The 56,548-nt window shown below is 62.1% G+C and carries 56 protein-coding genes (1 of these 56 cut by a window edge); 30 read left to right on the top strand and 26 right to left on the bottom strand.

The window, feature by feature from the left end:
• Positions 1 to 734, bottom strand: partial view of an asparaginase gene (locus FHU29_RS08965; protein WP_064441153.1) — the 5' portion only. Its footprint begins 220 nt before the window's first position; the window shows 734 of its 954 coding nt (coding positions 1–734); it begins with the start codon at positions 732 to 734; its stop codon lies beyond the left edge, outside the window.
• Between the two features lie 15 nt (positions 735 to 749).
• Complete coding sequence (ygfZ, locus tag FHU29_RS08960; protein ID WP_064441152.1) at positions 750 to 1,904, bottom strand: CAF17-like 4Fe-4S cluster assembly/insertion protein YgfZ; 1,155 nt, start codon at positions 1,902 to 1,904, stop codon at positions 750 to 752.
• Positions 1,905 to 1,946: 42 nt separating this feature from the next.
• Between ygfZ and FHU29_RS08955 the strand changes: the two genes are divergently transcribed.
• Positions 1,947 to 2,804, top strand: a complete 858-nt coding sequence (locus tag FHU29_RS08955; RefSeq protein ID WP_064441151.1) for an aminodeoxychorismate lyase — start codon at positions 1,947 to 1,949, stop codon at positions 2,802 to 2,804.
• Here the strand turns inward: FHU29_RS08955 and FHU29_RS08950 are convergent.
• On the bottom strand, positions 2,801 to 3,478 hold the full coding sequence (locus FHU29_RS08950) for a TetR/AcrR family transcriptional regulator (protein ID WP_064441150.1): 678 nt from the start codon (positions 3,476 to 3,478) through the stop codon (positions 2,801 to 2,803). The two genes, FHU29_RS08955 and FHU29_RS08950, sit on opposite strands and share 4 nt — an antisense overlap.
• Positions 3,479 to 3,544: 66 nt before the next feature.
• On the opposite strand from FHU29_RS08950, the gene FHU29_RS08945 reads away from it, so the two are divergent.
• Positions 3,545 to 4,138, top strand: a complete 594-nt coding sequence (locus tag FHU29_RS08945; protein ID WP_064441149.1) for an NADPH-dependent FMN reductase — start codon at positions 3,545 to 3,547, stop codon at positions 4,136 to 4,138.
• Complete coding sequence (locus FHU29_RS08940; RefSeq protein WP_064441148.1) at positions 4,138 to 5,691, top strand: MFS transporter; 1,554 nt, start codon at positions 4,138 to 4,140, stop codon at positions 5,689 to 5,691. The genes FHU29_RS08945 and FHU29_RS08940 overlap by 1 nt, the downstream gene beginning before the upstream one ends.
• On the opposite strand, the gene FHU29_RS08935 is transcribed toward FHU29_RS08940, so the two are convergent.
• Positions 5,663 to 6,586, bottom strand: coding sequence for a hydroxymethylglutaryl-CoA lyase (locus FHU29_RS08935; RefSeq protein WP_064441147.1), 924 nt, complete (start codon positions 6,584 to 6,586; stop codon positions 5,663 to 5,665). The two genes, FHU29_RS08940 and FHU29_RS08935, sit on opposite strands and share 29 nt — an antisense overlap.
• Positions 6,579 to 7,736 (bottom strand): CaiB/BaiF CoA transferase family protein, encoded by a 1,158-nt coding sequence (locus FHU29_RS08930; RefSeq protein WP_083962404.1) that lies wholly within the window; start codon positions 7,734 to 7,736, stop codon positions 6,579 to 6,581. Before FHU29_RS08930 ends, FHU29_RS08935 begins: the two co-directional genes overlap by 8 nt.
• 178 nt (positions 7,737 to 7,914) lie before the next feature.
• Here FHU29_RS08930 and FHU29_RS08925 point away from each other — a divergent pair, with 178 nt between their 5' ends.
• From FHU29_RS08925 to cydC, 4 genes are read left to right on the top strand one after another with little or no spacing between them, the layout of a single operon-like run.
• Entirely contained in the window at positions 7,915 to 9,405 is a 1,491-nt protein-coding gene (locus FHU29_RS08925; RefSeq protein ID WP_064441247.1) for a cytochrome ubiquinol oxidase subunit I, read from the top strand.
• A gap of 15 nt (positions 9,406 to 9,420) precedes the next feature.
• Positions 9,421 to 10,455, top strand: a complete 1,035-nt coding sequence (cydB, locus tag FHU29_RS08920) for a cytochrome d ubiquinol oxidase subunit II (protein ID WP_064441145.1) — start codon at positions 9,421 to 9,423, stop codon at positions 10,453 to 10,455.
• Complete coding sequence (gene cydD, locus FHU29_RS08915; protein ID WP_064441144.1) at positions 10,452 to 12,107, top strand: thiol reductant ABC exporter subunit CydD; 1,656 nt, start codon at positions 10,452 to 10,454, stop codon at positions 12,105 to 12,107. Before cydB ends, cydD begins: the two co-directional genes overlap by 4 nt.
• Positions 12,104 to 13,786, top strand: coding sequence for a thiol reductant ABC exporter subunit CydC (cydC, locus tag FHU29_RS08910; RefSeq protein ID WP_064441143.1), 1,683 nt, complete (start codon positions 12,104 to 12,106; stop codon positions 13,784 to 13,786). Before cydD ends, cydC begins: the two co-directional genes overlap by 4 nt.
• Here cydC and fusA read toward each other — a convergent pair.
• The gene (gene fusA / locus FHU29_RS08905; RefSeq protein ID WP_064441142.1) at positions 13,749 to 15,755 is read right to left on the bottom strand and encodes an elongation factor G; all 2,007 of its coding nucleotides are present in this window, start codon (positions 15,753 to 15,755) and stop codon (positions 13,749 to 13,751) included. The two genes, cydC and fusA, sit on opposite strands and share 38 nt — an antisense overlap.
• 423 nt (positions 15,756 to 16,178) lie before the next feature.
• On the opposite strand from fusA, the gene FHU29_RS08900 reads away from it, so the two are divergent.
• Positions 16,179 to 17,042, top strand: a complete 864-nt coding sequence (locus FHU29_RS08900; RefSeq protein WP_064441141.1) for an oxygenase MpaB family protein — start codon at positions 16,179 to 16,181, stop codon at positions 17,040 to 17,042.
• A gap of 47 nt (positions 17,043 to 17,089) precedes the next feature.
• On the opposite strand, the gene FHU29_RS08895 is transcribed toward FHU29_RS08900, so the two are convergent.
• The gene (locus FHU29_RS08895) at positions 17,090 to 18,610 is read right to left on the bottom strand and encodes an aldehyde dehydrogenase family protein (protein WP_064441140.1); all 1,521 of its coding nucleotides are present in this window, start codon (positions 18,608 to 18,610) and stop codon (positions 17,090 to 17,092) included.
• Positions 18,611 to 18,683: 73 nt separating this feature from the next.
• On the bottom strand, positions 18,684 to 19,709 hold the full coding sequence (locus FHU29_RS08890; RefSeq protein ID WP_183377522.1) for an AraC family transcriptional regulator: 1,026 nt from the start codon (positions 19,707 to 19,709) through the stop codon (positions 18,684 to 18,686).
• On the opposite strand from FHU29_RS08890, the gene FHU29_RS23165 reads away from it, so the two are divergent.
• From FHU29_RS23165 to FHU29_RS08870, 5 genes are read left to right on the top strand one after another with little or no spacing between them, the layout of a single operon-like run.
• Positions 19,699 to 19,824, top strand: coding sequence for a hypothetical protein (locus FHU29_RS23165; protein WP_260152414.1), 126 nt, complete (start codon positions 19,699 to 19,701; stop codon positions 19,822 to 19,824). The two genes, FHU29_RS08890 and FHU29_RS23165, sit on opposite strands and share 11 nt — an antisense overlap.
• Positions 19,825 to 19,856: 32 nt before the next feature.
• A complete protein-coding gene (locus FHU29_RS08885; RefSeq protein ID WP_083962402.1) occupies positions 19,857 to 20,552 on the top strand; it encodes an acetoacetate decarboxylase family protein in 696 nt (231 codons plus the stop codon).
• A gap of 2 nt (positions 20,553 to 20,554) precedes the next feature.
• A complete protein-coding gene (locus tag FHU29_RS08880; RefSeq protein ID WP_064441138.1) occupies positions 20,555 to 22,048 on the top strand; it encodes a flavin-containing monooxygenase in 1,494 nt (497 codons plus the stop codon).
• Positions 22,049 to 22,050: 2 nt separating this feature from the next.
• Positions 22,051 to 23,778, top strand: coding sequence for a GMC oxidoreductase (locus tag FHU29_RS08875; protein WP_064441137.1), 1,728 nt, complete (start codon positions 22,051 to 22,053; stop codon positions 23,776 to 23,778).
• Between the two features lie 3 nt (positions 23,779 to 23,781).
• Complete coding sequence (locus FHU29_RS08870; RefSeq protein WP_064441136.1) at positions 23,782 to 24,570, top strand: alpha/beta fold hydrolase; 789 nt, start codon at positions 23,782 to 23,784, stop codon at positions 24,568 to 24,570.
• Here FHU29_RS08870 and FHU29_RS08865 read toward each other — a convergent pair.
• Positions 24,551 to 25,723: an acyl-CoA dehydrogenase family protein gene (locus FHU29_RS08865; RefSeq protein ID WP_064441135.1), complete on the bottom strand. Its 1,173-nt coding sequence runs from the start codon at positions 25,721 to 25,723 to the stop codon at positions 24,551 to 24,553. The genes FHU29_RS08870 and FHU29_RS08865 overlap by 20 nt on opposite strands.
• A gap of 77 nt (positions 25,724 to 25,800) precedes the next feature.
• Between FHU29_RS08865 and FHU29_RS08860 the strand changes: the two genes are divergently transcribed.
• Together FHU29_RS08860 and FHU29_RS08855 are read left to right on the top strand one after the other, a co-directional pair.
• Positions 25,801 to 26,661 carry an enoyl-CoA hydratase-related protein gene (locus FHU29_RS08860; RefSeq protein WP_064441134.1) on the top strand — a complete coding sequence of 287 codons (861 nt, stop codon included), beginning with the start codon at positions 25,801 to 25,803 and terminating at the stop codon, positions 26,659 to 26,661.
• A gap of 4 nt (positions 26,662 to 26,665) precedes the next feature.
• A complete protein-coding gene (locus FHU29_RS08855; RefSeq protein ID WP_083962401.1) occupies positions 26,666 to 27,334 on the top strand; it encodes a TetR/AcrR family transcriptional regulator in 669 nt (222 codons plus the stop codon).
• 23 nt (positions 27,335 to 27,357) lie between these two features.
• Here FHU29_RS08855 and FHU29_RS08850 read toward each other — a convergent pair whose 3' ends face one another.
• Positions 27,358 to 27,858, bottom strand: a complete 501-nt coding sequence (locus FHU29_RS08850; RefSeq protein ID WP_157095237.1) for a hypothetical protein — start codon at positions 27,856 to 27,858, stop codon at positions 27,358 to 27,360.
• A gap of 277 nt (positions 27,859 to 28,135) precedes the next feature.
• On the opposite strand from FHU29_RS08850, the gene FHU29_RS08845 reads away from it, so the two are divergent.
• Positions 28,136 to 29,923, top strand: coding sequence for an AMP-dependent synthetase/ligase (locus tag FHU29_RS08845; protein WP_064441131.1), 1,788 nt, complete (start codon positions 28,136 to 28,138; stop codon positions 29,921 to 29,923).
• A 14-nt stretch (positions 29,924 to 29,937) separates the two neighbouring features.
• Here FHU29_RS08845 and FHU29_RS08840 read toward each other — a convergent pair whose 3' ends face one another.
• The gene (locus FHU29_RS08840) at positions 29,938 to 30,600 is read right to left on the bottom strand and encodes a TetR/AcrR family transcriptional regulator (RefSeq protein WP_064441245.1); all 663 of its coding nucleotides are present in this window, start codon (positions 30,598 to 30,600) and stop codon (positions 29,938 to 29,940) included.
• Positions 30,601 to 30,690: 90 nt separating this feature from the next.
• Between FHU29_RS08840 and FHU29_RS08835 the strand changes: the two genes are divergently transcribed.
• Genes FHU29_RS08835 through FHU29_RS08820 form a run of 4 tightly spaced genes read left to right on the top strand, consistent with a single transcriptional unit; the run spans position 30,691 to position 34,958 of the window.
• Positions 30,691 to 31,569 (top strand): metal-dependent hydrolase, encoded by an 879-nt coding sequence (locus tag FHU29_RS08835; RefSeq protein ID WP_064441130.1) that lies wholly within the window; start codon positions 30,691 to 30,693, stop codon positions 31,567 to 31,569.
• Positions 31,566 to 32,615: a PDR/VanB family oxidoreductase gene (locus FHU29_RS08830; protein ID WP_064441129.1), complete on the top strand. Its 1,050-nt coding sequence runs from the start codon at positions 31,566 to 31,568 to the stop codon at positions 32,613 to 32,615. Before FHU29_RS08835 ends, FHU29_RS08830 begins: the two co-directional genes overlap by 4 nt.
• Before the next feature lie 12 nt (positions 32,616 to 32,627).
• On the top strand, positions 32,628 to 34,100 hold the full coding sequence (locus FHU29_RS08825; protein ID WP_064441128.1) for a flavin-containing monooxygenase: 1,473 nt from the start codon (positions 32,628 to 32,630) through the stop codon (positions 34,098 to 34,100).
• Between the two features lie 3 nt (positions 34,101 to 34,103).
• A complete protein-coding gene (locus tag FHU29_RS08820) occupies positions 34,104 to 34,958 on the top strand; it encodes a short-chain dehydrogenase/reductase (protein WP_064441127.1) in 855 nt (284 codons plus the stop codon).
• A 15-nt stretch (positions 34,959 to 34,973) separates the two neighbouring features.
• On the opposite strand, the gene FHU29_RS08815 is transcribed toward FHU29_RS08820, so the two are convergent.
• A complete protein-coding gene (locus FHU29_RS08815; protein WP_064441126.1) occupies positions 34,974 to 35,393 on the bottom strand; it encodes a YchJ family protein in 420 nt (139 codons plus the stop codon).
• Positions 35,393 to 36,190: a hydroxypyruvate isomerase family protein gene (locus tag FHU29_RS08810; protein WP_064441125.1), complete on the bottom strand. Its 798-nt coding sequence runs from the start codon at positions 36,188 to 36,190 to the stop codon at positions 35,393 to 35,395. The genes FHU29_RS08815 and FHU29_RS08810 overlap by 1 nt, the downstream gene beginning before the upstream one ends.
• A gap of 24 nt (positions 36,191 to 36,214) precedes the next feature.
• On the opposite strand from FHU29_RS08810, the gene FHU29_RS08805 reads away from it, so the two are divergent.
• Positions 36,215 to 36,967 (top strand): SDR family oxidoreductase, encoded by a 753-nt coding sequence (locus tag FHU29_RS08805; RefSeq protein ID WP_064441124.1) that lies wholly within the window; start codon positions 36,215 to 36,217, stop codon positions 36,965 to 36,967.
• Positions 36,968 to 37,075: 108 nt separating this feature from the next.
• Positions 37,076 to 38,467 carry a PQQ-binding-like beta-propeller repeat protein gene (locus tag FHU29_RS08800; protein ID WP_064441123.1) on the top strand — a complete coding sequence of 464 codons (1,392 nt, stop codon included), beginning with the start codon at positions 37,076 to 37,078 and terminating at the stop codon, positions 38,465 to 38,467.
• Here the strand turns inward: FHU29_RS08800 and FHU29_RS08795 are convergent.
• The 8 genes from FHU29_RS08795 to FHU29_RS08765 all read right to left on the bottom strand — a co-directional run bounded on the left by FHU29_RS08795 (position 38,464) and on the right by FHU29_RS08765 (position 43,306).
• Positions 38,464 to 39,132 (bottom strand): hypothetical protein, encoded by a 669-nt coding sequence (locus FHU29_RS08795; RefSeq protein ID WP_157095233.1) that lies wholly within the window; start codon positions 39,130 to 39,132, stop codon positions 38,464 to 38,466. The genes FHU29_RS08800 and FHU29_RS08795 overlap by 4 nt on opposite strands.
• Before the next feature lie 83 nt (positions 39,133 to 39,215).
• Entirely contained in the window at positions 39,216 to 39,875 is a 660-nt protein-coding gene (locus tag FHU29_RS08790; protein ID WP_064441121.1) for a heme-binding beta-barrel domain-containing protein, read from the bottom strand.
• 335 nt (positions 39,876 to 40,210) lie between these two features.
• Entirely contained in the window at positions 40,211 to 40,516 is a 306-nt protein-coding gene (locus FHU29_RS08785) for a DUF1416 domain-containing protein (protein ID WP_064441120.1), read from the bottom strand.
• Positions 40,517 to 40,518: 2 nt separating this feature from the next.
• Positions 40,519 to 41,355 (bottom strand): sulfurtransferase, encoded by an 837-nt coding sequence (locus FHU29_RS08780; RefSeq protein WP_064441119.1) that lies wholly within the window; start codon positions 41,353 to 41,355, stop codon positions 40,519 to 40,521.
• Between the two features lie 44 nt (positions 41,356 to 41,399).
• Positions 41,400 to 41,849, bottom strand: a complete 450-nt coding sequence (locus FHU29_RS08775) for a DUF4395 domain-containing protein (RefSeq protein WP_064441118.1) — start codon at positions 41,847 to 41,849, stop codon at positions 41,400 to 41,402.
• Positions 41,850 to 41,947: 98 nt separating this feature from the next.
• Positions 41,948 to 42,034, bottom strand: coding sequence for a putative leader peptide (locus FHU29_RS23850; protein ID WP_369689863.1), 87 nt, complete (start codon positions 42,032 to 42,034; stop codon positions 41,948 to 41,950).
• Positions 42,035 to 42,065: 31 nt separating this feature from the next.
• Positions 42,066 to 42,512: a thioredoxin family protein gene (locus FHU29_RS08770; RefSeq protein ID WP_064441117.1), complete on the bottom strand. Its 447-nt coding sequence runs from the start codon at positions 42,510 to 42,512 to the stop codon at positions 42,066 to 42,068.
• Positions 42,509 to 43,306 carry an LmeA family phospholipid-binding protein gene (locus tag FHU29_RS08765; protein WP_183377521.1) on the bottom strand — a complete coding sequence of 266 codons (798 nt, stop codon included), beginning with the start codon at positions 43,304 to 43,306 and terminating at the stop codon, positions 42,509 to 42,511. Before FHU29_RS08765 ends, FHU29_RS08770 begins: the two co-directional genes overlap by 4 nt.
• Positions 43,307 to 43,462: 156 nt before the next feature.
• Between FHU29_RS08765 and FHU29_RS08760 the strand changes: the two genes are divergently transcribed.
• The 6 genes from FHU29_RS08760 to pstB all read left to right on the top strand — a co-directional run bounded on the left by FHU29_RS08760 (position 43,463) and on the right by pstB (position 49,040).
• Positions 43,463 to 44,209: a winged helix-turn-helix transcriptional regulator gene (locus FHU29_RS08760; protein ID WP_013805550.1), complete on the top strand. Its 747-nt coding sequence runs from the start codon at positions 43,463 to 43,465 to the stop codon at positions 44,207 to 44,209.
• Positions 44,206 to 45,123: a mycothiol synthase gene (gene mshD, locus FHU29_RS08755; protein WP_083962399.1), complete on the top strand. Its 918-nt coding sequence runs from the start codon at positions 44,206 to 44,208 to the stop codon at positions 45,121 to 45,123. Before FHU29_RS08760 ends, mshD begins: the two co-directional genes overlap by 4 nt.
• A 140-nt stretch (positions 45,124 to 45,263) precedes the next feature.
• A complete protein-coding gene (gene pstS, locus FHU29_RS08750; protein ID WP_064441115.1) occupies positions 45,264 to 46,358 on the top strand; it encodes a phosphate ABC transporter substrate-binding protein PstS in 1,095 nt (364 codons plus the stop codon).
• Positions 46,355 to 47,341, top strand: a complete 987-nt coding sequence (pstC, locus tag FHU29_RS08745; RefSeq protein ID WP_157095231.1) for a phosphate ABC transporter permease subunit PstC — start codon at positions 46,355 to 46,357, stop codon at positions 47,339 to 47,341. The genes pstS and pstC overlap by 4 nt, the downstream gene beginning before the upstream one ends.
• A gap of 2 nt (positions 47,342 to 47,343) precedes the next feature.
• Complete coding sequence (gene pstA / locus FHU29_RS08740; RefSeq protein WP_064441114.1) at positions 47,344 to 48,252, top strand: phosphate ABC transporter permease PstA; 909 nt, start codon at positions 47,344 to 47,346, stop codon at positions 48,250 to 48,252.
• Positions 48,253 to 48,263: 11 nt separating this feature from the next.
• Positions 48,264 to 49,040, top strand: coding sequence for a phosphate ABC transporter ATP-binding protein PstB (pstB, locus tag FHU29_RS08735; protein ID WP_013805555.1), 777 nt, complete (start codon positions 48,264 to 48,266; stop codon positions 49,038 to 49,040).
• Between the two features lie 27 nt (positions 49,041 to 49,067).
• On the opposite strand, the gene phoU is transcribed toward pstB, so the two are convergent.
• From phoU to dusB, 3 genes are all read right to left on the bottom strand, one after another.
• Positions 49,068 to 49,724, bottom strand: a complete 657-nt coding sequence (phoU, locus tag FHU29_RS08730; RefSeq protein ID WP_013805556.1) for a phosphate signaling complex protein PhoU — start codon at positions 49,722 to 49,724, stop codon at positions 49,068 to 49,070.
• 73 nt (positions 49,725 to 49,797) lie between these two features.
• Positions 49,798 to 51,435, bottom strand: a complete 1,638-nt coding sequence (locus tag FHU29_RS08725) for an LCP family protein (protein WP_064441113.1) — start codon at positions 51,433 to 51,435, stop codon at positions 49,798 to 49,800.
• A gap of 188 nt (positions 51,436 to 51,623) precedes the next feature.
• Positions 51,624 to 52,802: a tRNA dihydrouridine synthase DusB gene (gene dusB, locus FHU29_RS08720; protein WP_064441242.1), complete on the bottom strand. Its 1,179-nt coding sequence runs from the start codon at positions 52,800 to 52,802 to the stop codon at positions 51,624 to 51,626.
• A gap of 328 nt (positions 52,803 to 53,130) precedes the next feature.
• On the opposite strand from dusB, the gene FHU29_RS08715 reads away from it, so the two are divergent.
• Both FHU29_RS08715 and FHU29_RS08710 read left to right on the top strand, forming a co-directional pair.
• On the top strand, positions 53,131 to 53,991 hold the full coding sequence (locus FHU29_RS08715) for a tyrosine-type recombinase/integrase (RefSeq protein ID WP_064442694.1): 861 nt from the start codon (positions 53,131 to 53,133) through the stop codon (positions 53,989 to 53,991).
• A gap of 94 nt (positions 53,992 to 54,085) precedes the next feature.
• Positions 54,086 to 55,084 carry a hypothetical protein gene (locus tag FHU29_RS08710; protein WP_183377520.1) on the top strand — a complete coding sequence of 333 codons (999 nt, stop codon included), beginning with the start codon at positions 54,086 to 54,088 and terminating at the stop codon, positions 55,082 to 55,084.
• 75 nt (positions 55,085 to 55,159) lie between these two features.
• Here FHU29_RS08710 and FHU29_RS08705 read toward each other — a convergent pair whose 3' ends face one another.
• A complete protein-coding gene (locus FHU29_RS08705) occupies positions 55,160 to 55,657 on the bottom strand; it encodes a hypothetical protein (protein WP_183377519.1) in 498 nt (165 codons plus the stop codon).
• Positions 55,658 to 55,659: 2 nt separating this feature from the next.
• Positions 55,660 to 56,548, bottom strand: an 889-nt coding sequence (locus FHU29_RS08700) for a hypothetical protein (RefSeq protein WP_183377518.1), incomplete at its 5' end; no start/stop codon positions are given.

Raw genomic sequence — 56,548 nt, 5'->3', positions numbered from 1 at the left:
TTACAGATGAAGCCAGGTACCGTGCGCATCAGGATGACATCTGGCTTCCCGGTGCCGGACATCAAATACGGATGAGTGGAAATTGCACTCGTGACCTGGTGCTCAAAAGTGCCATCTGTGGCTGTCACAAGCTTCTGGAACGCTCGGGCGAGTCCCGTCAGGGTGACGGGGATGATCGGCAGTCCGCACCCATCGACACCGGATGGGTGTTCCGGTTCCTCGGCGATTTCGCGCACGGTGGCGGCCAGGTGAACTTGCAGGGGATGGGCTGGATCCAGATAGCTTTCCGTCGGCCAGTCCTGCTCGATGCACGCGGCAAGCATCGCCGCGTGCTTGCCCGAGCAGTTCATGTAGATCTTCCGCGGCCCTTCGCCCCGGTGGATCACCCTGGCCCGGGCCGCTTCGTTGAGGGGAAGATCGGGCGGGCACTGGAGCATCTCCTCAGTGGCGCCGATCCCGTCGAGCATCCCTGTGACAATCGCCACATGATCGGGCTCGCCTTCATGTGACGCCGTGGCAAGTGCCATGTGTTCATCATCTGCGGGCTTGTAACCGGCACGGAGGAGGCCCACGGCCTGTAAAGGTTTGTTCGTAGACCGCGGATAGATCGGCGCATCGATACTTCCGCGTAAATGGAGTACTTGGCCGCCCGGGGCAAGGATGGCGAGCGCCCCATGGTGGACACACTCGACGAAACCGGACCGGACGACTTCAACGAGCGGTACGTAGTGCATCACTGGGTGGGTCCTTCAGCGTCCGCGGAGTTTGTCGACTGCCGCCCGCCCAGGCTGCACTTCCTCGTATAGGGGCAGAGAATCGGGGTCGATGGATGCAGCGACCTCACGGCCAGGCGCCCCCGCCGTGAGTTCGGTTTCAGGGGTGATAGTTCGCTTCATCAAGGCCAGCGCAACCGGTCCGAACTCGAAGTGATCGATGAGGGTGCCCACACGGCCGACGGTCCGGCCCCCCGCGGTTACCGGGTCGCCTGTCATCGGTCGATGTTCATCTGAACCGTCAAGGTGTAACAAGACCAGGTGCCGGGGCGGTTTGCCGAGGTTGTGCACGCGGGCCACTGTCTCCTGCCCGCGGTAGCAGCCTTTCTCGAGGTGGACGGCGCCGTGCTGCTCAGCTGTCCCGATCCAGCGAGCCTCGTGGGGAATGGTGCGCTCGTCCGTGTCGACGCCAACTCTGGGGCGCAGCGACGTCACGCGGAGCGCTTCCAGTGCCCACGTGCCTGCTGGGCGGGCTCCCGCGTGTGTGAACTCCGTCCACCACCGAGCCAGTTGTGAACGGGGGACCACGGCATCTGCGCGGCCCTCTGCCGGCCATCCCAGCGGCCGTGTGAACCCGCCCTCGGGCAGAGCAACTGCCTTTGTTGTGTCGGGTATCGCATTCGCCAGTGCTGGGCCGATCAGGGTGAGAACCGCCATGTCCGCTTCGCGGACCTCGACCTTCGACCAGAAGACCATCTTCTGCAAATAGCTCAGGAGTGCCGCCGCGTACTCGCGCTCAGTGTCCAGCCAGACGGTGCCATCGAAGTGTGTAGCGACGAAATGGTGTTCGATGCGCCCGTTGATGTCGAGGATCAAACTCTCGGCCGTCGCCCCGTCGGGGAGGTCAGTGAAGCTCTGGCTCGTCAGGGAGTGCAGCCAGGTGAGGCGGTCGGCACCTGTCACGGAGATCACACTCCGGTGTGATCGATCGATCACTACTAGGCCGGTTGTTGCTTCGCGCTGCTCGACCAGTGGATCACCGCAATGCCAGGCAACCCCCTGATCAGGCCATTCTTCGGGTGCTGGTACAGCACCTGGTACGGCAAGGAGCGGACTTGAATATGTCGCTGCGGTAGATGTGCTGGTGTCGTCGGGAGCGTTGCCTCGTTCGCGTGTATCGGGATCGGCCACGTCAACGATCCTACGGGCGCACCGCCGAATACGCTTTCGTTCATGGCTGAGCAGGTTCTGGTGACGCTCGATTGCGAGCTTCTTGACGCGGATGAGCCTCTGTTGCACGCGGACGATATGGCTGCGCTGCGCGGAGATGGGGTTTTCGAAACACTCCTTGTCCGGCGGGGGAAAGCGCTGAACCTGGAGGCTCACCTGGCGCGGCTCGCGCACTCCGCGGAGTTGCTTGACCTTCCCGAAACTGCACCCAGCGACTGGCGTGATGCTGTGGCGATGGCTGTCCAGCGCTGGGGTGACCGGCGCGAAGGTGCTCTGCGTCTTGTGTACAGCCGGGGCCGAGAGAACGCCGGTAGTGCGATCACTGCCTATGTGCTGGTGAGCCCGCTGAATCAGCGGGTGCATCAGGCGCGGTCTAGTGGCGTCACCGTGATCACGCTGGAACGCGGGTACGCAAGTGATCTCAAAGAGTTCGCACCCTGGCTGCTCCTGGGGGCGAAGACATTGTCGTACGCCGTGAACATGGCCGCGATCCGGTACGCCCTTCGCAACGGTGCTGACGACGCTGTGTTCGTCAGCTCCGACGGCTACGTTCTCGAAGGGCCGCGATCCACCGTTATGATTCTGCGCGGACGTGAACTGCTCACGCCGCCGCTCGATTATGGCGTTCTGCCGGGCACGACCCAGCAAGCCGTATTCGCCATGGCTGAGGAGTATGGCTTCACAGCCACCTACGCGCCGCTCACAGTCGTTGATCTGATCAACGCGGACGGCGCATGGCTGGTGTCGAGTGTCGCGCTGGGTGCGCGGATCACCTCCCTCAATGGGATTCGTATGCCCGAGCCTGCTGCGGCGGTCGAGGTGGCGCGTCTGGTCGACCGGGCTGTCGAGAAAGCGGATTAGGTGTGGTGGGCGGTATGGCTACCGCCCGGTGCAGTGTGTTCAAGCTCCATAGCTTCGCTGTGTTCGACAAGAGCCTCGTAATCGACGGCAGCTCCGCGGAGTAGCGTCTCGATCGCTTCTTCGGCTTCTGTATCAGTGAGGTGGAGGCGGCCAAATAGCGCCCTGTAGTGGACAAGTGAGCTGACCATGTCGAGCAGCATCTCCCGGTCCAGGTCAGCCCGAAGGTCCCCGCGCCCGATTGCCCGGTCTATGGTGCAGCCGACCGCCTGGCGGGGCGGCTCGACGACGGTCGACATGTAGCGGCCGCGAAGTTCTGGGTCTGTTGCGCAGTCGGCGTACAGCGCAATGAGTACGTCGGGCCTGATGGTGCGGTAGGCGGCGAGGAAAACGTTGAGGCCCTCGCCGAGGTCACACAGAGTGCAGCCCGTGTCCGGCGGCGTCGGGACGGCCAGCCGCACGGCGATTGCTGCCAGTACTAGAGGCACACGGCCGGGCCAGCGGCGGTAAATCGCGGGCCTGGTCGTGCCCGCTCGCCGAGCTACTTCTTCCAGCGAGAGCTTGGCGTATCCCGTCTCGTCGAGGACCGCGAGCGTGGCGCGGAGTATCGCGTCGTCCAGTTGCGGATCGCGGGGGCGGCCGACGGCGGTCTCGCCGGAATGGTGCGGGATGGACATGATTTACAGGATAACGTAACATTACGATACGGAACGTAATGGAACAGTCGGAAAGGGAGTGAAGACATGTCGACTAGGGCCAGCACTGCATTTCCACTGCGGGTCCTGCTCCTGGTGGGCAGCATCCGGGCAGGCCGCTTCGGGCACGTTCCCGCGGCATGGGCAGCGGAGCGCGCGCGTGAACGTGACGACATTGATCTCGATGTCGCTGACCTCGCTGACATCAGGCTGCCGGTTGTTCTGCCTGGTGACGACGAGCACGCACCGGTGGCAGAAGAGGTCGCCATGCTAGGGAAGCGCATCCAGGCCGCGGACGCGGTCGTAATCGTCACGCCGGTGTACAACCGGGGTTATCCGGCTTCGCTGAAGAATGCGATCGACTGGTTCCACGAAGAGTGGGCGGCTACTCCAGTGGGGTTCGTATCCTACGGGGGTGTGAGCGGCGGAATCGAAGCCGTCGAGCAACTCCGGAGCGTCTTCGCCGAACTGCGAACTATGACGATCCGCAATGTGCTGAGTTTCGCGAACTTCTGGGAACGCTTCGACAACGAGGGCCAGCCGGTCAACGCTGATTCCGCGCGAGCTGCGGCGACTGCATTTTTTGATCAGCTCCTCTGGTGGGCCCGTGCCCTGCGCTCTGCACGGCGGGAGGCCGCGTGATGGCGAATCCGCACACCACATCGGAAACCGGGCACTCCGCAGACAGGGCGACAACGAGGGAGTGGGCGGGCCTCGCGCTGCTCCTGCTCCCTATGCTTGCGCTTGCTACCGATCTGACGGTTTTGTTCTTCGCGCTCCCCACGATCACCGCAGACCTAAGTCCGTCCGCTACGCAGGGTCTGTGGATCGTCCATGTGTACGGATTTCTCATTGCCGGGTTCCTCATCACGATGGGACGCCTAGGTGACCGCATCGGACGCCGCAGACTCCTGCTGACCGGTGGTGCAGCGTTCGCAGTGCTCTCCGTCGTAGCCGCGTATTCGACTAGTCCTGAGATGCTCATCGCGGCCCGAGCACTGCTAGGGATTGCGGGGGCGACACTGATGCCGTCGCTGTTCTCGCTGCTGCGAACGATGTTCCCGAACGACGATCAGCGCAGGTTCGCTATCGCTGTGATTTTCAGTGCGTTCACGGCAGGTGGAGCGATTGGCCCTCTATTAGGCGGAGCTTTGCTCGAGTTCTTCTGGTGGGGTTCTGTCTTCCTGATCAACGTTCCTCCGCTTCTTCTTCTCGTCGTCCTAGGCCCAAGGCTGCTACCGGAACAGCGTGAGGAGAACCCCGCCCCGCTCGACTTGCTCAGCGTCGCGCTATCGGTTGTAGCAATGCTCGCCATCGTCTACGGATTGCAGGATCTCGCCGCCGGCTATGACGTGGCCGCAAGTCATCCCGTCTGGCTGAACTTGCTGATTGCTGGCGCAGGAGCCGGCCTGCTCGGTCTCTTTATCCGCCGGCAGCGCAGCCTGCACGAGCCGCTTTTCGACCTTGTCCTGCTAACTCGGCGACGTACTGCGATCCCGCTGGCCGCCCTGCTGCTAACGGGCATCGGTGTGGTTGGCGTCTTCTATCTCTTCACCCAGTACCTCCAGTGGGTTGCTGGGCTCTCGCCGCTTTACGCGGGGCTGTGGACGCTGCCCTACATCGTGGTCAATATCGCTGGTGCGATGCTCGCGCCCGGTCTGGTCGCGCGCTATCGGCAGGCTGCCGTGGTCACGGCGGGACTGTCGATCGCCGTACTAGGCCTAGTGTTCGTCGCGATCGCCGGGAGCAGCCCACTCGGCGTTGTTGTTGCTGCGATCGCCGTAACCGGGTTCGGGCACGGTGTTGCGATGGCGCTGGTCAGTGATCTCATCATCTCGGGTGCCCCAGCTGAGCGGGCTGGCTCGGCGGCCGCAGCCCAAGAGGTCAGTGGCGAGCTCGGCACGGCCGCCGGTATCGCAGCCGGGGGCGCGATCGGTGTGCTCGCGTACCGAATCACGCTGACTGGCGCGATACCACCAGGCACCCCAGAGTCCGCGGCGGCCGCCGCTCGGTCCGGTATCCATGAGGGTGTGGCTGCCGCGGAACAGCTAGGGGCGCGCGGGCACGGCCTCGTCGATGCGGTACGTGAAGCTTTCACGGCCGGAATGCAGGTTTACGCAGGCGTTGGTGCTGCGATCACCGCTGCGGCGACGCTCCTCGTCGCGGTCACGCTCGCTGCGCGGGGTCGTGGCTAGCAATTTCGGGGAAAAGTCCCGCTCGTGCGACCTGGCCGCTGATTTCCTGAGGGATGACGCTGCCGAGCCACTCCGACGTACCGATCAGGGATTCGAGATCGACGCCCGTGCTGACGCCCATGTTGCGCAATATGTACGCAAGGTCTTCGGTAGCGATGTTGCCCGTGGCGTTGGGCGCGAATGGGCAGCCACCGAGCCCGCCCACTGACGCATCGAGAGTGGTGGCTCCGGCCTCAACGCCCACGATCGCGTTGAGGTACCCCGTGTTGCGAGTGTTGTGGAGGTGCAGTCCGAGGGGAAGTTCGGGCCAATTCTCGCGCAGCGCGCTGATCAGTGACCGGATCTGGGTCGGCACCGCGCATCCGATCGTGTCAGCGAGGATAAGTTCGTCCGCCCCGGCGTCCACGAGCTGCGCAGCCACCGCCAGGACCGCCGCAGCCGGAACAGGCCCTGCGAAAGGGCACCCGAAGGCCACGGCCACAACGGCCGTGAGCTTCTTGCCGCTGGCGCGCGACGGGGCAACGGCAGCGGTAAACTCGGCGACGGTGGCTTGGACGGTTGCATTGACGTTGCGGATGTTGAACGCGTCGGTCGCGGAAACCGCGAAACGGATCTCGTCGAGGTCGCATTCGAGCGCGCGATGCACGCCGCGGCCGTTGAGGACGAGGCCAGCGATAGTGACGTCACCTGGACGTTCAATCTCGCGCAGGATCTGCTCCGCCCCGGCCATTCGGGGTACCCGACGCTCGTTGACGAAACTGACTGCCTCCACCAGGGCTGGTCCTGCGCCGAGCAGCCGGTTGATCAGATCGATGCGCTCGGCGACAGAAAATTCGTGTGCCAGGTTTTGCAGACCGTCGCGCGGGCCCACCTCGGCTATGTGCACGTCAGGCATGATCGCTTCCCAGAATCTCTTCGTTGTCCGTGCCGGGTGTTGCGCGTCCGAGCCAGTTGACCTTGCCGGGTGTCACCGAAAGCCTCGGGACGACACCGGGGATGGCGAGGTCACCGAACCGATCGTCGGGTTGCCGCACAATCATGCCTCGTTCTTGAACATGCGGGTCTTCGACAATGTCGGCGATCGAATTGATGGGGCCCCAAACGACAGCCTGCGCATCGAGCGCGCTGGTGAGCTCGTCGTACGTCAGTTGCGACGACCATTCCGCGATGATCCGGTCGATCTCTTCGCCGTTCTCTCCACGCGGTATGTGTGTCGCGAACCGAGGGTCGGCAGCAAGTTCGGGCATGTTCATCGCGCGGGTTAGCCGCGTGAACATCGGATCGGCATTGGCCGCGATCACGATGTGGCGTCCCTCCTTCGTCGGATAGACGTTGCTCGGTGCGAGGCTCTTCAGGCTCGTGCCCGTCGGCTCACGGACAATGCCGAGTTTGTCGTAGTCCGGAAGTGTCGATTCGAGCATCGCGAAGCAGCTTTCGAGGATCGACGCGTCCACGACCTGACCTGTGCCACCGCGCGCGTCACGCCAGTACAGCGCCATCAGAAGCCCCTCGAAGGCGAACAGTGCCGCCAAGGTGTCCCCAAGTGAGATTCCGCAGCGCGGCGGGACGCCACCCGGGAAACCGTTGATGTAGCGCAGGCCACCCATCGCTTCGCCGACACTCGCGAAGCCTGGCCGGGAAGCGTAGGGTCCGGTCTGGCCGAAGCCGGAGATACGCACGATGATCAGTCCAGGGTTGATCTTGTGCAGTTCCTCAGGGCCGATACCCCAGCGTTCGAGGGTCCCTGGCCGGAAGTTCTCCACGATCGCGTCAGCATCTTTGACAAGTTCTCGAATCACGTCGCGGCCTTCGCTGGTGCTCAGGTCGACGGTCACCGACTTCTTATTGCGGGCTATGACGGCCCACCACAAGCTGGTGCCGTCTACTTTCTTGCCCCAGTCGCGCATGGGATCCCCACGGCCGGGCGGTTCGATCTTGATCACTTCGGCGCCGAAGTCGGCGAGACGGCTGCCAGTGAACGGGCCTGCGATGAGCTGGCCCATTTCGAGGATGCGGACGCCCTGTAGCGGGGTTGTTTCGCTCACTGTCCCATTGTCCCCGACGACGCGGATGTGACCAACGTCTACTACAGCGTGTAGTGACTACTACCTCTAGTAGTAGTACCGTCTGTTGCATGGCCGAGTAGTAGTGCCGGTAGTTCTCGGTCGCACCTTCCAACCGCCAGGGCTGGTCAGCCCTAGTTTGGAGTACGCCGTGAACAGCCTGGAAGCGCTGGATGTCGCTCGGTGGCAATTCGGGATCACAACCGTCTACCACTTCATCTTCGTCCCGCTGACGATTGGCCTGGCGCCGCTCGTCGCCGTGATGCAGACAATGTGGATGGTCACCGGCAAAGACCACTGGTACCGGCTAACGAAGTTCTTCGGCAAGCTTTTCCTGATCAACTTCGCACTCGGTATCGTGACCGGCATCGTCCAGGAGTTCCAGTTCGGCATGAACTGGAGCGAGTACTCAAGGTTCATCGGTGATGTATTCGGTGCGCCGCTCGCGCTCGAAGGACTCGCTGCCTTCTTCATCGAATCGACGTTTCTCGGGTTGTGGATCTTCGGCTGGGGGAGATTGCCACGACTCGTGCACCTCGCGACGATCTGGATGGTAGCGATCGGGGTCAACGCGTCGGCGTACTTCATCATCGTTGCCAACTCGTTCATGCAGCACCCCGTCGGTGCCGTGTTCAACGAGGAAACGGGACGCGCGGAACTCAGCAGCATCTGGGAGCTTCTGACGAATCCGACGGCACTCGCGGCCTTCCCGCACACCATCGCCGGCAGTTTCCTCACCGCAGCCACTTTTGTCGCCGGTGTAGGTGGCTGGTGGATGGTGCGCAGGATGCGCCAGGCGAAGACTGCGGCACCCGAAGAAGCGGCGGAGTACGCAGAAGAAGCCCGCACGATGTGGCGGCCGGTTACTCGTATGGCGCTGGGGGTGATGATCGCATCGGGCCTCGCGCTCGGCGTCACAGGCGACATTCAGGCCAAGCTCATGTTCGAGCAGCAGCCGATGAAGATGGCTTCTGCTGAGGCCCTCTGCCACACCGAACGTGGCGCGGAGTTCTCGCTCCTCACTATCGGCGACCACAATAATGACTGCGAAAACGTGCGGCATATCCTCGCCGTGCCCGGGTTGACCTCCTTCTTGGCGACCAATGACTTCAACGCCGAACTCATGGGTGTGGTCGAGCTTCAGGAGATGTACTCGGAGCGTTACGGTGAGGCCAATTATCAGCCCAACCTGTTCATCACCTACTGGTCATTCCGGCTGATGATCGGTCTCGCGTTTGGTTCCGCGGCTCTCGCTCTCGCGGGCCTCTGGGTGACGCGCCGTGGACGCGTCCCGGACCAGGAATGGTTCGGCAAGCTGGCGATCTTCGCGATCCCGACACCGTTTCTCGCGAACAGCTTCGGCTGGATCTTCACGGAGATGGGACGACAGCCCTGGGTTGTGGTACCCAACCTGACTGGTGTCGACCAGGTCCGTCTCATGACGGCTGACGCGGTGTCGAACCACTCCGCCGGATTGGTGCTTGCCTCGCTCATCACCTTCACGCTGGTGTATGGCGCGCTCGCGGTCGTCTGGTTCTATCTGCTCCGGCGCTACGTCCTGGAAGGGCCGCTCGAACACGACAAGCATCCGCACAAACACGACGACGATGAATCTGGCGATGACGTGAAACCGTTGTCGTTCGCCTACTAAGCGGGGAAACCGACCATGGAACTCACCACACTCTGGTTCATTCTCATCGCCTTCCTCTTCCTCGGCTACTTCGTGCTCGAAGGGTTCGACTTCGGCGTGGGCATGCTCATGCCGTTCCTGGGCCGCAAGTCCCGGATGAACGCGGACAAGCGGCGGCGGGCCACACTCAACACCATCGGACCTGTGTGGGACGGCAACGAGGTGTGGCTGATCACCGCCGGCGGCGCGCTGTTCGCGGCCTTCCCGGACTGGTACGCGACATTGTTCTCCGGCTTTTACATCCCTCTGCTTCTCATTCTGCTCGCCCTCATCTTCCGCGCGGTGGCTATCGAATTCCGCGGCAAGATCGACGACGACCAGTGGCGCGCGCGATGTGATGCGGGCATCATCGTCGGGTCATGGCTGCCCGCGATCTTGTGGGGCATGATTTTCGCTGCTGTCGTCAGCGGCACACCTATCGACGAGAACAAGCAAATCACCAACATGTGGGAAGCGTTCCTGAGCCCCTACGCCATCCTCGGTGGCATCACGACCACAATGCTCTTCCTTCTGCACGGCGCGGTCTTCGTCGCTCTCAAGACAGGCGGGGAAGTACGGTCGGACGCGATCAAAGCCGCGGGACTCCTCGCTCCAGCAACGTTGCTCGTCGCCGGAGGGTTCGCGGTATGGACGCAACTCGCCTACGGATCGACGCTGACATGGGTATTCACCTGGGTGGCAGCGATCGGGCTGATCGTCACTGTTGTGATGACGGCTAGGCAGCGCGAGGGGTGGGCCTTCGCGGCCACGTTCATCACCGTTGCCGCGGCGACAGCGCTGCTCTTCGGTGCGCTGTTCCCGGACGTCATGCCATCCTCACTGAACCCCGAGTGGAGTCTCACGGTTGCGGAAGCCGCCTCCTCGCCCTACACGCTGACCGTTCTGACCTGGGCAGCGGCGTTCCTCGCCCCGGTCGTCATGATCTACCAGGGCTGGACGTACTGGGTGTTCCGCAAGCGGATCACCACTGAGCAGATCCCGCCGTCCATCGGGCTGAAGATGCGACGATGAAACCCTTTGATCCGAGGCTGTGGCGATTGTCGGCACCGGTGCGACCGTACCTGGTGCTGACAGTCGTCATGGGAGTCGTCACCGCCGTGACAGTCATTGTCATGGCACTGATGATCGCAACGATTCTCGCGGGTGTCGTCACGGATCCGGCACGCAGGGTGCCTTCGGCGTGGAGCGTGGAACTCGCGGTCCTCGCGGGAGCCGTGCTTGTGCGGGCGGCCGCGATGTGGTTGCACACCAGGTTCGCGCATCGCAGTTCCGCCGCTGTTATCCGCGATCTGAAAATGGACGTTCTGCGCTCCGTCGCGACGATGCCCCCACGGGACCGGGCAGCCGTCCGTGACGAGACCGCGACTGTGGTGACTCACCGAAATGGTGGCCTCGACGGACTGGGCCCCTATCTCACGGGCTACCTGCCCGCACTTGCTCTGGCCGCAATCGTGCCACCTGCGGTGCTCGTGGTTATCGCGGTGCATGACATGACGTCCGCGCTCATCATTTTCTTCACACTGCCGCTCATTCCGACGTTCATGATCCTCATCGGACTGCTGACGCGCGGAAAGTCACGGGCAAAGCTCCGCTCGATGTCACAGCTATCGGCGCAACTGCTGGACTTGATCGCGGGTCTGCCGACGCTGCGATCGCTGGCACGGGAACGCGGGCAAACTCAGCGCGTCAGAGAGCTAGGGGAGCAGCATCGCCACACCACGATGGCGTCGCTGCGGATCGCGTTCCTGTCCTCCATGGTGCTGGAGATGTTCGCCACTCTGTGCGTTGCCCTCGTCGCGGTCAGTGTGGGGCTGCGGCTCGTGTACGGCAACATGGAGCTGCAGCCAGGTCTGGTCGCGCTAATTCTCGCTGCCGAGGTGTACCTGCCGCTGCGGATGGTGGGGGCGCAATTCCACGCGGCTGAAGACGGTGTGAGTGCTGCGGACCGGGCGTTCAGCCTGCTCGTTCCGCGCGCGACAACCGGGGCAGGTGGTCGCCAGCTGCCAGTCGGCCCGTACACCGTTGTGGTAGCCGGACTCCGAATGCGGGCCCGCGAAGGTTTCGCGCCGGACGGTTTTAGCGCGGAGTTCCGGCCGGGCGAAACATCCGTCATCACCGGACCGAATGGCGCAGGAAAGACAACGGCCCTGCACGCGATCCTCGGTCTCGTCACCCCTGACGGTGGCGCCGCGACAGTAAATGGGATTCCCGTCCCCGAACTGGATATCCAGCAGTGGTGGGACCAGATCGCGTGGGTGCCGCAAAAGCCTGTGCTCATCCCAGGGACCGTCCGGGAGAACCTTGAACTCAACGGGCCGATCGACGACATCGCGCGCGCTGCTGAGCAAACCGGTTTCGGGGAGGTTCTCGCGGAATTGCCCGACGGCCTCGAAACGCGCATTGGCAGCGGTGGCACTGGCCTGTCGCTGGGGCAGCGACAACGGCTCGCGCTGACGCGTGCATTCGCTTCGAACGCACGCGTGCTGATCTTCGACGAACCGACAGCACACCTAGATGACCTCTCCGCCGACCGCATACTGGACGCGATGCGAGCCCGGGCAGCCACCGGAGCCACCGTGCTCGCCGTTTCGCACCACGCACGTGTGCTGGCGGCAGCCGATCAGGTCACCACGCTGGGCACTTCGGTGAGGAGGCCCGCATGAGGACCTTGTGGCGCGCATTGAGACTGCTGGAGATCCCTCCCGGGCGGACGTGCCTCGCGATCGCCGCGGCGACGGTCACGCTTGGCTCCGCACTGACCCTCGCTGGCGTGTCAGCATGGCTCATCATGCGGGCCTTCGAGATGCCTCCCGTGCTCGACCTCACCGTCGCGGTGGTGGCTGTTCGTGCACTGGGAATCAGCCGCGGCGTATTCCGATACCTCGATCGACTTGCAACTCACGACCTCGCTCTGCGCGGTACCGTCGCCGCGCGCACCACGGTCTACGAACGGCTTGCAACTGGGCATCCCAGGGCTGCTCTCGGTGCGAGCCGTGGTGGCATGCTGGCGCGCACGGGAGAAGACATCGACACCCTCGGTGAGACGGTGGTGCGTGCAGTCATCCCCGCTGCGGTCGCGGTCCTGCTCAGTCTCGCTGCGGTGGTGGCCCTTGCCGTGATCGCGCCGGCTGCAGCGCTGATACTTGCGCTCGCGCTCATCGCCGCTGGAGTGCTCGCGCCACTGCTCGCCGCGGGGGCAGCCCGACTGCGGGAAGCCGAGGCCGATCGCTATCGCGGGGAACACCGTGACGCCGCCATGAACGTCCTCGACCATGCTGCTGAACTGAAAGTCTCCGGACAGTTCGGGGCTGCGGTGCTACGGGCCGAGACTTCGTTGCACAACTCCGATCGCTCAGCGGACCGAGCTGCGGTTTCATCTGCTGGTGCCGCCTCTGTGACCCCTTTCGCGGTCGGCGTCAGTGTCATCGGTGCGTTGCTCATCGGGATGAACCTCTATGCAACAGACAGCCTGTCGATCACCTCGCTCGGAATTCTGGTGCTGCTGCCGCTCGCTGCCTTTGAAGCGACATCAGCGCTGTCCGACGCCGCAGTGCACCTTTTGCGTGCTCGACAGGCTGCAGGGCGTGTGATGACGCTGCTCGACGAGGCAACAAGCGTGCCCGCGGAGGATCGGGACGGGCACGCGCATGGTTACGCGATCGCCGCCCAGCAACTCCGCTGCGGATGGGGTGGCACACCCGCGGCGGGACCATTCACTCTGAACTGGCCAGAAGGCAGCCGAGTGCTCATCACCGGGCCGAGCGGTGCCGGCAAGTCCACACTTCTGCTGACGCTCGCCGGGCTCATACCGCCGGTTGGTGGAGCGGCTGCAGCTGGGGGTCAACCGCTGGAAGACTGGGACCCCGATACTCTGCGCCGGACAGTCACATTCTTTGCCGAGGACGCGCACATTTTCGCGACAACGCTGCGCGACAACCTGCTCGTCGCCCGGGCAGACGCGACTCGCGAAGACATGGTGGACGCGATGCAGCGCGTCGGGCTGGGCGACTGGCTCAACGAATTGCCTGAAGGTCTCGACACGATGCTCGTCGGTGGGGATGAGGCGTTATCCGGCGGGCAGCGGCGAAGGCTGCTTCTTGCCAGGGCGTTGCTGTCCCCGGCGCCGGTGTTGCTTTTGGATGAGCCGACAGAGCATTTGGATGCAGATGACGCGGCTCGTCTCTTGGACGCGCTGCTCGATCGGGATAGCGGCTTTGTCCACCACGACAGGACGGTCGTGGTGGTTTCACACCAGCGGCCGTCCACGACGATCCGGGCGTCGCGGGATCTGGAATGCCACGACTTTACGGGCGCTCCTGATATCGCGAGAACGTCGCGGTGAACTGCCCGCGGCCATGTGTCATCGAGCGCATTGCCACTGCGTAGTCGAGTAACTCTCCCTGTGGCACCGAAGCAATTACGGCTGTAGTGCCGTTGTCCCCGGGTTCGGTTCCTTCGATCTGGCCGCGCCGCCGGGCAAGGTCGGCGAGAACATCGCCCTGCAAGGCGTCGGGCACAGTGACTTCGACGTGGAATATGGGTTCCAGTACCTTCGTACCGCCCCGTTCGATTGCGTCCTTCAGAGCGAGCGCCCCCGCCATCTTGAAGCTGAACTCGTCGGAGTCCACCGAGTGATGTTTGCCGTCAACTACGGTGGCGCGGATATCAACGAGGGGATAGCCTTCGCGGCCGCCACGCGACATGGATTCCGCGATGCCTTTCCCTACTGCCGGGATCAGAGATTTGGGGATCACCCCGCCTCGAGTCTCATCGACGAACTCAAACCCGGAGTCACGGGGGAGCGGCTCGAAACGCACTGTCGCGACACCGAACTGGCCGTGTCCGCCGCTCTGCTTTTTGTGCCTGCCCTCGGCCTGCACAGCCTCCGCGAGCGTTTCCCGGTAGGCGACTTTCACGGGTTCAGTGTCCACGCTGATGCCGAACCGCCTGTGCAGGCGAGCAAGTGCGACCTGGACGTGCATGTCACCCGCGCCCCTGATGACGAGCTGATGAGTTTCCTGGTCGCGATCTGCATGCAGGGTGGGGTCGTCCCGGACCATTTCAGCGAGTGCCGTCGCGAGCTTTTCTTCGTCCCCTGTGCGCTGCGGCGTGACGGCGATTCCGTACACGGGTTGTGTATTCACCGATTGGTGCACCCGGAATGTCGAGCCTGCAGGTGCCAAGGTGTCGCCAGTAGCTACGTCGGACAACTTGATCGCCGCCACCATGTCACCCGCACTGGCAACGCCAACACTTGTCGTTTTGCTTCCGAGAACAGTCAGCAGGTTGTGCACGCGTTCTTTATTGCCGGTGCGCTGGTTGATCAGAACATCGTCCGCGTGCAGCGTGCCCGAAAGCAGCTTCATCAGCGCGACCTGGCCCACGTACTCGTCGGTTTGAGTCTTGAAGACGTAGGCGAGTGTCGGGCCGTCCGCGGTGCACGGCAGTTGCACTGCACGTCCCGCCTTTTCCAGGGTGCGGGGTGGTACGTCATCCGGACTCGGTCCGAGGCGGCAAATAAAGTCAAGGAGCCGGTCCACAGCAATCATCTCTGTCGCCGAGCCACACAGCACTGGCCATAGGCTTGCGTTCGCGAAGCCCAACCGCAGCGCGCGGTCGAGTTCCGTGACCGTGATGTTCTCGCCGTCGAGGTAGCGGGCGACCAGCTCGTCTTCGATCTGGATGACGTCCTCGACCAGGTGTTCGTGCTCTGCGCGTTCGTGTTCCGCGATCTGTGGCGGGATTTCATCGCGCTCGACAGTCGTCCCCGTGTCGTAGAAGAACGTATGTTCTGTGAGAAGGTCGCAGACGCCGGTGAAATCGCGTGCTTCGCCGACGGGCAGTTCGATCGGTTCCACGCCCTGGCCGAAATGCTTGCGGACATCCTCGACCGTCGCGTCGAACGAAGCACGATCCTTATCCATCTTGTTGATGAAAATCAGCCGCGGAATGGACCGCTCGGCGGCGGTGGCCCACATCATTTCGTCGCTTACCTGCAGGCCGCTCACCCCGTCAACGACGAAGACCGCCATGTCAGCCACCTGGAGCGCGATTTCCGCATCACCAGCGAAATCGATATAACCGGGTGTGTCGAGCAGATTGATGCGGTAGTCACCCGAATCGAATGACGCCAGGCCAAGCGTGAGGGACTGCGCCCGTTCACGTTCCTCGGGCTGCGTATCGAGGGTGGTGTTGCCGTTTTCGATGCGGCCGGGACGACTGACGACGCCAGCTGCGGAGAGCAGCGCTTCGGCCAGGGAGGTCTTTCCGTTGCCCTGGTGGCCCACCAGTGCGACGTTGCGTATCCGCATATCGCCGATGATGTTCGCCTCCCCCCGGGAAGGAGTCCGTGTGGGTGAGTACTTCGACAGTACCGCTCGCGGGCGATCGGGATCAGGGGTCTCGAAAAAATCCGTTGCCGGCAGCCGTGCGTTTAGGTACCTTCGCAAGTACACGAGGAAGGAGGTGGTCCAGAAGATGAATGGCTTTAGGACGCGTGAGGTGGCTGTCCGCTAGCTGCCAGCTGCGCCAGGATTCACCCCCTGCCTTTGGCAGCGAGCGAATACCAGGCAGCTACCCGGCCCCCGAACCACCGGCTTAGTCCAGCCGGTCGAAAAGGTTCGGGGGCTGTCCGTTTTGTGGTGCCGCATGAACGTCACTCGACCTGATTTTCAGCCGCTACGGTATGCTTTGATCAAATATCAAGGGATGCAGGTATCCTGAGGGGGCGCACAATGACGAGCGCTGCGAACAACAACATGCCAGGCGGCACTTCGCCCGAGCCGCGCTTCGACTACGACATGTGGAACCACGTCGACGGTATTGCCGCCTTCCTGGCTGGCACAGCCAACGTGATCATGCAGCTTAGCCTCCCGCCGGTCGGCTATGGAGTGGCTGAAAGCCCCGTCGACAGCGGCAAAGTCACACTGCACCCGCTTAAGCGGTTGCGCACCACCCTGTCCTATCTCTCGGTTGCGATGCAAGGTACCGAGGACGAACGTGCTCGGTACCGGGAAGCTGTCAACCAGTCACACCGGCAAGTCCGGTCCCGTCCCGGCAGTCCCGTCAAATACAACGCGTTCAGTCCACGGTTGCAGCTCTGGGTCGCTGCTTGCTTGTACTACGGCATCGTGGACATGACCGAGCGGCTCCACGGGCCGATTGACGACGCCGATGCCGAAGCGCTGTACAAATACTGCGCCCGCCTGGGTACGACGCTGCAGATGCCGATCGAGCTCTGGCCGCCCGACAGGAAAGCATTCGACGAGTACTGGCGCCACACACTAGCGACGACGTCGATTGATGACACCGTTCGCGACTACCTCACTGAACTGGTGGACCTGAAGGCGCTGCCGCTACCGGTGCGACTCTTAGGCGCGCGGCCGCAGCGGTTCGTCGCGACCGGCCTGCTCCCGCCCCATCTGCGCGACGAAATGCGGCTTCCATGGTCCGAGCGCGATGAACGCATTCTCGCGATGGGACTTGCCGCCATCGGAATGGTTTATCGGAGACTGCCTCATATCGTGCGACGGTTCCCGATGAACTATTACCTCTGGGACACGCGCAGGCGAATGCGGAAAAACCTGCCTTTGGTGTAAACGGCGAGAGCCCATTCCCGCACCGGGCTCTCGCCTTCGCCGTCGAGTTACTTGTATCGGCCGTGCAGCAGTTTCATCGTTTGCTTGACCAGGCTTGTTGTCATCTTGGTGCGCTTGAAGCTCAGTAGCGCCATGCCTGGAATGGCAAACCGCTGGCGCGCGATGGCGTGCGGACGTGTGAACTCCTTGAGGCCCCACTCGCCGTGAATTCGGCCGATTCCCGATTCGCCTACACCTCCGAAGGGGAGCGCTGGGATTGCGGCGAAGCCAAGCACAGAGTTGACTGACGTCGCACCGGCACGCAGGCGGCGTGCGATCTCCATGCCGTGGTTCTTGGAGAACACGGTGGAAGCGAGCCCGAACCTAGAAGCGTTAGCAAGTTCGATGGCTTCGTCGGCGCTGTCGACAGTACGGATCGTCAGCGTCGGGCCGAAGGTCTCTTCCACTACAGCAGAACAGGTTTCGTCGGCGTCAACGATGACGACGGGCTCGATATACCGTTCTTTGACGGAGTCGGCCCCGCCGACAACTGCCCGGCCGCCGTGCTCGAGCGCGTCCTCGATGTGGCTGCGAACAATGTCGATCTGGCTCGGCATTGTCATTGGACCGTATGATGCGCCCTCCATATCACCGGGTTTCAGATCCTTGATGATCTTCTTGATCTCGGTGATGAACTCGTCGCTGACGCGCTTGTCGACGTAGACGCGCTCGACGCCGACGCAGGTCTGGCCGCTGTTAGCCATGGCGCCGAAAGCGATTGCGTCAGCGGCCGCCTTGACGTCCGCATCCGCGGCCACAATCGCGGCGTCCTTGCCTCCGCATTCGAGAAGGACCGGTGTCAGCGATTCCGCTGCCGCGGCCATAATCCGCTTACCCGTGGGCGTCGACCCAGTGAAGGCGATCTTGTTGACGCCCGATGTCACTAGCGCCGCACCGGTTTCACCGTAGCCATTCACGGTAGTCAGGATGTGCTCGCGCAGTTCAGGGTTCGCGAGCCGGAACGAGTCAGCAAGGTAGTTGCCGACGGCAGTGGTGTATTCGCTTGGCTTGAACACAACCGAGTTTCCCGCGGCGAGGGCATACGCGATCGACCCCATGGGCGTGTAGACAGGGTAATTCCAGGGGCCGATCACGCCCACGACCCCGAGCGGGTGCTGTTCGATAACCGCGGAGAAGTTCGCCATCAGCGGGCCGGGGGCCACCTTCTTGGGTGAAAGCACTTTCTTGGCATTCTTCGCTGCCCACGCAATGTGTTCGACTGCAAGCACGAGTTCCAGGTACGCATCATCAACGGGCTTCCCGTTCTCCGCATGGATCAGCTCAGTGAGCTCGTCTGCGTGATCAAGGAGATAGCTGACCCACCTGAGCAGGTGTTTCTTGCGGCCATCGAAGCCGAGAGCATTCCAGCTCCTGGCGGCTGAACTCGCCCGCTGAACGGCAGCCCGTACTTCCTCAGGTGACTGAATAGCGTGCACTGAGATGACGTCACCCGTAGCCGGATTCTTCGATGCGAGGGCTGACGCGGATTGCGCAGGCGTGGTATTCGGGTTTGTCTCTGTCGTTGACAATTGAGCTCCTTCGATGAGCGGCGCTGGTCACAATGCGCTCTATGAGTCCATCATGACGGTTGTCGGCAGAATGTCAATAAGGCGAATCTTCTCGTTGGGGAACGCGGAGACGCTGGCGCTCACGCGCGAATCGACCTGGAGTGACGCCCTTCCACGATTTAAACGCGTGGGTGAAACTCGAAGCATCCGCGTACCCCAGCCGCTCGGCGATCTGCTCCACCGGCAGTCCTGAGCTGAGAAGCTCCTCCGCCAGCATCCCCGTTGTTTCGGCAGCCAGCTCACGGTAAGAAGTACCCTCCTCTGCCAGCCTGCGGCGTAGCGTCCGGACAGTGAGATTCATCGCGCGAGCTACCTCGTCCTGATCCGTAGTGTGGCCTCGTCGCAACAGGTGCTGCCGGACCTGACCACTCACGCCGACTCGCGCCTGGCGACGGTGCATCAGCGCCGCGCATTGCTGGACGCACATCTCTGCGATAAGGCGATTTGCCTGTGGAAGAGCAAGTGGAAGCAGTGCGGCATCGATGCGCATCGCGGTTTCCGGCATCCCGAAGTTCGGTTTCGTGCCGCTCGCTGCGAGGATGTCCCGGTACCGGTCGACATAGCTTGGTTCGGGCAGTGCGATATCGAGGCTGGCGAGCATGATCGGCATCGTGGGAAGCAGTGGGCGCATCATTGTGACGATGGCGGACAGATCCCGTTCCGTGTTGAAGCATCGAACGTCGTCAGGTACGCCCGTGTCGTCGAGTACGAGCGTGATCTGATCGCTCTCATCGCGGCGGTGCAGTTTGGAAAACGAGAACGACAGATCAAACCAGCGCGTCACGACTTGGAGTGCCTCGCCCACAGTCGGGCTGCTGATCATGGCAAAACCGAGTGGCCCGAATGCGGGTGCGTGGTACCGCGTCCCGGCCTCCAGTCCCAGGCCGGGAACGTCAGGGAGATCAGCAAGCAGGTTGCGCACAAGGATGAGCTCTTGGCCAGCGGTGACCTCTGCGGTCGGGTCGCGCAGGATTTCTGGGGTTATGCCCGTGCCGCGGAGTGTCTGAGTTGGCTCGATCCCTCGTTCACTGGCGAGTTCAGTAAGCATCGTGGCACTCACACTGGACCTTGGCATCGACCAGCGATCGATCATCTGTCTCACACTGCCCGCAGTGGCCGAATTTCTCAAGTATCTGTCCTCTGGACTCATAGGCACGGCGGATGCGCAGCCGTAGGTTTGTCCTTATCCGCATTGAAGGGAAGACCAATGGAGCTCGCCGATCTTGTTCGTGTGCACGGGGTGCCAGAATCAGCACTGGATGCTGAAGTGGCAGAACGGCTTGGAGCGAACCAGGCGCCCGCGCCGTGGCAGTGCCTTGCCAGGTCGGTGCTGTGGTTCGGCCGGGGCGGAGTCGCGGCGGCACGCGCAGTCGCGCCCAGTGTCGGACGCGGAGGCAGAGCACTCGGTGTGATCGGCGGAATGGTTCAATACTTCGATACGCCTGTCGGCAGCTACGCCGAAGTGTTCGGTGCCGCTGGAATCCGCAACGGCCGAAGAGTCGTCGGCAGTGTCCCGTTCATGGCAGTCGATTCGGAAACGAGCCTGGTGGGCGGGCGCACGAACTGGGCGCTGCCCAAGACGCTAGCGACCTTTGAGGGTGCGCCAGAGGCCGGTAAGACCATGACCGCACAGGGGCGTGATTGGCACGTTCAGGTAACCGCACGCGCCCTCGGTCCAGCAGTGCCCATGCCAACGCTGTCCACGGCGCTGGCGCAGCAGTGGCCGGACGGTTCCGTGGGGCTAAGTTCGATGCGCGCATGGGGACGAGTGCGGCCAGCCATCGTCACCGTCGAAATAGACGCGCCGCCGACGCTATCTGGCTGGCTGCGTCCGGGCCGGCATGTGGGCGCCGTATTCGAATCGATGGAATTCACCCTCGGCCAGCCGCAGAAGGAGGCATGAGCATGGCCCGCGGAGAAACACAGAACACCGCCAGCCCCTCCGTCATCATCGTCGGTGCCGGCTTCGCCGGTCTCGGAATAGCTATGGAACTGCAGCGCGCAGGCTTCAGCGACTTCACCATTCTGGAGCGCGCGGACGACGTGGGTGGGGTGTGGCGCGAAAACACCTATCCAGGCGCTGGATGTGACATTCCGTCACCGCTGTACTCCTACTCGTATGAGCCGAAATCTGACTGGCCGAAACGCTTTTCGCTCCAGCCCGACATCCTCGAGTACATGCGTGACGTCGCCAGTAGGCGTGGCCTTTTCGAACACATTCGCTTTGGAACCGAGGTCACCGAAGCTGAGTTCAGCGAGGACGCGGGGCAATGGACAGTCCGTGTCTCGGGTGGTGCTGAGTTGACGGCCGACGTGGTGATCATGGCGGCAGGCCAGTTGTCCCGGCCTTCGATGCCACGCATGCCGGGCATCGAAAAGTTCGAAGGACAGTCCTTTCATTCCGCCGAGTGGGACCACAACGTGGCTCTGGAAGGCAAGCGCATCGCGGTCGTCGGCACTGGCGCGAGTGCCGTCCAGTTCGTTCCGGCCATCGCTCCCGATGCTGCGCATCTGACGCTTTTTCAGCGTTCTGCCGCCTGGGTGTTGCCGAAACCCGACGTCGAGTACCGGCCGTGGCACCACACTGTGTTCAAGAGGATTCCGCCGGTACGACTCGCGGAACGATTCGGATTCTGGGCCCTGTGCGAGTTTCTCTCGCTCGGTCTCGTCGACATCCCCGCGATCCAGCCCATGGTCGTCCGGATCGCGGAAAACCACCTTCGCAATCAGGTTCCGGACCCAGAGTTGCGCGCCAAACTTACGCCTGACTATCCGGCCGGCTGTAAGCGTGGCCTGTTCTCGAATGACTACTTTCCCGCGCTTACCCGCCCAAACGTCACGGTGGAAACCACCGGGATCAGGGAAGTCACCGAAACTGGCGTGGTGACTGAAGACGGCGTGCACCATGAGGCCGACGTGATCATTTACGGCACCGGCTTCAAGGGCACGGAGTTTCTGTGGCCGATGAAGATCTTCGGGGCTGGACGCCAGGCGCTTCAGGATGTGTGGGGGCCCAAGGGAGCCCGCGCCTACCTCGGCATGGCGATACCCGAGTTTCCCAACCTCTTCGTCATGTACGGGCCGAACACCAACCTTGGGGTCGGTTCGATTGTCTACATGATCGAGTCGCAGGCGCGCTATATCCGCCAGGCAGTCGAGGTCCTCGCCCGTCGTCCGGGGCGCTACCTGTCGGTCCGCCCCGACGTCGAGGAAGCATTCGACGCGAAGCTGCAGAAACGCTTGGACCTGAGCCCGTGGAACTTCTGCTCGAGCTGGTACCGCAATGCCGCTGGCCGGATTACCAACAACTGGCCAGGCACAGTCTCCGCGTACCGGCGAAAAACTCGCCGCTTCAAGCTCAGTGACTATCAACTCGTCTCCGCACGGAAGGGCTCCTGACAATGAGGTCGACCCGCAGGACTCACTACGACGTATTGGTGATCGGCTCTGGTTTCGGTGGCAGCGTCACCGCGCTTCGTCTCACAGAGAAGGGCTACAAGGTCGGAGTGCTCGAAACTGGGCGCCGTTTCGCCGACAACGAGTTCGCGAAAAACTCCTGGCATCTGCGCGAATACCTCTGGGCCCCCAGACTGGGATGTTTCGGCATCCAGCGATTGACGCTGCTCAACGACACTTTCGTGATGAGTGGATCGGGTGTGGGCGGCGGGTCCCTGGTGTACGCGAACACGCTGTACGAGCCGCCCGAGCCGTTCTACAAAGATAAGCAGTGGGCGCACATCACCGATTGGTCCTCGGAACTCAAACCTCATTACGACCAGGCGAGCCGGATGCTGGGTGTGAATCTGAACCCGGCAACCACCCCATCCGATCGCGTACTCCTCGAAGTCGCGAGAGACATGGGGATCGAGGACACTTACCACCGCACTCCGGTGGGGGTGTTGTTCGCTGACAAAGACGCGAAACCCGGCGGGGAAGTGCCTGACCCCTATTTCGGTGGCGAAGGGCCCGGCCGCAGAACGTGCACGCACTGCGGCGAATGCATGACGGGATGTCGGCACGGCGCGAAGAACACCCTGGTCAAGAACTATCTCTACCTCGCGGAGCGGGCAGGCGCGACCGTACATGAGAGGACCACCGCGACAACCGTGCGTCGTGCGCTGGGCGGCGGCTACACGGTTGACACGGTGCGTACGGGCCGCTGGGTGCGTAAAGACAAGCAGACGTTCACCGCCGATCACGTGGTTTTTGCGGCTGCCGCACTCGGTACTCAGAAGCTGCTGCACCGCATGCGCGACGAGGGGCACCTGCCAGAGATTTCTCCTCGGCTGGGTGAACTCACCCGCACGAACTCTGAAGCCGTTCTGGCAGCCAAATCGCTGAGCAACGACGCAGATTTCACAAAGGGCGTCGCGATTACATCGTCGATCCATCCCGACGCGGTCACTCATATCGAGCCCGTCCGTTACGGGAAAGGCAGCAATGCGATGGGGCTGCTCAACACGGTTCTGGTGGATGCCAAAGAGGGAAAACGCCGGTGGGTGCTCGGTTTGCGCGAGTTATGGCGCGCTCGGCTCCGATTGTGGCGTGCCCACAATCCTCGCCGCTGGTCTGAGCGCATGATCGGCTTGCTCGTGATGCAGACTGTCGACAACTCGATCACCACCTACACCAAGCGTGGGCTGTTCGGCCGCAAACTGTCCACCAAGCACGGCCAGGGAGCGGCGCCGCCGGTGTGGATTCCAGTGGGCAACGAAATCGCCCGCCGGGTTGCCGAGAAGATCAATGGTATCCCGCTCGGATCGTGGACAGAAATGGCGAACATCCCGATCACGGGACACTTCATCGGCGGCTGCCCGATCGGTGACTCGCCGCAGACCGGCGTCGTTGACGCTTACCATCGGGTGTACGGATATGAGGGCCTGCACATTGCCGACGGTTCGACGATTTCGGCCAACCTCGGTGTGAACCCGTCCTTGACGATTACCGCGCAGGCGGAACGTGCAATGTCGTTGTGGCCCAATAAGGGCGAAGCTGATCAGCGGCCTCCGCTGGGGTCCAAATACGAGCGGCTGAGCCCAATCGCCCCGCGCAAGCCGGTGGTGCCGAGCAGTGCGCCGGGCGCGCTTCGGCTCGATATCACGCCAGTGCAGCGGGCAGCAGGGGAGTAGGCCATGGAATATGTGGTCCGCGGCGAAGGTGAGCCGCTCGTTCTCATCCACGGCATCGGCAGCCGCTGGCAAGTGTGGGAGCCCATACTCGACATGCTTGCCTATGACCATCAGGTTTGGGCTGTTGACCTGCCGGGCTTCGGGAGCAGTCACGCCACCGGAACACAGGCTGGCGTAGAGCATCTCATCGACTGCATGCGGACGTTCTTCTCTGAGAAGGGGATCGAGCGCCCGCACTTGGCGGGAAATTCGATGGGTGGCGGTATCAGTCTTGAACTGGGAAGGCGAGGATCCGCCCGCTCCGTTACCGCCTTCTCGCCCATCGGGTTCTGGAACACCGCGGAACGGTTGTGGACGCAGGCTGCCCTGCGAGGGTCACGGGCTCTCGCGCGTCATGCCGCCGGAGTAGTACCGATGGTCGCGGGTAATCGCGCGTCGAGGGCAGCGCTGTTCAGTTTGTTCTACGCCGACACCGCCTCGCTGACTATTGAGGAGATCCTCGGCGACGTGGACGGACTCGGAGGCGCGGAAGGCTTCGATGCTGCCCTCGCATCGTTCTCCACCTACCGCGCCTCGCCGGTGACTGAGGTGCCAGTGACGGTGGCGTGGGGGAGCCGCGACCTGCTGCTTCCCTACTGGACACAGCACCGTCGTGCGCGTTCGCTCCTCCCCGGCGCGAACCACGTGACGCTCCCGGGCTGCGGGCATGTTCCCATGCGTGACAATCCCGGGTTATGCACGGAGACCATTCGGCACACAACCCGGGAAGCTGTCACAGCGAACGAGCGATGAGTTCCTTCATTACTTCGTTCGCGCCGGCATAAATCTTCTGGATCCTCGAATCGGTGAAGATCTTCGCGATGGGATATTCCATCGTGTAGCCGTACCCGCCAAACAGCTGCAGACACCGGTTCGCAACGTCACATTGCTGTTCGGTTAGCCAGTATTTGGCCATCGCCGCGGTCGCGATGTCGAGCTCACCGCGCAAGTGCTTCTCGATGCAGTCGTCGAGGAACACGCGGCCGATCTGGGCGACACTTGCGCAGTGTGCGAGCTCGAAACGGGTGTTCTGCAGCGCGAAGAGCGGCTTCCCGAACGCCATGCGCGACTTTGTGTAGTCGGTCGTCAATTCGACAGCAAGTTCCATGCTCGCGACGGCAGCGCCAGCAGCGATGAGGCGCTCCTGGGGAAGTTGCTCCATCAGCTGGTAGAAACCCAGACCTTCGGCTTCGCCGAGAAGATGCTCCGCGGGCACTTTGAGGTTGTCGAAGAACAGCTCGGTGGTGTCCTGGCCCTTTTGGCCGATCTTTTCGAGGATGCGACCGCGCTCGAAACCGGGGGTGTCGTCGCCTACCTCAGCGACGAGCAGCGATACTCCGGCAGCGCCTTTCGACGTGTCAGTTTTCGCGGCGATGATGACGAGGTCGCAGTTGCGGCCGTTGGAGATGAACGTTTTCGCGCCGCTGATCAGGTAGTGGTCCCCTTCTCTCACCGCGCGGGTGGTGATGCCCTGCAGATCAGATCCGGCGCCCGGCTCGGTCATGGCGATTGCGCCGATCCATTCGCCGGATGTGAGCTTCGGCAGCCACCGGCGCTTCTGTTCCTCGCCGGCGTAGGCGAGCAGGTAGTGGAGTACGACGCCGGTGTGCACGCCGAGCTGCATTGAGCTCTCGCATGCACGAACCTGCTCGGTGAAGAGCACGATCTCGTGCGCGAAAGTGCCGCCGCCACCACCGTATTCCTCGGGGATCGACATTCCGAGCAGACCTAGTTCACCGGCTTTACGGTAAACGTCCCGGTCGGGGAAGCCTTGCGCAATGAAGCGGTCGGTGTGCGGGGTGACCTCTTTGGCGAAGAACTTCAGGGCCAGATCGGCTACCGCTGTGAGCTCCTCGTCCATCCAGCGAGGCGTGGACTTCGCTGGCGAGGGGGCAGTTGCAGTCATGTGGTCCTCCAGATGTGGTTGCTACACATCGTCTGCCACTATTGGCAGAATGTCAATAAACCCTTATTGTGGTAGTTATGTCGCAAAGCGTGAGCAGTGTGAGCAAGTACGAAGCCATCGACTACCGGGTGTCTGATCGCGTCGCAACGGTCATGCTCAACCGTCCCCAAGCCGGAAACGGCTACACGATCACGATGGCGAATGAACTCGAGAGCGCACTAAGTCGTGCGGACGCAGATCCCGAAGTTCGGGTGGTCGTACTGGCAGGTGCAGGTAAGAACTTCTGTGTCGGCGCGGACCTATCCGGTGGCGGTTTCGACGTCACAGACAACGAGGAAACGTTCGACGACACATGGTGTGAACCCGCGGGCCGTTGCTCGATGCAGATCTTCCGCATGAACAAACCCGTTATCGCCGCCATCAACGGCGCCGCAGTGGGCGCCGGGTCGACCATCATCCTTAGCGCTGACTACCGGCTCGCAGCGGAGGGGGCACGCTTCGGCTTCGTATTCAGCAAACGCGGAATCTACCCCGAAGGGGCATCAACGTGGTTCCTGCCGCGACTTGTTGGCCTCGGTCGCGCGATGGACTGGATGATCAGTGGGCGTGTTTTTGGTGCAACGGAAGCGCACGAAAGCGGTCTGGTGACGAGTCTCCATTCTCCGGGTGAGCTGCTCGACGCCGCGTACGAACTGGCGCACACTCTCATTGCGACCACCGCGCCAGTGTCGGTAGCCGTTATCCGCCAGATGCTCTACCACTGTGCCTCGATGCCGTCTCCCGAGGACGTCCAGCGCCTGGACTCTCGCCTGATTGCCAGCCTTCCTGCCAGCGCTGATGCGAAGGAAGGCGTTGAGTCCTTCCTTGAGCGACGCGCGCCAGAGTTCCCCGGAGCGGTCCCGGCGGATATTCCGCCGTGGCTGCCGTGGGTAGATTAGACGGGTGAGCGAAGCGATGAGCCAGGATGCGAGCGCCGGGGTAGTCCCGCTGCGCGAGGATGCGGCGGCATCCCGGTCACGGCGCCAGCGCTTTGAGCCGGACGAACGCCGGAAGCAGATTCTGCGCGCGGCGATCCGTGTTTTCGAGGAGAAGTCGTACGGAAGCGTATCTACAACTGAGCTAGCGCAGGCTGCAGGCGTGACCCGCGGGCTCATGCACCACTACTTCGGTACCAAGCGGGAGCTGTACATCGAAGTGATCAGGGTGCTGGTGACGGTCCCCGAGATGGACGAGGTCGGCAGTGCCGCCGGGAGTGTCGAGGAACGGGTTGATTCGTGGATCGCGGGTTTCCTTGACTTTATTGAGCGTCACGGCAGGCTGTGGGTCTCGGCTGTATCAGCAGAAGGATTTGGCGGGGACCCGGATGTGATGCGGGTGCTTGATGAGGCTGATGACATTGCCGCATCACGCCTGATCGAGGTCGTAGGGTTAGGCCGGTTCGAGTCGTCGGAAGACGATTTGCGTGCCATGATCCGTGCCTACGGGGGCGTCGTGAAAGCCGCTGCCCGCGAATGGGTCCTGCGCGGGTCGCTGTCCCGTGAGCGTGTGCACGCGATGTTGCGCGGTGCGCTGCTGGGGATTGTGCGCGAAGCCCTCGTCTGGGACGCGTAGCGAGGTGTCGTGGGCTCCTCCGGCTAATTCAGGGGAACGTCCTGAGCGCCATACGCGACTAGTTGCATCAGACCTCCGGAATCGATGAACACCGCAACATCGCTGAAGGACTCCGGAACCTCGCCGTCGAGGACGCGAATTCGGTAACGGAACTCGCCATTTGTCAGCGATGGCTCAGTCAGTTCCACGACAGCTACTGATTGCTCGCCGCCGCTAGTGAAAACCAGCCCAGCGTTTGGCGGATCCTCGGCAAAACTATCGGCGGACTGAGACCAGGACTCAATAAACACATCGTGCGGTACATCGCCAGACTGCCGGTCCGGTCGACTTGTGAACCACGTGGTCGTGGGCGCGATCCCCGCCAGCGTCAGTGCGCCAGCCCGGTATGTTCCCTCTGTCGCAGACTGGACGAACAGGTAGGCATGGCCGGCCGCATCGGTGTTTTCACTGTCTTCGCCAGACCCACATCCGGCAGCGACGACGCATGCAGATACGAATCCGCTCAGAAGCACCCTTCGCAACACGGGATGACCCCTCTCGGCTGCCCCGGTACCGGACAAAATCACTTTACCGGACCAGACTAATCCGGCCGGTCTCATTCACTGTTCCGGAACGTGAATCATTTCTGACCCTGCCCTGACTCACTATTGGCATTATGTCAATAGTGAGTTACTGTGTGTCCTGTACCACCGCCTGGCCCCGGCGCCTGCGCCCAGGCGGTGCCACTTCGCAGCAACGAGCCTTCTGAAGTGCTAACCGTGGCGCTGATTCGAAGAACACCTCCCACCGCAAGGAGCGGCGATGACGAAAACACGATCCTCCCAGGCCAGCACGATGTGTGAAGCCTTCCAGAACACTGTTCGCGACTTTGCAGCCCGAACTGCGGTCCGCACGCCCGGAGGTGCGACAACCTTGACGTGGGGCCAGTACGGCGAACGAGTGCGGACCATCGCCGCGCAACTGCATTCCCTCGGGGTTCGGCACGGAGACACAGTGGCGCTCATGATGACGAACCGGCCAGAGTTTCACCTGATTGACACGGCCGCGCAGCACCTCGGGGCGATTCCATTCTCGATCTACAACACGTCTTCACCCGACCAGATTCGTTACCTCTTCACTGACGCGGAGAATGCTGTCGTTGTCTGCGAAAAGGCCTTTGTGCCCGTACTGGCCGACGGTGCACGCGAAACCAGCGTGAAGCATGTAGTTTGCATCGACGGCGCCCCTTCCGGAGCTGTCGCGCTGGAAGACGTGCCACTCAGCGAGTTCGACTTCGAACGCGCCTGGCGCAGCGTGACGCCGGACGACGTGCTCACGCTCATCTATACCTCGGGTACCACCGGCTCGCCGAAAGGTGTCGAACTCACCCACAAAGGCATGCTCGCGCAGGTCGAAGGCTCTGAGCTACTCATGGATATGACCGCGGACGATCGCGTCATCTCGTTCCTCCCGAGCGCTCACGTCGCCGATCGATGGTCAGCGCTCTACATCCAGGCCGTCTGTGGAAACCAAGTCACCTGCGTCGCGGACCCTAAGCAGGTCGTCGGTGCATTGGCGGACGTGCGACCGACCTTCTTCGGCGCGGTACCGACGGTGTGGCAAAAGATCCGCGTTGCGCTACTCGCAGCAGTCGAGGGCGAGCAAAGCCCTGTGAAGAAGCGGCTTGGCGCCTGGGCGCTGTCCGTCGGACAGGAGATGGCGGGGGCCAAAACGACTGGTGGGCAGCCAGGACGGAAGCTCGCTGCGCAGTACGCCCTTGCCGACAAGCTGGTTCTGAGCAAGATCCGCCACAAGATTGGACTCGATCAGGCGCGTCTCGCGCTCTCCGGCGCCGCGCCGATCGCGCCAGATGTGATCAAGTTCTTCATCGGACTCGGCATTCCACTTTCGGATGCGTGGGGCATGTCCGAACTCTCTGGACTTAGCACCATGAGCCACTCCGGTCAGGTTCGGCTGGGCACAGTTGGTAAGCCAGCGCCAGGTGTGTACGCGAAACTCGCTGACGATGGCGAACTGCTCATTTCTGGACCGATTCTCATGCGCGGTTACCGCAACCGGCCCGAGCAGACAGCCGAAGCGGTCGACAGCGACGGCTGGCTGCATACGGGGGACATCGCGTCGATCGACTCGGACGGCTATATCAGCATCGTCGATCGTAAGAAAGAAATCATCATCAACGCTGGCGGCAAGAACATGTCGCCCGCGAACATAGAAAATGCAGTTAAGGCGGCTTGTCCGCTGATCTCACAGGTCGTCGTCATCGGCAACGATCGCAAGTACAACGTTGCGCTGGTCGTTCTTGATGAGGAGGCTGCTACCGCGTTCGCGAAGCAGCGCGGCATCAGCAGTGAGCTTTCGGAACTAGTCGCGAGCCCTGATCTTCGGGAAACGATTGACGCAGCGGTCGCCACCGCGAACAGCGCCCTATCCCGTGTGGAGCAAATTAAGCGCTACAGCGTGCTCAGCGAATATTGGGAGCCAGGATCAGAGATGCTGACGCCCACGATGAAACTGCGCCGCAAGCCGATCGATTCGCTATATGCGGCGGAGATCGACAGCCTTTACGACGAAGCTGCCGCCAGGGTGTGAAGGCGCCACGGGCTTCAGCGCGACGCGGGCTCCTGCGGTCCAGCCGCATGCCGGTTAAGCATTCCTACGACCAGCTCAGTGCAGTAGCTGACGAGCCGTTCGCGCGGGAGGTCGAGTCGCCCCTCAGTCCAGTCGAGGAAGAGCGTCACCACCGACCCTGAGAGGGCGGAGGTATCGAGCTGTATGCGTGTCTGATCAACGTCAGTCGCAACGGCTGCATCACTGAGAAATTCGACTGCTGTCGACAGGATGAAGTGCGGCAGCGCATCGAGCGCATGCTCCCGCAACGTGTTGTCCGCAAGGGATTCGCGAAGCAGAAGGCGCGCAGCCCGAGGGTCGTGATCGAAAAAGCGGGCCGCACAATCGAATGCGGCATAGCACTTTGGTTCCATACCCTCTTCGTCAGCCATCGCACCGGCGACTCTCTGCTGCAGCTGTTCGACGGTCCGGTCGAAAACCGCGAAAAGCAGGGCGTCACGGTCGGGGAAGCTCTCGTAGAAGTATCGCGGCGAGAGACTGGCTGCCCGCGTGACTGCTCGCATGGTGAGCGCGGCCACGCCTTCGTTAGCCACGAGTTCGAGGGCAGCGTCGAGTAGTTGCTCGCGCCGCTCATCTGCGCGGTCGTGGAGGGTTTGCCCGCGCCACTTCTTAGCTGGTGCTGGGCTTTCCGTAGTCACTTGCCCATGGTACTTGACACTACTGTCACCTAGTGGAATCATCTGATTCAAGTTGAATCGGTTGATTCCAGTTAGGCAAAGGAGCCTTGCATGGGTGTGACATCGAGCCGCTATGAGGACCAGGCGTACGCGATCACAGCGCGCAATGTGAAGTTCGATTGGGAGGGTGTGCCTTTGCACTACCTCCCGGGTGAACCTGTGGCCACCCAGTTCTTCAATTTCATGCATCTCGTCCTCCCTGAGGGCGAACGCGCTATGGCAGCGGCGCTCGCTGAGGCGCTGCCGCACATCCACGACGACCGCCTGCGCGAAGAGGTCCAGGGCTTCGTCGGGCAGGAGTCGATGCACGCAAGTTCGCACGAAGGTGTGCGCGAGCACCTAGAACGCAACGGTGTCCCTGTACAGCCCGTGATCGACCGCATGCACTATCTCGTCGACCACGTGATGGCGGACCGGGGCCTCACCGGGCGTGCCAGAAAGGAGTGGCTCAAAGAGCGCTTAGCGCTATACGCGGCGATGGAGCACTTCACTGCCGTCATAGGTCAATGGTTTCTCGACAACGACAAGATCGACGACATGCATCCAATGATGCTTGACCTAATTCGCTGGCACGGTGCGGAGGAAGTCGAACACCGCAACGTCGTCTTTGATGCGTTCCAGTACCTCGACGGCAGCTACGGGAGGAGGGTGCGCACCGGGCTTCTCGGTGCCGCGACACTCGCGGTGCTGTTCGCGATTACGATGCGGCACCTCGTGCGCACCGACCCGGAACCGGCGAAATCCAAACACCCCGTCCTCGATTTCATAGCCGCCACTCGGCGCGGCAAGATCCCCAGCGTCATGATCTTCCTTTCCGAGATGCCGCAGTATCTGCGCCCGAACTTCCATCCGTCTCAGATGGGCAGCCTCGACAAGGCCATCCGGTATCTGGCGCTGTCACCCGCAGCGCGTGCCGCGGAGGCGTCATGAACGAGGTGCGGGTCGAGCCAACTCTGAAGGCAATCGTCGGCGCGGCCCGCGCCTATCGCAACGTGGTGGTCAGCAGTCCCGTCCCAGTACTGGCTGCGCCGAAGCCGGTCCGGCATAGCGGCTACGACTTTGAGCTCGTAGTTCAGGAGGCTGTCGCTGTCGCTGACGATGTCATCAGTCTCAGACTTGCAGCGCCGGACAACCTCGCTTTGCCCACGTGGACACCGGGAGCACACCTCGACGTCTTCTTACCCTCTGGCAGGCAACGCCAGTATTCGCTCTGCGGCGACCCCACCGACCGGAGCTACTACCGTATCGCGGTCCGCCGGGTACCCAATGGGACGGCGTCGGCTGAAGTGCACGAGCACGTAAAAGCGGGGGATTCACTCCGCGTTCGCGGCCCGCGCAACGCGTTCAGCTTCATCGATGCCCCCGCCTATGTGCTGCTAGCCGGTGGCATCGGTATCACGCCGATCTTGCCGATGTTTCGCGCCGCCGCGCATGCCGGAGTGCCCACGAGGCTGGTCTACACAGGCCGCACCCGTGCGTCGATGCCTTTTGTCGCGGACATCGAATCGATCGGCGCGCAATCGCGAATCTTGCCTGACGACGAGTACGGCGCGCCTAATCTGACGGAGCACCTGGTCGACATTCTGCCCGGCGCGGCCGTCTACGTATGCGGCCCGCCACCAATGCTCGAGTCCGCGCGCACACTTCTGCCGCAAGTCAACAGCACAGCCTCGCTCCACATGGAACGTTTCTCCGCCGCGCCAGTGCGTGGGGGTGCGCCATTTCAGATCATGCTGGCGCGAACGGGCAGCACAGTTGACGTCGCGGCCGACGAGACTGCGCTCGCCGCGATCCGGCGCGCGTTTCCCGGGGTCGCGTACTCCTGTCAGCAAGGCTTCTGCGGCTCCTGCAAAACGCGAGTGTTGCATGGCGACGTTGATCACCGCGACCGCCTGCTCACCGAACCCGAACGCCAGCACTCGATGCTCACCTGCGTTTCGAGGTCGGTGGACGGCCCCCTGATCCTGGACATATAAGGAGTGAACTCAATGGCGAGATCCTCACACGGCGAGCATGTTGGCGTTGCCATCATCGGAGCCGGTTTCGCGGGTATTGGCTTATCCGTCAAACTTCGAGAAGCAGGATTCACCGATTTCGTTGTCCTCGAACGTGCTTCGGAAATCGGCGGGGTGTGGCGGGACAACACGTACCCCGGTTGCGCATGTGATGTGCCATCCCACCTGTACAGCTACTCGTTTGCGCCTAACCCAAACTGGACCCGAACCTACGGCAGGCAACACGAAATCCTCGCTTACCTGCGCAAGGTCGCGGGCGACAACGACGTTGTGCGGCACATACGTTTGGATTCTGAACTTCTCGATGCGCGGTGGGAGGACAACGAGAACCAGTGGAGGATCAAAACGAGCAGCGGATCACTCACTGCGCGCATACTCGTCACGGCAACTGGGCTTTTCACCGACGCGTCGATACCAGGGCTGCCGGGACTCGAACGGTTCGAAGGGGCGAAGTTCCACTCGCTGCACTGGGATCATGACCACGACCTGACTGGGGAACGTGTCGCAGTCATCGGTACAGGTGCCTCGGCTGTGCAGTTCATCCCGGAAATTCAGCCGATCGTCAAGCATCTCACTGTCTTTCAGCGCAGTGCCCCGTGGATCGTCACCCGCATGGACCGGCCAACTCTGGCACTCGAGCGTGCGCTGTTGCGCCACGTTCCGGCCATGCAGCGCGGATTGCGCTCCGCGTATTACGGCATGATCGAGAGCTTCGGTCTGCCGGGCTTCGTCGACCGCCGGTTCCGGCATCCATTCGAAGCGCTCGGGAGAATGCAACTGCTCCGGCAGGTTCGTGACCCGGAACTCCGGCGAAAACTCACGCCCGACTACATGATTGGCTGCAAGCGCGCGATCTTCTCAGACTCCTACTTTCCCGCACTTACCCAGCCGAACGTCACAGTCGAAACGAGTGGGATCCGGGAGATCGGACGGCACAGCATCACCACCCACGACGGCCGTGAGTATCCGGTTGACACCATCATCTTCGGTACTGGCTTTACCATGCCGGCAGGCGCTGGATCGCGGATTTTCGGCCCAGACAGCACGTCGATGGGGGAACGGTACGAGCAGCGCCCCCAAAGCTATCTCGGTGTCGCGACCACTGGCTTTCCCAACGCTTTTTCGATTCTGGGCCCGTTCGGCGCCGTAGGGAACCAGTCCGCGATCTTCATGATCGAACTGCAGATCAGTTACATCATCGACGCACTGAACAAACTCGACACCATTGGGGCTCAGCGTGTCGAGGTCCGGCCCGACGTGCAAGACGCATTCCTCGCCGAAGTCGAGCGACGCAGCGAACACACGGTGTGGCTCCAAGGCGGATGCAATAGCTACTACACCACAGCCGACGGCCGGAACGCGGGACTGTACCCGAACTGGAGCTTCGAATATCGAAGCCGCGTCAAGCAATTCAACACCGACGACTATCGGATTAGGGCGGGCTGAGAAGTGACGAGGACTGCGCTGGATGTGCATGGCAAAGTCGCGCTGGTTACCGGCGGCGGGGGCGGGATCGGCTTCGAGGTTGCGCGGCACCTAGCTGACCGCGGTGCCCGCGTTGCGATTCTCGATGTCGACGAAGCCGCCGCCATCGGTGCAGCGGAGGCAATTGGTCAGGGTGCGCGTGGCCTGGGCGCGAACGTGGCGGATCGGGAAGCGATGACGCTGGCGGTCAAGAAAATCCAGGCTGACCTTGGCCCCGTCGCGGTCGTTGTCGCCAACGCTGGCGTCACTCCACAACCTGCCACGCTGCGGCTGATGGACGACGCGGAGTTCGATCGAGTTGTGAGCATCAACCTCACCGGCGTGTACAACACTGTCCGTCCCGTGCTCGATGACATCGTCGCGACGCGGGGCCACGTTGTTGTGGTCGCCTCGGTCGCCGCGTTCGCGCCAGGCATGGGCGGTTCGCCGTACATGATCACCAAAGCGGCTGTCGAACAGCTAGGGCGCGCATTGCGCATCGAGTTAGCTGTGCATGGTGCGACAGCTCAGGTGGCGTACTTCGGGATCGTTGAAACGGTGATGACGCGCGGCATGCTCGACGAGGACGAACTTGGCCGCGAACTCGGCGGACGGTTCCCGTGGCCGTTCAATCGGCGCATCTCCGCCACGGATGCTGCGAAGACAATATGCGACGGGATAGCCCGTCGGTCCGCCAGGACCATCGCGCCCAGCATGTGGGCACCGTATGCCCTGCTGCGCGGCGTGATCAATGTCGGCTTCGACGCACTGCTTGTGCGTGACAAGCGCACGCACCGCATGATCTCCAGACTCGAGGACAGGCTGGGCGCCAGGAAATGACTCCGCCTGCTCCGGTCAGGGCAGGATCTGACCGTCGACGTACAGCCAGCGGCCCTGCTCGCGAACGAATCGGCTCACTTCGTGCAGGGAGCCGCGTTCGCCGGAATGTCGGTAGTGGGCCCGAAACTCCACGATGCCGTCCTTGTCGAACGGGCCGCCTTTGTCGGTGCGGATAATTTCGAGCCGCCGCCACGTCTGCTCAGGATCGAGTTCAAGCACATCCGGCCTTGTCCTCGGATGCCATGACGTCAGCAGGTAGTCGACCGCGCCGACAGCGAAGGCGGTGTAGCGAGAACGCATGAGCTGCACTGCTGTCGGTGCCGCGGTCGCACCGTTGATGATCTGTCCGCAGCAGTTCGCGTACGTCTCACCATGCTGACACGGGCACAGCTTGTCTGCCGGGTAGGGTCGCGCTTCGTCTGCCACGGTTCGCATTATCCCGCGAAGCCGTCGCGCGCCAGCCACGAAAAGGGGTCAGAGGCAGCCGACACATACTCCAGCGACACGTAGCCGTCGTAACCGGTCTCGCAGATTTGCGACAAGTAGTCCGTCAGCGGCAGATCTCCGGTCCCTGGCGCCCCGCGCCCCGGCACATCCGCAATCTGGACGTGCCGGATGTAGTTGCTGAAGCGGGTGATCGCAGTGGGAATGTCCTCCCCGTTCACAGCCAAGTGGTACAGGTCCGCGAGCAGACCGATGTTGGCCCTTCCCACACGTTCGATTACCTCAACGGCATCCCGCGCCAGCTGCAGTGGATAGGCAGGAAACCCGCTGACCGGTTCCAGCAACACGCACGCGCCGATGCGCGCCGCAGCTTCTGCGGCGAGCACGAGATTCTCGGTGGCAAGCTCGTCCTGCATTTCCGGCGCCACCCCATCAACGCGATTGCCGTAGAGCGCATTGAATCCCGCCGCTCCTAGCTGCTCACCGATACCCACAACCACCTCGATGTTGTCGCGAAACTCGGAGATACGCTGCGGGTCGGACAACAGCCCCCGGTCACCGTCTGCGAGGTTCCCTGCCGCGAAATTCAGGTGTGACAGCGTCACACCGGCGTTGGACACGGCGCGGACAAACTCGTCCACCTCGCGGTCACCAGGCACCGCACAGTCGAATGGCCACCAGAACTCGACAGCGTTGAATCCAGCATCGCGGACAGCGTGCGGTCGCTCGAGAAGCGGCAGGTGGGTCAACAGGATCGAACAGTTGACGGTGTAGGAATAAGGAGACATCACCGACGATCGTAGGGGAGCGGTATGAGGCAGACGGGTACTGCGCCTGTTGCAGTCGTTACGGGTGCCGGGTCTGGCTTGGGCCGGGCCATCACTCGCGCGATGCTGGGAGCAGGCTTCCGAGTCGCGCTCGCCGGACGTCACACGGAAAGTCTGACGGAAACCGCTGGCGACAGTGGTCAGGCACTTACCGTCGCCACGGATGTCACGGACGAGGCGTCGGTGCGAGCCCTGTTCGGGACTGTCCGCGATGCGTGGGGGCGTATCGACGTGCTGGTCAACAACGCCGGGACGTTCGGTCCGGTTGGCGGAATCGACGAGATCACCGTCGAGGAGTGGCGGGCGACCGTCGACGTCAATCTGACCGGATACTTTCTGTGCGCGGCAGAAGCTATGCGGCACATGAAAACCCAGGATCCCGTCGGTGGGCGGATCATCAACAACGGCTCGATATCAGCACATGTCCCGCGGCCTGGAACCGCAGCCTATGCGGCGACCAAGCACGCGATCACCGGTCTCACAAAGTCCATCTCGCTTGATGGCCGTCCCTACAACATCGCGTGTGGCCAGATCGATATTGGCAATGCTGCCACCGATATGACGCACGGTTTCGCGGCAGGGGCGAGGCAGGCAGATGGCAGCGTAAAGCAGGAGCCCACGTTCGATGCTTGTCATGCGGCCGAACAGGTGCTGCACATGGCGCAGCTGCCACTCTCTGCCAACGTCCAGTTCGTCACACTGATGGCGACAACGATGCCGTACATCGGACGAGGGTAGCCGCGGCTTCACGCATGACTCGCCGCGCTCGCGGGGATCGGACATGCCGCTCATGCACGCGTATTGTCGTGGTTGGCGGTGGGTCTCCAAAATGCAGGGGGAGCGTCTATGTCATCTGACGGCGCAGGAACGCGCGCGCTGACAGTGCTGGCACTGGCAGGAATGCTTGTTTTTTCGGCCTGCGCGGGCCCTGAGGACGGTCAGCCAACAGATCCAGCGGACCCCACTGATGCCCCTGTTGAGGCGCCCGAGCGGCTCCTCGAATCCGAATGGACGGTCGATGCGTCGAGCATCGCTGAAGGAGGGGTGTTCGTTCGCCCCGCCCGGTTGGGGCCGTCGCCCGTGAGTGATGCGCCGACCGGAGCGCATGAGGTGGGTGACGTGCTCGTCACCACTGTCCGAAGCGACGTGAATTCATCCGAGTACACCAGCGCGCAGGTTCCTGAGCAGGTGCTGGTCGCCCTCGATAGGGCGGATGGTGAGGTGTTGTGGACGCAGCAGGTCACCGGCGCGCTGACGTGCGCTGAGGACGAGATCGAGGGACTGCTGCCCTGCCTGGTCGGCGGGGACCCGCATGAACCGGGTACGGGAACGAGTCCGGCGCCCTCCGAACCCGCGGAGCTGCGGTTCTATCGGCTGAGCGACGGCGAGGTCGCCTCGAGCTTCCCCGCTGAGGCGGCACGAGAGGTCGCCGTTTCCGATGGGTCTGTCTTCCTGGCCTGGCAGGATCCCTACGATCAGCCCGATCGGGCAGCGACGATCACGCGGGGAAGTATTGACGATCCCGAGGGTGACTGGCGGCGCGAGTATCCGCTCAACCCGGACTGTGACACGGGCGTTCAGGGCTTCTGGCTCGAGGCCGCCGACGGTGTCGTGCTTTTCCGCGGCGAACAGTCCTTCGTCGCCAGCGCTGACGATGGCACGCGGACACCAGATGAGTCATTGTATTCCGTAGCTCGCGTCCCCGGCCACGGGTACATCGTCGACCTCTGCGAATCCGGAAACGGTGCAGCGATATTCACGCTCGAGGGGGAGGAAGTCGCACGATATGACGACCCGGGGAACGTCATCTCGGTGGTGAGCCGTTCGGGTTCCACAGATTCGCCCGTGTACCTCGTCAACGGTGCTGCGTTGCATGATTTCGAGACTGGCGAACTGCTGTGGGATCGGGACCCGCGGTACTTCTGGGTGCTCGGAATTGTTGGCGACGTAGCGCTAGCGTCCGGCAGCGCACCCGGCGGTCCGACACTCGGATTGGACGCCCGAACAGGCGAGCAATTGTGGAGCTCGCCGTTCGGGGAATTCGGCTGGGTCTTGGGTGCGGTTGGCGACGATATGGTGACGCGCGGGCACAACCCAAGTGAAGTCGCAGGTATCGCGCTTGATAAAGGCGAGCGTGTGTGGTCGTTTGAGGTTCCCGACGTAGCGCGGGTCGACATGATCGACGACGGGGTCGTCGTGAGCACGGCAGCGCAATTGGTGGTCTACAGCACGAACTAGGGAACGTGCTTCTGGTGTCTGACGAAGTCGATCGCGCAGCCCGCAAACCCAGCAGTCAGAACGACCCACGCGATGTAGAAAACGATCGCTGACGCCGCGAACCACGCCGCGGGAATGCCTAGCGGGGCGACGATCAGCGCAGCACCTGCCCATTTTGGTGCGCCCTCGCCCCGCAGGATCGCTATGCCGAGCAGGATCAGGCCGATAAGACCGGCAAGCCACACGAATCCCAGGATCCCCGACGGGAGTTGATCCGCGGAGGCGAAAAGCGCAGCGATCGTTTCGGGTTCGAGGTTGTTTTCCAGCGCGATGTAACTCAAGTCTTCGTAGTCCAGCGATATTGGAATGGCGAGGCCGAATGCGATGACCATCCCGATTAGGCCAAGAATGCGTGAGTAGTACCGTGCGACACGGCCCAAAGTGAGGATTGCGACAACCCAGAAAAATGTGGAGATGGCGAAGAGCCAGGCGATCAGTAGGTAGGAGTCGCGGTGGGCATCAAACTGCTCGATCGCTTCGACACCTTCCACCCCAAGTTCGACCGGGTGCAGAAAGATTGCGGCGACCACGGTTGCCGGTGCGAGCACGGTGCTGACTGCCATGAGGTAGCGAGCCGTTACCGGAAGCTCCATGTGGCTGGGCGCGGATTGAGTTGTTGCATTCATGACGGCGACCTTGCAGCGCAACTGCGATCAATACAGTAATGGTCCGCCTGCCTGGCTCGACGCGTCAAGAGCGCCGTGCTGGCCTATCCGGCGAATCGGTGCAGCCGTGCCGAAAGCCGAGGTATTAGCTGACCGTCGGCATTGATGCGTTCTTCCACATAGGCAAGGTCACCGTCGGCGACGATGCCGTAGAGCCGCTTGGCGCCACCTACTACTTCGGCAGACTGGCTGCGGATAACCACATCGGTTGCAAGTTCCCAGGAAGATTGGGTGCGGGCCTCGCCGTAATAAAGCTCAATGACACCTGATGTGTGGGTGAGCAAGAATTCGAGGACTTCCTCGCCGTCCGAGTCAGCAACTCGCCAGAAGCCACTTTCGCGCAGGTCTGGCTTCACGTAGTTGCCGTCGTCGTCGATGACCCAGCTTCTCGCGTCCCAAGTCAGGTAGTCGCCGCCGTCATGGCTGACCACGATCTGCTGCCCGAACTTGTAGTCGCCGCTCTTCGGATCGTTCCCTTCGCCCTCACCGCGCCACACACCAACGAGGGGGAGGAGCGCAAGGAGCGCGTCACTCAGATTGGGGCCTTCACGAAGGTTGGCCGTGTCATCCGGTAACGGCAGGCCGGGGAGGCTCGGGACATTGCGCGCTGCAGTCGCTTTTGCCCGCGCAGCGGCAGCCGCAACCGCCGCGTTAGCGCTACCTGGTTCCGGCTTGGGAGCTGGCGTGTCGTCCCGCTCAGTCACTGCTTCTGCTCGTCGGTGACGAGGCGATACACCACGTACACAGCGAACCAGGTGATAAGCACGCTCGACAGCACCAAGAGGATCTCGAAGAAAATCACCACGTTCTGAGTGTATCGGGTGCGGCCGGTCACAACGACACGGCCCCGGCCCTTCCCGCCTCGCTCACGTTCACACTGCAGATGTGTCGCTCACACGGGCTATAGCCGTGGTGAACTGCACGTGAGGGGTGTGAAGCGCAGTTGGACTGTGAGAACGCAGCAGGCCCGGACCGCATGCGTGCGATCCGGGCCTGCTTTCGGGGCCGGCTGCGAGGAGGCGGCAACCGGCCAGTTGGCTTACTTGCTGACGGTGATGCTCACTTCGTGGACGCCAGCTGACTCGGGGCTGACAGATGCCTCACCGTTGCCGGACGCGGACAGTGCGCGCACGGTCCACGTTCCGGGTGCCGCGAAGAAACGGAAGTCACCGCTGCCGGATGCGACAACCTCGGCGGTGAACTCGCCGGTGCTGTCGAGGAGGCGCACGAACGCGCCACCGATCGGATCGCCGGCCTCGCCGACGACCTTTCCGGTGATGACGGTTTCTTTTTCCGCATCAACACCGGCGGGAAGGTTCTGTCCCTGGACTGGTGCACCGCACATAATTACTTCTCCCCCAAAGCGATCGGGACGCCGACGAGTGAACCGTATTCAGTCCAGCTGCCGTCGTAGTTCTTGACATTGTCGTATCCGAGCAGCTCGCGGAGCGCGAACCACGTGTGGCTGGAGCGCTCGCCGATGCGGCAGTAGGCAATGATGTCCTTGCCGTCGTCGAGGCCTTCCTCTTTGTACAGCTGGCGGAGTTCGTCATCGGACTTGAAGGTGCCATCTTCGTTGGCGGCCTTGCTCCACGGAACACTGATCGCGGTGGGGATGTGGCCCGCGCGCTGTGACTGCTCCTGCGGAAGGTGCGCAGGAGCAAGAATCTTGCCGCTGAACTCGTCAGGTGAGCGAACGTCGACGAGGTTCTTATTGCCGATAGCATCGATTACTTCGTCGCGGAATGCGCGGATAGCGACATCCTGCGGCTTCGCGCTGTAGTTAGTGGCCTCGCGCTTAGGAACTTCCTGGACGAGGGGCCGACCGTCGAGTTCCCACTTCTTGCGTCCGCCGTCAAGAAGTTTGACGTTCTCGTGGCCGTAAAGCTTGAAGTACCAGTAGGCGTATGCAGCAAACCAGTTGTTGTTGCCGCCGTAGAGAACCACGGTGTCGTCGTTCGCGATGCCCTTTTCGGACAGCAGGGCGGAGAACTGCTCCTGGTTGACGAAGTCGCGGCGGACCGGATCCTGCAGATCGGTCTTCCAGTCGATCTTCACAGCGCCCTCGATGTGGCCACCGTCGTAGGCGGTGGTGTCCTCATCGACCTCAACAAAGACGGTCTTGGGGGCATTGAGGTTCTGCTCGGCCCAGTCTGCGGAGACTAGGACGTCGGAGCGAGCCATGGGTTTCCTTTCGTGTGTGATTCAGTGAGGAGTAACGAGAAACGTCATGCAGCGGAGCTGCGACTGCCTGAGCGTAGCTGTGCCACAAGCGGATACATCTGGCAACCGAGGCAGATGCCGAACGCGGCGTTGAGGAATGCGGCGATGAATGCCAGCCCGGTGAAGATCTGGCCAGCAAGTACCGCGCCGCTGATGTAGCCGACAAGGGCGGCGACAGCGAAGAGGAGACCGACCAGTTGGGCGAAACGCACTGGTGCCGCTGGTTCGCGCTCACGAACTGGGCCAATGCGCGGTGCTACTACGTTGGCGAAGAGCATGCCGTAGGGGCTGCGCCGGGGGCCTAGTGCGGCTCCGAGGGCAAAAACTATTGCCTGGATCGCGAGTAGTACCCACCAGCCGGTGACCAATGTGAGTGCGAGAACGGCTGACGTGATCCACGCCGCGAAACGCGGACCGCGGACATCAACGTTCTGAGGTGTGAGGGGGGTAGACATTCTTTCTGCTCCTGTTATCGAACCCGACCCGCGAGGCGGGTCCGTAGAAGGGGATCGGCAGGGAACAGCGGCGTGCGATTAACCGGGGCTGTTCCTGATCAGCAACAGGGACAGCAACAACCTCCGAGGCGGCACAGATCAACTGCGCGGCGACGGGTGAGCAGCAGCTCATGGTTGGCTAACACGCTAGCTAGGGTACTCCGTCATCTCGATTTGTCAGCTTTTATGTCCAGAGACTGGGATGAGTGCCTCGCGGAGAGCGGACGCCGTGGGCACACCGGGGATCCGGTACCGCTGCTGCATCGCCGCGTCATAGACCAGTGTGGTGGGCAGTGAACGGACCCCAAGAGTCCTGGTCAGCTGCGGATAGTCGTCGATATCAAGTTCGATGTGAGTGACGTGCGGAAACTCGGGAAGCGTCGTCGAAATGACTCTGCGGACAGCCGCGCACGGTCCGCACCAATCGGCGGTGAAATGCACGACGGTAGGTCCATCCGCCGACAGGCCCGCTTCGAGGAGTTCGGTGGTTGCTGGTCCAGCAGGAGCATCGGCGCCGACAGCCGGTGCGGGCGCGGCGAGTACAGCGCCATTGCGCCGCTGCCACCAAATGCCAACGGCGGTCGCGATCGCCGTCGCGCTGCTCAGGATGAGGAGGCCACTCACTGGCCGCCGCCCTCACCGAAGGCGTTTCGCTTAAGTAGCTCGAGTGACACGTTCTCACCTGATCCTTCGACTACGAGCCTGCCGCCCTGCGGAAATGCCACAGCGGGTGCAAGCCCGAAAGGGACTTCCTGGACATCAATCGTTATCGAAAAAGAACGCAGGACTTCCTCATGTAATTCCTCAGGAACCGGATTTTCCCAGGAGCCGTCGCGTCCCGTGTAGTAGCGGAGCGGGTCAATGTGCAGTTGAGTGCCAGCGAGCCGGAGCCGCGCCTCGACATTCACTGCCTCGGTTATCCCGAGGTCTGGGAACGACGCGGTCAGCAGTACTGGGCGGAAACGCGCGATGGTTGTCGGGGTCGCGGTTCCGAATGCGTCAATGACGCCAGTGGGCAGTGGGGTTATGCGCAGGTCCGGGATATCGAAGAATTCGCCGAGTTCGATCTGGTGCATGACGATTCTGCCCTCGAGTTCGCGGGCGTGAAGAGCGTCCGTGCGGCGGACGTACCAGGCTTCTGGCTCGAGCGTGACGTCCTCGAGATTCGCTTCGATTGTCACTCTGCCTGCGATGTCGGTCTCGACACGGTCGGCTCGAATCTCGATTCCATGGAATTCACCGCGCGCCGCCTGAAGCAAGAACGGAAAGCCGTGGATGACCACGTCCGGGTCAGCACTTAACTCCGCGCTTGCGCGCAGTGCCCGGGAGATTCGGTGTTCGGTATACGCGGCGGTTCCGAGTTCGGCAAGAACCAGCACCACGACGACTCCCAGGGACCCAATGATCAGCTTCCGCACACCCTTATTGTTACTGACACCCGGCGGTGGAATGTCCGGACGGTAAGAGTGACGCGATACTCTTACTGAGTTCGCGCGAGCTTAGGCGTGCATTGGCGGGCGCTCGAGTTCTTCAGGCAGCAGTGTCCGACTGCGGAAAAACGGAAAGGGGGCGGTGTGGAGCTCCTCTTGCTAACGGCCGACCCGAACCCTGAATCTGTTCTGCCCTCACTAGCCCTTTTGCCGCACAACGTGCGGCCAGCTCCGGCTGATGTGTCCTCGTTGCTGGACGCGGCGGGAGCCGACGTTGCCGTGGTGGATGCGCGTACCGATCTCGCGTCTGCGCGCGGCTTGTGCCGGATTCTCGCCAATACGGGTGCTGCGGTTCCAGTGGTCGCAGTGCTCACTGAAGGTGGACTCGTGGCGGTGAGCCCCGACTGGGGAATTGATGACATTCTCTTGCCGGGAACGGGGCCAGCAGAACTTGACGCACGGCTGCGGCTGCTTGTCGGGCGCACGACGGTGCAGACCGAGGACGATGACGCGGGCACAGTCACGCTGGGTGAGCTCCTCATCGATGAAGGGACGTACACCGCCCGCCTGCGCGGTAAGCCCCTTGACCTCACGTACAAAGAGTTCGAGCTGCTGAAATACCTGGTTCAGCATGCCGGCCGAGTCTTCACGCGTGCACAGTTGCTGCAGGAAGTGTGGGGTTACGACTTCTTCGGTGGTACCCGGACCGTGGACGTTCACGTTCGGCGTTTGCGCGCCAAGCTCGGTGCCGAGCATGAAGCGCTGATTGGCACTGTGCGTAACGTCGGGTACAAAGCGGTCCGGCCGAGCCGTTCCGGCAAGCCGAGAGACGACGAAAACAATGATCTCGGCGATGACGACGTCGATGACACGGTGACGGGTGCGTCGTGACAGGCGATGCCGCAGCTGACATCGGGGTGACGCGCTTCGAGGGTGCGCTGCCTGATGACGTCAGTGATTCCGTGTCCCTGCTCATCGCGGCAGCGCGGGCCGCTGACGGGACTGACCCGATATCGGAGCAGGGGCTTCGCGGCCTCGCGGGCAAGATTCCGGCTGAGCACGTCGTGGCGACAACCGGGGGAGTGCCTGCCGGGGTAGCGACGATCCGTATCGAGAACGGCTCCCCGAACGTCGAACTTGTTGTTGACCCCGCGCGGCGGCGGCAGGGTGTTGGCCGCACCCTTATCGATGAAGCGGCGACGAGGGGCGCGCAGGTCTGGGCGCATGGCGATCTCCCGGCTGCGGCTGCGCTTGCCGCGGCTGCGGGTATGACACGCGCTAGGGAGTTGCTTCAAATGCGGCGCGAACTCGGCGCCGAGTCCCCCCTCCCGGACGTCGACCCTCGTGACGGAATTGTGGTCCGAACGTATGCGGGGCCGCGGGATGACGCTGAAATTGTGCGCGTCAACAACGCGGCGTTCCACTGGCACCCCGAGCAGGGCGGCTGGACGCAGACGGACATCGACAGCCGGAAAGAACTGGCGTGGTTCGACCCAGAGGGGCTGTTCCTCGCGTTCAGCGCCGCAGCGCCGCATACGCTCCTCGGCTTCCACTGGACCAAGACGCATCCGGCTGACCCGCCGGTGCCTGCCCTAGGCGAGGTTTACATCGTTGGCGTCGACCCCGAGGTGCACGGCAAGGGGCTGGGGAGGCTGCTCACGCTGAAGGGATTGCACTATCTGCGCGACCGCGGTCTCGCCACGGTTCTGCTGTATGTCGAGGCCGATAACCCCGCCGCGCTGCGCACGTACGAAAATCTCGGATTTTCCCGTTATTTCACCGATGTGGTGTACATCATGGCGTAACTGACCTGCGTTTTTGGTGCAGGCCGGTAATTACGTCATATTTGTTCACTTTCCGTTCACCTTTGCGGTGGACCCTACTTGCGGACACTGCATAGCGTTGATCGCTGTGTAATCAATCGTTCACATGGTGGAGGAAATAGGTGAACTTCAAGCGGGGCGCAACTTTTGTGGGGCTTGCAGCAGCAAGTTCCCTTGCGCTGACGGCCTGTATCACCGAAGAGGTGGGCCCGGGCAGTGCCGACACCCTGGCCAGTTGCGAGGGGAAGCCTAACCTGTCCGCGACCGGTTCCTCCGCGCAAGCGAACGCAATGCTCGCCTTTAACGTTCGATATGGCGAATCATGCCCCGGCAAGAACATCGCGTACACCTCAAGCGGCTCGGGCGACGGGCGTGTGCAATTTACCTCGGGTTATACGGACTTCGGCGGCACAGACTCACCCATTGTCGGGGAGCAGCTGCTCCAGGCGCAGCAGCGCTGCAAGGGCAATGACGTCTGGAACTTGCCACTTGTTTTCGGGCCGGTTGGGCTCGCATACAACCTTGCCGGTGTTGACGACCTCGTCCTGGATGGCCCGACAATAGCGAAGATCTTCAACGGGGAAATCAGGAACTGGAACGATCCGGAAATCGCCGCTCTCAATGAAGGTGCTCGGCTTCCTGACCGCGGCATCACCGTGATTCACCGTTCCGATTCTTCGGGAACCACAGACAATTTCCAGCTGTATCTCGAAACGGCCAGCGCGGGCGTCTGGACGTCCGGCGCGGGCTCTGACTTCGCAGGTGGAGTGGGCAACGGCTTCCGGGGTAATGAAGGTGTCGCGCAAGCGGTCGCCTCAACGAACGGCGCCATCAGCTACGTCGAGAAGGCCTATATCGAGCAAAATGGGCTTCCCGCAGCGCAGATCGACAACGGCTCAGGCCCGGTGCCACTGAGTATCGAAACCGCCGCCCGCGCCATCGAACAAGCCGAATTCGCCAGTACCGGCGACGGGGATATGACGCTCGACCTCAACTCGGTGTATGGCGCAACGGAACCCGGCGCCTACCCACTGGTTCTCGCCACGTACGAGATCGTGTGTTCGGACGGTTATGACGCGGAGACGACCGCTGCGCTGAAGTCATTCCTGACCGTCGCCGCGAATGAGGGCCAAGTCGGTATCGACGGCATGGGGTACGTCCCGCTGCCAGAGGCATTCAGGACCAGCCTCATGGAATCGATTGACGCGATCGGATGAATGTGAACGCTAAATTGCCCGAAGATCCGGTAACGACACGGCTGAACCGTGGGCGCGCGGCCCGCCCCGGCGATGCAATTTTTGCCGGACTTGCGCGCGGCGCGGCACTCTTCGTCACCGCGGTCATCGCAGCGATTGGTGTCTTCCTGCTGTGGCGGGCAATGCCGGCGTTGACTCGCAATGAGGTCAACTTCCTGACCAGCCGGGAGTGGCGGACATTTACTCCCGACTCACTGGCCTTCGGTGTTCTCGACCTTTTCCTGGTAACAGTCTTTGTCTCGGCTTTCGCTTTGTTCCTTGCCATGCCCGTCGCGCTCGGTATCGCCATTTTCATCACTCAATACGCGCCGAAACAGACGAAAAAAGGCCTCGGCTATCTGGTTGATCTTCTCGCCGCAGTGCCGTCGGTGGTGTACGGACTTTGGGGTTTGCTCGTCCTTGCGCCCGCATTGCAGCCGGTAGCGGCTTTCTTGCACGAGAACTTCGGGTGGTTCTTCCTCTTCAGCGCGGAGAATGAGGGACTCGTGGAGGCCGGATTCACGATCTTCACCGCGGGCATTGTGCTCGCCGTCATGATTTTGCCGATCATCACCGCTATCACTCGTGAGGTTTTCACTCAGACTCCCACCGCTCAGGTCGAGGCGGCGCTGGCGCTCGGTGCGACAAAGTGGGAAGTGGTTCGGACGACCGTCATCCCGTTCGGCAAATCTGGTTATGTCAGCGGCTCGATGCTGGGGCTGGGGCGCGCACTCGGTGAGACCATGGCGATTTACATCGTCCTGGCGACCGCGTCGTCGGACTTCAGGTGGTCCCTCTTCGAGGGGGGACAGACCATCGCGTCGAAGATCGCGTCTGGCTACGCGGAAATCAACAATGAACTTCAGGCGGGTGCTTACATTGCGGCAGGCCTGGTGCTTTTCGTCCTGACATTCGCGGTTAACGCGGTAGCTCGCGCGATCGTCGCGGGCAAGGGGGTGCATTGATCATGACGACAGCACTGGACCGCCCGGTCAAACCGCCACAAGTTTTCCCGAGCCTCAGTACGCGGCGCAAAACGGTGAACAATCTTGCCACGGTGCTGGTGTTCGGTTCGTTCATCGTCGCGATGGTTCCGCTCATCTGGGTGCTGTACACGGTCTTCTCACGCGGCCTGACAGCTCTGACGTCGGACGACTGGTTCACGCGCTCGATGCGTGGTGTGCTGCCGTTCTTTGAGGGCGGCGGGGCGTATCACGCGATGGTTGGCACTCTCATGCAGGGTGCTGTCGCCGCTTTGTTCGCCATTCCCATCGGATTGATGGTGTCGATCTACCTGGTCGAGTACGCGGACGGCTCACGGCTTGGCAGGGTCACGACTTTCATGGTGGACATCCTCAGCGGTGTGCCATCGATCGTCGCCGCGCTCTTCATCTACGCCCTCTGGATCACGACTTTCGGATTCAGCAAGTCAGGTTTCGCGGTGGCGCTCGCACTGTTACTCCTGATGCTCCCAATTGTGGTGCGGTCGGGTGAAGAGATGTTGCGGATTGTGCCGATGGACCTCCGCGAAGCGGCATACGCCCTGGGTGTCCCGAAATGGAAGACGATCGTCCGTATCGTCATCCCCACTGCACTGCCAGGCATCATCACGGGCTTGATGCTTGCCGTGGCCCGCGTCATCGGTGAGGCCGCGCCACTGCTGATCCTGGTGGGTTACGCGACCTACATCAACTACAACATGCTTGAGGGCGAGATGGGCTCGCTGCCCGGCATGATGATCGCCGAACTGAATAACCCCTCCGGCCCGGGCCGGGACCGCCTCTGGGGCGCAGCCCTCACCCTCGTCCTCATCATCGCGCTGCTCAACATTGTCGCGAACCTGATCAGCCGCTACACCGGCGCGAAGAAGAAGTAACGGAGCTCATCATGGCAAAGCGTGTAGACCTCAAAGATCTGAACATCTATTACGGCAAGTTCCATGCCGTCTCCGACGTGACGCTGTCGGTTGCACCCAAGAGCGTCACCGCCTTCATCGGGCCGTCCGGCTGTGGCAAGTCGACGGTATTGCGGTCCCTGAACCGGATGCACGAAGTGACACCTGGTGCCCGGGTTGATGGCGCTGTACTTCTTGACGGTCAGGACATCTACGACAGCAGCATTGACCCGGTCGGTGTGCGTCGCACGATCGGTATGGTCTTCCAGCGGCCGAACCCGTTTCCGACAATGTCTATCAGGGACAACGTCATTGCGGGCCTGAAACTGCAGGGTGAACGTAACCGGAAGAAGCTCGACGAGATCGCGGAGAAGGCACTGCGCGGCGCCAACCTTTGGGACGAGGTGAAAAACCGGCTCGACAAGCCAGGTGGCAGCCTCTCGGGCGGGCAGCAGCAGCGTCTGTGCATCGCCCGTGCTACCGCCGTTGAGCCGGAAGTTCTGTTAATGGATGAGCCGTGCTCCGCGCTCGACCCGATCTCGACGCTCGCGATTGAAGACCTCATCACTGAGCTGAAGAAGGACTTCACGATCATTATCGTGACGCATAACATGCAGCAGGCAGCGCGCGTCAGTGATCGCACTGCGTTCTTCAACCTCGAAACGCAGGGGCGTCCTGGTCAGCTCATCGAGATTGACGACACGACCAAGATCTTCTCGAACCCAACGAAGAAAGCGACCGAAGACTACATCTCCGGCCGCTTCGGCTAGTCAGTCACCCTAAGGCCGCGCAGGTGACTACGCGACGACGTCTTCGGGGAAGCGCCCAGTGACGAGGTAGATCACTTTGCGCGCAACCTCGACGGCATGGTCGGCGAACCGTTCGTAGTAGCGGCCGAGCAGCGTCACATCCACTGCTGCCGCGACGCCGTGCTTCCACTCCCTGTCCATCAGCACGTTGAACAGGTGCTTGTGGAGATCGTCCATCGCATCGTCCTCGTCGAGCAGATCCTGCGCCATCGCCGCATCATGGGTCTCGAGGACTTCCGCAGCCCCCTTGCCGAGGTGCACAGCCACTCGGCCCATCTCGGCGAAGTACGCTTTCACTTCCTCCGGCAGAGCCTGTTTCGGGTGGCGCCGACGAGTGATCTTCGCGACGTGCAGCGCGAGGCGTCCCATACGGTCGAGGTCGTTGACGGCCTGGATCCCCGCAACCACAGATCGCAGGTCACCCGCCACCGGTGCCTGCAACGCGAGAAGCGCGAATGCCTTTTCCTCGCACGACGCGCGGAGCGTGTCGAGTTCGTCGTGATCAGATATGACTTTCTCGGCGATTGGCAGATCAGCCTGCAGCAGCGCCTGGGTAGCCTGCCCCATCGCTTCTTCGGCCATCCGGCACATGGTGGCCAGGGATGTCGCGAGATCCGCGATCTTTTCTGTGTAAGCAGCCCGCATAACCTCTAAGGTTACGGCGTAAAACGCCCAGGGGCACGATCTGCCGCTGAACGACACGTGAATACCGCGAATACTAAGCGCACGACGTGTCTCCGGCGTTCGTCACCGAGAGATCCTCGGGCAAATCACGTTGCGGCTGAACGCTGCCAGAACTCGAGATCGGCAGCGGCGTTCCCGGCGTGGCTGGTGCGGTGACATTGGCGTCGTAGTCGGTGCCCAGGACGAGTTCGACAATGTTGCCAAGACCGGTGACGCGCTGTAGTAACGCTCCGGGGAACGCTGACGCCAGCGTGGCCGCTTCGGCCTCGTTGCCGCGGGAGTACCGAATCACAGTCTGATCGACGACCCGCGAGTGGTCGCCCACGCTGTAGATCTGAAAGCCGTAACCAGCGAGGACGCTCGCGGTGTTGCTGGCAAGACCGAAGGTCGTTGCGCCGTTGGCCACGCGGATGGTCACGAGTGCGGGGGAGACCGCCTCGGACTCGCTGGCTACTCGGTCGCCACCGTCTCCATTCTGGGCGGGGCGGACCGCTTGATCACTAAGGTCGTCGTCTGCCTCGTCATCGGGTTCGGGGGCGGATTCGCCGGGCAGCGGCCAGTCGTAAATGATCGCATCGAAGATGGCGTCGATGTCATCTTCGCGCGGCACCTCATTCATGAACTCGTTCGGCCCGGCGGTGGGGATCGTCACGAACGTCACCTGACCGGCATCCACGCCCTGCATGGAGCGCGCCAGAGTCAGCAGCGATTGGGTGTCGACATTCTCGACGAACGTGTGCTGGGTAAACGCATCGATAAAACCGCCCAGCCTGCCGGGCTCGAAGAGCACCTTGTTTGACAGGGCTTCTCGGAGTACGGACGACAGCAGCAGCTGCTGGCGTTTGATCCGGCCGTAGTCATTCGTGCCCTCGGTGGGTACACGCCGGGCTCGCACATAATCCAGTGCTGTGCTGCCGTTGACGGTCTGAGGGCCGGCCTCAGGAAGGATCCAGCCGAGTTCGTCATCCCACATGGGCTCGGTGGTGCACACTTCAACACCGCCAAGGGTGTCCACCATGGACTCGAACCCAGCGAAGTCGATGCCGACGAAGCGCGTGATATTCATGCCTGTGATCTTCTGGATCGTCCGGATCAAGCACTTGGGCCCGCCCTCGTAGTAGGCGCTGTTCAGTTTGACGTTGTCTTCCGATTCGACTCGTTCGTCGGTGTAGGTCGCGGTGTCGTTGTCCCACCTGTCGCAGGCTGGCCGGGTGATGTTGAGGTCACGCGGGAATGACGCGATGACGACACGGTGCCGGTCCTCCGGGATGTTCACCAGCATGATCGTGTCGGACCGTGAGCCTTCGTGCTGCCACCCCGTCCCGCCGATCTGAGCGTTCTGACCAGCCCGGTTATCCACTCCCACCACAAGGAAGGTCTCGTCGCCGAATTGGTCGTCCGGGCTGCGGACATCACCGGAGTTACGGTCCAGCGCATCGACGATGTTGAGGGACGCGTCAGTGCTGCGGACGTAGCCCCAGACGGTGCCGGTAAGGACGAGGGCAGCCAGAGATACGAACGTGATGAGGATGCGCGCAACGATTAGTGTTTTCGGATGCCGGTGGCGGACGGGCGCCGGGCTTTCCGCTACCCCCACGAACTGGGGGACGGCGCGTGATCGCGGCTCCGGGCCGGTGGGACCGGCGGGACCGTGGTCGTCGCGTTCGCTCACTCGTTCATCCTCGGGTTGTGACTGTCGCAATGGCACGCCGCGGCAGGCGCCGCACGGCCTTACATGGTTTTCCGTTAACCAGACTAAACATGAACTTCGGCAGACACCCGAATTCGAGGCTAGGACACGGGTCTCCTAGCGCGTCCGCTTTGGTGCTATTGAGGCGTAATTGTTGTTATGTGAATCGGTTAGCCGCCCGAGTGCATCGCATCTGCACCGTCGGGCACCGTGCAATCAAATGGGTCATCGAGCCAGCCGTGCGGCAGAACCACGCGTGCTGGAGACCCCTGCCTGCCCCGTGGTCCTTCTGCCGCGGCGGGGAACGGCGCGGTCGCATCGAGCTGTATGAGCAGCGATTTCAGCTCTTCGAGCGTGGTCACAAGAGCAAGCGCGGAGCGCAAGTCTGAACCCGCGGGAAAGCCCCTCAAGTACCACGCGATGTGCTTACGGATTTCGCGGAGTCCCTTGAATTCGCCGTGGTGATCAACGAGAAGCTGAGCGTGCCGATGCATGATTTTCGCCACTTCACCCAAATTGGGCGGATCAGGCAACGGCTGATCGTTGAGCGCTGCGCTCAATTCAGCGAATAGCCATGGACGTCCCAGGCACCCCCGTCCAACTACCACGCCGTCGCACTGCGTCTCCGCCATCATGCGAACTGCGTCTGCAGCGCTGAAAATATCGCCGTTGCCGAGAACGGGAACGTCAGTGACGTGATCTTTCAGCCGCGCGATCTCACCCCAGTCCGCAGTCCCCGAGTACCGCTGGGCAGCCGTCCGGGCATGCAGGGCGACAGCAGCAGCGCCTTCCCCTGCCGCGATATGCCCCGCATCGAGGTGGGTGTGGTGGTCTTCGTCTATTCCTATCCGGAACTTCACGGTCACTGGAATCTCAGTCCCAGACGTAGCGCGGACGGCTGCGGCGACAATCTGGCCGAACAGATTCCGCTTGTACGGGAGCGCTGCGCCGCCGCCTTTGCGGGTAACTTTCGGCACTGGGCATCCGAAGTTCATGTCGATGTGATCGGCGAGGTTCTCGTCGGCGATCATCCGCGCGGCTTCGTAGGTGTACTTAGGGTCGACGGTGTAGAGCTGCAGCGAACGCGGGGTTTCCGTCGGGCCGAAGGTGGTCATATGCATGGTTGCCGCATTTCGCTCGACGAGCGCGCGGGCGGTCACCATCTCGCAGACATAAAGTCCGGCGGTGCTGCCCATTTTCGCGGTTTCGATCTCGCGACACAGAGTGCGGAACGCAACGTTGGTGATACCAGCCATCGGTGCGAGTACCACCGGACTGCCAAGTTCGAGCGGCCCGATCCGCAGCTGTTGAGCCAGCGCGGATGGAGCATCGGAAAGCTGAGTGGTCATGAAATCGGTGTGTCCCCGAACGTGCATTCAAGCAGAGCCATGGCACATCCTTTCGTCGAGACAACCCGGACCCTAACGACGATAGTCGCGCAGAATTCGCTGAGACACAAAAATCCCCGCCCAGCGTTCTGGGCGGGGATAGTGGTGCCCCCTCTCGGGCTCGAACCGAGGACCTGCGGATTAGAAGAGAAATGGTTTCCATTAAACCGTCTCCCTTTTACGATCTTGCTCCGCTTCGGGCAGCATGAATCACGTTCCGGCCACTGGGCGGTCACGGCAGCAACGGAAACGTGAATTACAGCAGAGTGATTCGATCACGATCTGTGACATGACAAACTTCATGCACGTTGACGATTGGCAAGTCTGGCAGCATGCCTCACGACTCTCAGAACTCACCATCACCGAGCGTGTCAGGGTCATCACCCAACTCGGTATCGAAACCGGAACCGACCCCGCGAAGGTCACGCCCATACAAATCGTTCGCTGGCTAGCCTCGCACAGCGAATGGTCTGACTCCACCATGTGCACGTATCACAGCTATCTTCGGCGCTGGTTCAAGTGGCTGCAAGCGCAAGGCCTCCGTGAGGACGACCCGATGGTGAAAGTCGGCACGCCACGGCTACCGGAACGCGAACCCCGACCCGTGTCGGACATTCATTTGGCGAAGCTGATCACCACACGGATGCATAAGCGCACTAGGTTCGCCATCCTCATCGCTTGTCTCGCCGGGTTGAGGGTGAGTGAGATTGCGCGGATCAAGGGGGAGGACGTCGACTTGTCCGGGCCGCGTATGCGAGTGCTGGGTAAGCGTGGGAAGCAGCAGTCTGTGGCGATGCATCCGCTGCTGGTGGATATCGCACATCAGATGCCATCGAGGGGTTGGTGGTTTCCCGCGAACAGTGTCAGGCCGGGAGAACACATGCTGGGCAAGTCCATGTCTCAAATGATCGGTCGGGTGATGCAGCGCGCCGGGGTGCCAGGCACACCGCACTCGCTTCGCCACTGGTTCGGCACCACCCTGCTGCTGGAGGGTGCTGATATCCGTACTGTGCAAGAACTCATGCGGCATTCGTCGATCGCATCGACACAGTTGTACACGATGGTGCCTGATAAGCCTCGGCATGAAGCGATCGGTCGTCTCGATCCATTCCGTTACAAAGGTTCCGGACCGATCGGGTCAGCCGCTTAGTCTGTGCCCCTAGTTCTGGGGCTACCCGGCCTAATCAAGATCAGGTAAGGATTACATCCACGTCCCGTAAAGCCCCGGAGAGGAACCTTCAGCGTTGCGCGCATTCAAATCTCTCGCGAGCCTAGCCGTATTACCTCTCCTGCTCGCTGCGTGTGGCAGCAGCGAACCTGAGACACGCGAGGAACTCGCAGACCGGCTCGAACAAATTTCAGGGGAACCCATCACTCCCGAAGAAGCTGACGAACTGGCAGGGTGGGTGTGTGGCGCGTTCGCGATGGCTGCAGAGTTCGACGTGCCCGAACCGACAGCGGCCGAGTTCGCAGCTGAAGAGGAGATCAGCGAAAGCCAGGCGCAAGAGATCATGGATGTGTTGATGCAGTGGCGCTGCCCCGACGGCCCCGAAGGCGAACCAGCCAACATGCCATCACCGACGACAGCGGACGCGGCTGGCGATCCTGAATACGCGGAGATTCAGCCCGCTGATGACGTCAACGTCACGTTGAATGATCCGTTCGAGATGGGTGGGTCTAACCACCGTGGGCTGGGCAGTGCGACGATCACCATCACTGATGTTGATACGGCTCCGCTGTGTGAGTACTACGGTCCGCCCACATATGAGGAGGTTCGAGAGCCGGGTCCGTACATCGCGGTGGAATTTGATGTGCGTGTCGTGGAAACATCCGTGCCGGTGTCATTCGGGCACCCTGGATGGTTCCGGGCACAGGATCCAGATGGGTATGTCACCGATGACATCACAATCTCGTCGACGTGTGATGATTTCCCGGGGTTCACATCGTCCGAACTTCGGCCCGGTGACCGGCACAAGGGCTGGGTGCTACTTCAGGACCACAAGATTCAGCCGGGTGACAATCTATTGATCCAGTGGCCCGGGAACCGGGACGGTCACCCGTTCTCGTTCGAGATACCAGCAGGAGATCGGGAATCCACGCCGACGACGGCTGGCAGCGAGATTCATGAGCCGTCGGGCCGGGAGCGCATCTACTCACCCGAGGGCCTCAGCGATGACGAGATCGACGAGGGCTGTGCTGAAGGCTACGTGCATCCACAGATCTGCCACTCACGCGGCTACTAGACCCTTGAGACGACGAATGCTGCCCCTCACCCGGTAAAAAGGTGAGGGGCAGTTGGTCGTTTCTCTCAATGCCGATCAGGACGAAGGAACTAGCCTGCAATACGTGTTGGTCGTGATACCGCGACGCGACGTTGTACCCGCCGAGTTGGACACCTGGAACCGGATGCCACCAGCCGGAACCACGAGCCCGGACGTGATGATCGAGATGTGGGAGCCGCTCTCGCTGTAGACCAGCTGGTTGTCGTCACTATCAATCAGTCGCACCCTGTATGTGCTGGCAACCGGGTTGTTGAGGTGAAGGTACAGGTCGAGGTCATAGGTGCCAGCGGGGAGCATCAGTGCGCCACTCGTGATGACCGTTTCAGGGAACCCTGCGGATGCCACCCAGTCTGTCAGTGTCGTCCAGTCTGGGGGTGACTGGCTAGGTGGGGTTTGATACGTAGCGAGGTCCATGCCCATGGCGACTGCTTGGCTTGACGTCCAGATCACTTGCCCGTTGTGGGCGATGCCCGCGACCTTTGCGCCGTTGAATGCGGCCCCCGCTAGTTTCTGCCCGTTGAACGCGATACCCATGCTCACTCCGTCCAGAACGCGAACACACCAGTACCAGCAGAGAGAGCCGCTGCCTCGTTCGCTACCAGCTGCATCTCATCCACATCACCGGAATCCACCTTGTCCGCAAGAGCGTTAGCGACCTGATTGAACTCGTACGCCACCGCCGTCGACACCGGTTTTTCCGCATCACTGGTGTTGTCAACATTGCTGAGACCGATCGAATCACGTGCGGTTTGCATGTCCGCCGCGGTAAGAACGTTCTTGCCCACGGTCGTCGCGTCATCAATTTGCGCGGCGACGTGCGTGTGATTACCAGGTGCAGCGTTGTTCGCGCCGGATCCAAGCTCAAGGCTTGACGTGCCCGCACCGATCGCCGACCGAGCCGCCGCACCATCAGCAGCCTCCATTAGGGATTGACCCGTTGGGGTCACACCCGTGATCTCACCCGGCCCGTGCGTGTGATCACCCGGAGCAGCGGTCGAACCACTCGACCCAAGCTGCAAGTTCGAGGTGCCCGCACCGATCACATCCCGGGCAGCCTGCTGGTTCGATGCCCGCAACACATCAATACCAACGGTGGTAGCGTCCCAAATGTCATCTGCACTGTGATCGTGATCGGCGTCCGCTTTGTCATCCCACCCCGTCACGGTGGGGTTGTTGGAGGTGCCGCCCAGCACGCCAGGCGCGTTACCCGGCAGCCGGACGATACCCGCTGTGGTGTCCGTTGCTGGCCCCACATTCGCGGCTTCCTGCGCGTCCTGCGCTGCTTGCTCCGCAGCTGCTTGCGCGGTTTCCGCACCAGTCCGAGCGGTTTCCGCTGCGTCCTTATGCTGGCCGGCCAAAGTCGCGGCGTCCTGCGCGTCGGTGACTGCGGTGCCGATACTCGCCGCGCTGTCCGCCGCGTCCGAA

The sequence above is a fragment of the Hoyosella altamirensis genome (assembly GCF_014191505.1).
Taxonomy (GTDB): domain Bacteria; phylum Actinomycetota; class Actinomycetes; order Mycobacteriales; family Mycobacteriaceae; genus Hoyosella; species Hoyosella altamirensis.
The sequence above is the reverse complement of the archived record's forward strand: the minus strand, read 5'-3'. Positions and strand labels throughout refer to the sequence as shown.

What these genes read in the sequence shown, in the direction of transcription:
- FHU29_RS08955 (WP_064441151.1), top strand. Translation starts at nt 1,947, where the DNA reads ATGGCTGAGCAGGTTCTGGTGACGCTCGATTGCGAGCTTCTTGACGCG.
- FHU29_RS08950 (WP_064441150.1), bottom strand. Translation starts at nt 3,478, where the DNA reads ATGTCCATCCCGCACCATTCCGGCGAGACCGCCGTCGGCCGCCCCCGC.
- FHU29_RS08945 (WP_064441149.1), top strand. Translation starts at nt 3,545, where the DNA reads ATGTCGACTAGGGCCAGCACTGCATTTCCACTGCGGGTCCTGCTCCTG.
- FHU29_RS08940 (WP_064441148.1), top strand. Translation starts at nt 4,138, where the DNA reads ATGGCGAATCCGCACACCACATCGGAAACCGGGCACTCCGCAGACAGG.
- FHU29_RS08935 (WP_064441147.1), bottom strand. Translation starts at nt 6,586, where the DNA reads ATGCCTGACGTGCACATAGCCGAGGTGGGCCCGCGCGACGGTCTGCAA.
- cydB (WP_064441145.1), top strand. Translation starts at nt 9,421, where the DNA reads ATGGAACTCACCACACTCTGGTTCATTCTCATCGCCTTCCTCTTCCTC.
- cydD (WP_064441144.1), top strand. Translation starts at nt 10,452, where the DNA reads ATGAAACCCTTTGATCCGAGGCTGTGGCGATTGTCGGCACCGGTGCGA.
- cydC (WP_064441143.1), top strand. Translation starts at nt 12,104, where the DNA reads ATGAGGACCTTGTGGCGCGCATTGAGACTGCTGGAGATCCCTCCCGGG.
- fusA (WP_064441142.1), bottom strand. Translation starts at nt 15,755, where the DNA reads ATGCGGATACGCAACGTCGCACTGGTGGGCCACCAGGGCAACGGAAAG.
- FHU29_RS08900 (WP_064441141.1), top strand. Translation starts at nt 16,179, where the DNA reads ATGACGAGCGCTGCGAACAACAACATGCCAGGCGGCACTTCGCCCGAG.
- FHU29_RS08885 (WP_083962402.1), top strand. Translation starts at nt 19,857, where the DNA reads ATGGAGCTCGCCGATCTTGTTCGTGTGCACGGGGTGCCAGAATCAGCA.
- FHU29_RS08880 (WP_064441138.1), top strand. Translation starts at nt 20,555, where the DNA reads ATGGCCCGCGGAGAAACACAGAACACCGCCAGCCCCTCCGTCATCATC.
- FHU29_RS08875 (WP_064441137.1), top strand. Translation starts at nt 22,051, where the DNA reads ATGAGGTCGACCCGCAGGACTCACTACGACGTATTGGTGATCGGCTCT.
- FHU29_RS08870 (WP_064441136.1), top strand. Translation starts at nt 23,782, where the DNA reads ATGGAATATGTGGTCCGCGGCGAAGGTGAGCCGCTCGTTCTCATCCAC.
- FHU29_RS08865 (WP_064441135.1), bottom strand. Translation starts at nt 25,723, where the DNA reads ATGACTGCAACTGCCCCCTCGCCAGCGAAGTCCACGCCTCGCTGGATG.
- FHU29_RS08860 (WP_064441134.1), top strand. Translation starts at nt 25,801, where the DNA reads ATGTCGCAAAGCGTGAGCAGTGTGAGCAAGTACGAAGCCATCGACTAC.
- FHU29_RS08845 (WP_064441131.1), top strand. Translation starts at nt 28,136, where the DNA reads ATGACGAAAACACGATCCTCCCAGGCCAGCACGATGTGTGAAGCCTTC.
- FHU29_RS08835 (WP_064441130.1), top strand. Translation starts at nt 30,691, where the DNA reads ATGGGTGTGACATCGAGCCGCTATGAGGACCAGGCGTACGCGATCACA.
- FHU29_RS08830 (WP_064441129.1), top strand. Translation starts at nt 31,566, where the DNA reads ATGAACGAGGTGCGGGTCGAGCCAACTCTGAAGGCAATCGTCGGCGCG.
- FHU29_RS08825 (WP_064441128.1), top strand. Translation starts at nt 32,628, where the DNA reads ATGGCGAGATCCTCACACGGCGAGCATGTTGGCGTTGCCATCATCGGA.
- FHU29_RS08815 (WP_064441126.1), bottom strand. Translation starts at nt 35,393, where the DNA reads ATGCGAACCGTGGCAGACGAAGCGCGACCCTACCCGGCAGACAAGCTG.
- FHU29_RS08810 (WP_064441125.1), bottom strand. Translation starts at nt 36,190, where the DNA reads ATGTCTCCTTATTCCTACACCGTCAACTGTTCGATCCTGTTGACCCAC.
- FHU29_RS08805 (WP_064441124.1), top strand. Translation starts at nt 36,215, where the DNA reads ATGAGGCAGACGGGTACTGCGCCTGTTGCAGTCGTTACGGGTGCCGGG.
- FHU29_RS08800 (WP_064441123.1), top strand. Translation starts at nt 37,076, where the DNA reads ATGTCATCTGACGGCGCAGGAACGCGCGCGCTGACAGTGCTGGCACTG.
- FHU29_RS08795 (WP_157095233.1), bottom strand. Translation starts at nt 39,132, where the DNA reads ATGAATGCAACAACTCAATCCGCGCCCAGCCACATGGAGCTTCCGGTA.
- FHU29_RS08785 (WP_064441120.1), bottom strand. Translation starts at nt 40,516, where the DNA reads ATGTGCGGTGCACCAGTCCAGGGACAGAACCTTCCCGCCGGTGTTGAT.
- FHU29_RS08780 (WP_064441119.1), bottom strand. Translation starts at nt 41,355, where the DNA reads ATGGCTCGCTCCGACGTCCTAGTCTCCGCAGACTGGGCCGAGCAGAAC.
- FHU29_RS08775 (WP_064441118.1), bottom strand. Translation starts at nt 41,849, where the DNA reads ATGTCTACCCCCCTCACACCTCAGAACGTTGATGTCCGCGGTCCGCGT.
- pstC (WP_157095231.1), top strand. Translation starts at nt 46,355, where the DNA reads ATGAATGTGAACGCTAAATTGCCCGAAGATCCGGTAACGACACGGCTG.
- pstA (WP_064441114.1), top strand. Translation starts at nt 47,344, where the DNA reads ATGACGACAGCACTGGACCGCCCGGTCAAACCGCCACAAGTTTTCCCG.
- pstB (WP_013805555.1), top strand. Translation starts at nt 48,264, where the DNA reads ATGGCAAAGCGTGTAGACCTCAAAGATCTGAACATCTATTACGGCAAG.
- phoU (WP_013805556.1), bottom strand. Translation starts at nt 49,724, where the DNA reads ATGCGGGCTGCTTACACAGAAAAGATCGCGGATCTCGCGACATCCCTG.
- dusB (WP_064441242.1), bottom strand. Translation starts at nt 52,802, where the DNA reads ATGACCACTCAGCTTTCCGATGCTCCATCCGCGCTGGCTCAACAGCTG.
- FHU29_RS08715 (WP_064442694.1), top strand. Translation starts at nt 53,131, where the DNA reads ATGACAAACTTCATGCACGTTGACGATTGGCAAGTCTGGCAGCATGCC.
- FHU29_RS08705 (WP_183377519.1), bottom strand. Translation starts at nt 55,657, where the DNA reads ATGGGTATCGCGTTCAACGGGCAGAAACTAGCGGGGGCCGCATTCAAC.